This is a genomic window from Caulobacter sp. FG7 (genome assembly GCF_057808875.1).
The window spans coordinates 57672-115342 of the sequence record NZ_JBMDIW010000004.1 but is presented as its reverse complement, the minus strand read 5'-3'; the positions used below and the strand labels follow the sequence as shown (position 1 = coordinate 115342).

At 69.5% G+C, this 57671-nt stretch carries 42 protein-coding genes (2 of these 42 cut by a window edge); 26 read left to right on the top strand and 16 right to left on the bottom strand.

The genetic code is table 11. The features are described 5' to 3' along the window. Positions 1 to 1496 carry the 5' portion of a TonB-dependent receptor family protein gene (locus ACODR1_RS04725; RefSeq protein ID WP_488879415.1) on the bottom strand. The gene continues 550 nt to the left of window position 1, outside the view, so the window shows 1496 of its 2046 coding nt (coding positions 1-1496); the start codon lies at positions 1494 to 1496; its stop codon lies beyond the left edge, outside the window. A gap of 128 nt (positions 1497 to 1624) precedes the next feature. Then, positions 1625 to 2047, bottom strand: coding sequence for a DUF2946 family protein (locus ACODR1_RS04720; protein ID WP_488879414.1), 423 nt, complete (start codon positions 2045 to 2047; stop codon positions 1625 to 1627). A 100-nt stretch (positions 2048 to 2147) separates the two neighbouring features. On the opposite strand from ACODR1_RS04720, the gene ACODR1_RS04715 reads away from it, so the two are divergent. Further along, positions 2148 to 3944, top strand: coding sequence for a DUF885 domain-containing protein (locus ACODR1_RS04715; protein ID WP_488879413.1), 1797 nt, complete (start codon positions 2148 to 2150; stop codon positions 3942 to 3944). 180 nt (positions 3945 to 4124) lie between these two features. Here ACODR1_RS04715 and ACODR1_RS04710 read toward each other — a convergent pair whose 3' ends face one another. Beyond that, positions 4125 to 4655, bottom strand: a complete 531-nt coding sequence (locus ACODR1_RS04710; RefSeq protein WP_488879412.1) for a dihydrofolate reductase family protein — start codon at positions 4653 to 4655, stop codon at positions 4125 to 4127. Between the two features lie 236 nt (positions 4656 to 4891). Between ACODR1_RS04710 and ACODR1_RS04705 the strand changes: the two genes are divergently transcribed. Together ACODR1_RS04705 and ACODR1_RS04700 are read left to right on the top strand one after the other, a co-directional pair. Then, positions 4892 to 6943, top strand: a complete 2052-nt coding sequence (locus ACODR1_RS04705; protein ID WP_488879411.1) for a TonB-dependent receptor domain-containing protein — start codon at positions 4892 to 4894, stop codon at positions 6941 to 6943. A gap of 47 nt (positions 6944 to 6990) precedes the next feature. After that, a complete protein-coding gene (locus tag ACODR1_RS04700; RefSeq protein ID WP_488879410.1) occupies positions 6991 to 7704 on the top strand; it encodes an energy transducer TonB in 714 nt (237 codons plus the stop codon). Positions 7705 to 7842: 138 nt separating this feature from the next. On the opposite strand, the gene ACODR1_RS04695 is transcribed toward ACODR1_RS04700, so the two are convergent. The 7 genes from ACODR1_RS04695 to cytX all read right to left on the bottom strand — a co-directional run bounded on the left by ACODR1_RS04695 (position 7843) and on the right by cytX (position 21000). Beyond that, complete coding sequence (locus ACODR1_RS04695; RefSeq protein ID WP_488879409.1) at positions 7843 to 10707, bottom strand: glycosyl hydrolase 115 family protein; 2865 nt, start codon at positions 10705 to 10707, stop codon at positions 7843 to 7845. Beyond that, a complete protein-coding gene (locus tag ACODR1_RS04690; RefSeq protein WP_488879408.1) occupies positions 10704 to 12623 on the bottom strand; it encodes a sialate O-acetylesterase in 1920 nt (639 codons plus the stop codon). Before ACODR1_RS04690 ends, ACODR1_RS04695 begins: the two co-directional genes overlap by 4 nt. 165 nt (positions 12624 to 12788) lie before the next feature. Continuing rightward, positions 12789 to 15200, bottom strand: a complete 2412-nt coding sequence (locus ACODR1_RS04685) for a glycoside hydrolase family 3 N-terminal domain-containing protein (RefSeq protein ID WP_488879407.1) — start codon at positions 15198 to 15200, stop codon at positions 12789 to 12791. Between the two features lie 107 nt (positions 15201 to 15307). Next, entirely contained in the window at positions 15308 to 15595 is a 288-nt protein-coding gene (locus ACODR1_RS04680) for an addiction module antidote protein (RefSeq protein WP_488879406.1), read from the bottom strand. 215 nt (positions 15596 to 15810) lie between these two features. Further along, on the bottom strand, positions 15811 to 17598 hold the full coding sequence (locus tag ACODR1_RS04675) for a DUF885 domain-containing protein (RefSeq protein ID WP_488879405.1): 1788 nt from the start codon (positions 17596 to 17598) through the stop codon (positions 15811 to 15813). Positions 17599 to 17684: 86 nt separating this feature from the next. Beyond that, positions 17685 to 19607, bottom strand: a complete 1923-nt coding sequence (locus ACODR1_RS04670) for a M61 family metallopeptidase (protein WP_488879404.1) — start codon at positions 19605 to 19607, stop codon at positions 17685 to 17687. A gap of 121 nt (positions 19608 to 19728) precedes the next feature. Then, positions 19729 to 21000: a putative hydroxymethylpyrimidine transporter CytX gene (gene cytX / locus ACODR1_RS04665; RefSeq protein WP_488879403.1), complete on the bottom strand. Its 1272-nt coding sequence runs from the start codon at positions 20998 to 21000 to the stop codon at positions 19729 to 19731. A 342-nt stretch (positions 21001 to 21342) separates the two neighbouring features. Between cytX and ACODR1_RS04660 the strand changes: the two genes are divergently transcribed. The 5 genes from ACODR1_RS04660 to ACODR1_RS04640 all read left to right on the top strand — a co-directional run bounded on the left by ACODR1_RS04660 (position 21343) and on the right by ACODR1_RS04640 (position 26141). After that, on the top strand, positions 21343 to 21972 hold the full coding sequence (locus tag ACODR1_RS04660) for a PepSY-associated TM helix domain-containing protein (protein ID WP_488879402.1): 630 nt from the start codon (positions 21343 to 21345) through the stop codon (positions 21970 to 21972). A gap of 16 nt (positions 21973 to 21988) precedes the next feature. Beyond that, the gene (locus ACODR1_RS04655; protein ID WP_101719984.1) at positions 21989 to 22501 is read left to right on the top strand and encodes a DUF2271 domain-containing protein; all 513 of its coding nucleotides are present in this window, start codon (positions 21989 to 21991) and stop codon (positions 22499 to 22501) included. Between the two features lie 16 nt (positions 22502 to 22517). Then, positions 22518 to 23426 (top strand): DUF4198 domain-containing protein, encoded by a 909-nt coding sequence (locus tag ACODR1_RS04650; protein WP_488879401.1) that lies wholly within the window; start codon positions 22518 to 22520, stop codon positions 23424 to 23426. Between the two features lie 163 nt (positions 23427 to 23589). Next, a complete protein-coding gene (locus tag ACODR1_RS04645) occupies positions 23590 to 24594 on the top strand; it encodes an FAD:protein FMN transferase (RefSeq protein ID WP_488879400.1) in 1005 nt (334 codons plus the stop codon). Then, complete coding sequence (locus tag ACODR1_RS04640) at positions 24591 to 26141, top strand: flavodoxin domain-containing protein (RefSeq protein WP_488879399.1); 1551 nt, start codon at positions 24591 to 24593, stop codon at positions 26139 to 26141. Before ACODR1_RS04645 ends, ACODR1_RS04640 begins: the two co-directional genes overlap by 4 nt. A gap of 4 nt (positions 26142 to 26145) precedes the next feature. On the opposite strand, the gene ACODR1_RS04635 is transcribed toward ACODR1_RS04640, so the two are convergent. Continuing rightward, the gene (locus tag ACODR1_RS04635) at positions 26146 to 26682 is read right to left on the bottom strand and encodes an NTP transferase domain-containing protein (protein WP_488879398.1); all 537 of its coding nucleotides are present in this window, start codon (positions 26680 to 26682) and stop codon (positions 26146 to 26148) included. A gap of 102 nt (positions 26683 to 26784) precedes the next feature. Here ACODR1_RS04635 and xylR point away from each other — a divergent pair, with 102 nt between their 5' ends. From xylR to ACODR1_RS04600, 7 genes are all read left to right on the top strand, one after another. Further along, a complete protein-coding gene (gene xylR / locus ACODR1_RS04630; protein ID WP_488879397.1) occupies positions 26785 to 27840 on the top strand; it encodes a transcriptional regulatory XylR in 1056 nt (351 codons plus the stop codon). Positions 27841 to 28134: 294 nt separating this feature from the next. Continuing rightward, positions 28135 to 29289: a fumarylacetoacetate hydrolase family protein gene (locus tag ACODR1_RS04625; RefSeq protein ID WP_488879396.1), complete on the top strand. Its 1155-nt coding sequence runs from the start codon at positions 28135 to 28137 to the stop codon at positions 29287 to 29289. A 30-nt stretch (positions 29290 to 29319) separates the two neighbouring features. Continuing rightward, a complete protein-coding gene (gene xylB, locus ACODR1_RS04620) occupies positions 29320 to 30066 on the top strand; it encodes a D-xylose 1-dehydrogenase (RefSeq protein ID WP_101719991.1) in 747 nt (248 codons plus the stop codon). A 124-nt stretch (positions 30067 to 30190) separates the two neighbouring features. Then, positions 30191 to 31066, top strand: a complete 876-nt coding sequence (gene xylC, locus ACODR1_RS04615; protein WP_488879395.1) for a D-xylonolactone lactonase — start codon at positions 30191 to 30193, stop codon at positions 31064 to 31066. After that, positions 31050 to 32843 carry a xylonate dehydratase XylD gene (gene xylD / locus ACODR1_RS04610; protein ID WP_488879394.1) on the top strand — a complete coding sequence of 598 codons (1794 nt, stop codon included), beginning with the start codon at positions 31050 to 31052 and terminating at the stop codon, positions 32841 to 32843. The genes xylC and xylD overlap by 17 nt, the downstream gene beginning before the upstream one ends. Positions 32844 to 32991: 148 nt before the next feature. Next, complete coding sequence (locus tag ACODR1_RS04605) at positions 32992 to 34560, top strand: GH39 family glycosyl hydrolase (protein ID WP_488879393.1); 1569 nt, start codon at positions 32992 to 32994, stop codon at positions 34558 to 34560. Positions 34561 to 34738: 178 nt separating this feature from the next. Further along, positions 34739 to 35707: a magnesium and cobalt transport protein CorA gene (locus ACODR1_RS04600; protein WP_488879392.1), complete on the top strand. Its 969-nt coding sequence runs from the start codon at positions 34739 to 34741 to the stop codon at positions 35705 to 35707. A gap of 115 nt (positions 35708 to 35822) precedes the next feature. Here ACODR1_RS04600 and ACODR1_RS04595 read toward each other — a convergent pair whose 3' ends face one another. Beyond that, positions 35823 to 37988, bottom strand: a complete 2166-nt coding sequence (locus ACODR1_RS04595; protein WP_488879391.1) for a TonB-dependent receptor domain-containing protein — start codon at positions 37986 to 37988, stop codon at positions 35823 to 35825. Positions 37989 to 38389: 401 nt separating this feature from the next. Here ACODR1_RS04595 and ACODR1_RS04590 point away from each other — a divergent pair, with 401 nt between their 5' ends. The 3 genes from ACODR1_RS04590 to ACODR1_RS04580 all read left to right on the top strand — a co-directional run bounded on the left by ACODR1_RS04590 (position 38390) and on the right by ACODR1_RS04580 (position 42810). Then, positions 38390 to 39826 (top strand): sugar porter family MFS transporter, encoded by a 1437-nt coding sequence (locus tag ACODR1_RS04590; RefSeq protein ID WP_101719996.1) that lies wholly within the window; start codon positions 38390 to 38392, stop codon positions 39824 to 39826. Between the two features lie 325 nt (positions 39827 to 40151). Beyond that, positions 40152 to 41789, top strand: a complete 1638-nt coding sequence (locus ACODR1_RS04585) for a family 43 glycosylhydrolase (RefSeq protein WP_488879390.1) — start codon at positions 40152 to 40154, stop codon at positions 41787 to 41789. A gap of 139 nt (positions 41790 to 41928) precedes the next feature. Next, positions 41929 to 42810, top strand: coding sequence for a rhamnogalacturonan acetylesterase (locus ACODR1_RS04580; protein ID WP_488879389.1), 882 nt, complete (start codon positions 41929 to 41931; stop codon positions 42808 to 42810). Between the two features lie 213 nt (positions 42811 to 43023). On the opposite strand, the gene ACODR1_RS04575 is transcribed toward ACODR1_RS04580, so the two are convergent. Then, positions 43024 to 43620 (bottom strand): TetR/AcrR family transcriptional regulator, encoded by a 597-nt coding sequence (locus ACODR1_RS04575; RefSeq protein WP_488879388.1) that lies wholly within the window; start codon positions 43618 to 43620, stop codon positions 43024 to 43026. Positions 43621 to 43811: 191 nt separating this feature from the next. Here ACODR1_RS04575 and ACODR1_RS04570 point away from each other — a divergent pair, with 191 nt between their 5' ends. From ACODR1_RS04570 to ACODR1_RS04560, 3 genes are read left to right on the top strand one after another with little or no spacing between them, the layout of a single operon-like run. Next, on the top strand, positions 43812 to 44966 hold the full coding sequence (locus tag ACODR1_RS04570) for an efflux RND transporter periplasmic adaptor subunit (protein WP_116490384.1): 1155 nt from the start codon (positions 43812 to 43814) through the stop codon (positions 44964 to 44966). Positions 44967 to 44978: 12 nt separating this feature from the next. Then, positions 44979 to 48173, top strand: a complete 3195-nt coding sequence (locus tag ACODR1_RS04565) for an efflux RND transporter permease subunit (RefSeq protein ID WP_488879387.1) — start codon at positions 44979 to 44981, stop codon at positions 48171 to 48173. Positions 48174 to 48177: 4 nt separating this feature from the next. Next, the gene (locus ACODR1_RS04560; protein ID WP_488879540.1) at positions 48178 to 49605 is read left to right on the top strand and encodes an efflux transporter outer membrane subunit; all 1428 of its coding nucleotides are present in this window, start codon (positions 48178 to 48180) and stop codon (positions 49603 to 49605) included. Positions 49606 to 49841: 236 nt separating this feature from the next. Here ACODR1_RS04560 and ACODR1_RS04555 read toward each other — a convergent pair whose 3' ends face one another. After that, positions 49842 to 50990 carry an aspartyl beta-hydroxylase gene (locus ACODR1_RS04555; RefSeq protein WP_488879386.1) on the bottom strand — a complete coding sequence of 383 codons (1149 nt, stop codon included), beginning with the start codon at positions 50988 to 50990 and terminating at the stop codon, positions 49842 to 49844. 50 nt (positions 50991 to 51040) lie between these two features. On the opposite strand from ACODR1_RS04555, the gene ACODR1_RS04550 reads away from it, so the two are divergent. Then, complete coding sequence (locus tag ACODR1_RS04550; protein WP_488879385.1) at positions 51041 to 51628, top strand: aspartyl/asparaginyl beta-hydroxylase domain-containing protein; 588 nt, start codon at positions 51041 to 51043, stop codon at positions 51626 to 51628. A 161-nt stretch (positions 51629 to 51789) separates the two neighbouring features. Here the strand turns inward: ACODR1_RS04550 and bglX are convergent, their stop codons facing one another. Further along, complete coding sequence (gene bglX / locus ACODR1_RS04545) at positions 51790 to 54078, bottom strand: beta-glucosidase BglX (protein ID WP_488879384.1); 2289 nt, start codon at positions 54076 to 54078, stop codon at positions 51790 to 51792. A gap of 130 nt (positions 54079 to 54208) precedes the next feature. On the opposite strand from bglX, the gene ACODR1_RS04540 reads away from it, so the two are divergent. From ACODR1_RS04540 to pseH, 3 genes are read left to right on the top strand one after another with little or no spacing between them, the layout of a single operon-like run. Further along, positions 54209 to 54433: a hypothetical protein gene (locus tag ACODR1_RS04540; protein ID WP_101720005.1), complete on the top strand. Its 225-nt coding sequence runs from the start codon at positions 54209 to 54211 to the stop codon at positions 54431 to 54433. Positions 54434 to 54476: 43 nt separating this feature from the next. Next, positions 54477 to 55535, top strand: coding sequence for a UDP-2,4-diacetamido-2,4,6-trideoxy-beta-L-altropyranose hydrolase (pseG, locus tag ACODR1_RS04535; protein WP_488879383.1), 1059 nt, complete (start codon positions 54477 to 54479; stop codon positions 55533 to 55535). 44 nt (positions 55536 to 55579) lie between these two features. Beyond that, on the top strand, positions 55580 to 56158 hold the full coding sequence (pseH, locus tag ACODR1_RS04530; protein WP_488879382.1) for a UDP-4-amino-4,6-dideoxy-N-acetyl-beta-L-altrosamine N-acetyltransferase: 579 nt from the start codon (positions 55580 to 55582) through the stop codon (positions 56156 to 56158). Here the strand turns inward: pseH and ACODR1_RS04525 are convergent. Then, positions 56155 to 56892: a cytidylyltransferase domain-containing protein gene (locus tag ACODR1_RS04525; RefSeq protein ID WP_488879381.1), complete on the bottom strand. Its 738-nt coding sequence runs from the start codon at positions 56890 to 56892 to the stop codon at positions 56155 to 56157. The genes pseH and ACODR1_RS04525 overlap by 4 nt on opposite strands. A gap of 163 nt (positions 56893 to 57055) precedes the next feature. On the opposite strand from ACODR1_RS04525, the gene ACODR1_RS04520 reads away from it, so the two are divergent. Then, positions 57056 to 57671, top strand: partial view of a glycoside hydrolase family 3 N-terminal domain-containing protein gene (locus tag ACODR1_RS04520; RefSeq protein WP_488879380.1) — the beginning only. Its footprint extends 1688 nt past the window's final position; only the first 616 of its 2304 coding nucleotides appear in the window; its start codon is at positions 57056 to 57058; its stop codon lies beyond the right edge, outside the window.

Sequence of the window (57671 nt, the reverse complement as noted above, 5' to 3'; positions counted from 1 at the left end):
GTGAACGGCCCGCGATGACCGCGCGCGCCGGCCTCGGCGGTCCAGGCCTCCTGCGCCTCGATGCGCGCGAAGCCGGTTCCCGAGGGCGACAGAGAGCTGAAGTTCGGCGGCTCCACCGAGCGGGTGACATTGGCGAACAGCTGCGAGCCGTCGTCGCCCTGCCACAGCACGCCCACCCGCGGCGAGACCCACTCGTAGTCCTTGTCGGTGGTCAGGTTGAAGGTCGAGGCCACGCCGGGAACCCTGAAGCTCTGATAGTCGCGCTCGGCCCGCCCCCAGGTCAGGCCGCCGACCAGGATCACGTGGTCGGTGACGAACAGGCGCCCTTCCCCGAACACGTCGGCGGCCTTGGCGTTCTGCAGCGACAGCGACTGAAGCGCGCCGCGCCCGCCCCGGACGTTGGTGTAGAAGGCCGAGTCCAGGTCGCCCTGGCGATACCAGGCGCCGAAATAGGCGTCGGCCTTCAGCCCGCCGACCTCGCCGTCCCAGTCCAGTCGCCCGAAGGCGCCGTAGTTGCGGCTCTGCTGGTCGATGACCTGGAAGATCGGATGGTCGAGGTCCTTCCACACCGCATAGACCGCGCCCTGGAACACCGTGTGCTCGTCGAGCCGCCAGGTCGTGCGCAGCGAACCGCGCAGGCCGCGCTGGTTGCGGCCCTGGTCGGCGGCGAGGCTGGCGGCGGCGCTCTGGCGCGGGTTCTGCTCGAACTGGTCCAGGGTCAGGGCGCCGGGGATCTCCTGGGCGATGTTGGAGCCGTTGAGCACGAACCGCACCTCGCGGTCCTGCCCGAAGCTTCGGCCCAGGTTCAGCGTGGCGAACTGGATGTTCTGCTGGCTCTGCGAGCGCCAGCCCTGGCTGGTCTGGTTGGTGGCGGCCGCATAGAGGTCCCAGTCGCCGGACTGACCGGCGATCGCCGCGTGCTCGCGGATCAGGCCGAACGAGCCGCCGTCGACACGCAGGCGGGCGTTGAAGCCGGCGTCCTTGCCCGTGGGCGTCACCATGTTGATCGCCCCGCCCAGGAGGGCCCCGCCGAAGCGCAGGGCGTTGCCGCCGCGATAGACCTCGGCGTAGCGGGTGTTCAGCGGGTCGGCGATCTGGCTGTCGCCGTAGCCGTCGGCCTCGTTCAGCGGCACGCCGTCCTGGGCGAGCAGCAGGCCGCGATTGTGGTTGGCGTTGCCGATGCCTGAGCCGCGGATCGAGATGCGGATGTCGCCGCCCCACTTGCGCTGGGCGTAGACGCCGGGGGCGTCGCGCAGCATGTCGTCGAGCGCCAGGGCCTGGCGGCTGGCATAGGCCTCCTGCGAGATCACCGACACCGCGCCTGGGGTTTCGGACAGGCGCTTGCGGGCCTCGGCGACGACGGAGGGATCCTCGGCGTTGCGGCGGGCGGTGACGATCACCGACGAGACGGCGCTTTCGCTATCGTCGGGGGCCGCCAGGGCGGCGGCGGGCGCCAGCGCGGAAAGGGCGCAGGCGGCCAATAGAACGGATTTCATCTTCTTCAGGTCCCAGGGCCGCGCCTTGCGCGACCATCAGCAGGCGGATCTTGGCCGGGCGCGATCTCGCACGCGGCGCTGAAAGCCCGGCGCGCGGCCGGGCGCTCCGCCGGTCACGCGACCGGCGGTCAGATCAGCAGGCTGGGAGGCCCCCTGGCCGGCAGCGGCGGCGCGGCCAGGCCCCGGCCGGGGGCCAGGTGGACCAGGCGGGCCGGCTGCGGCTGGGCGGCATAGGCGACGAACTCGACCTGCGCGACGGCCAGGTCGGCAGGCGGCGCGCCCATCGCCACGCCCAGGGCCGCGAAGGCGCAGGGGGCGTCGGCGGGCTTCTCGTCCGAGCCGTCCTTCTGGTGATCCAGGCGCTCGCCCGGCGCGACGACCATGGCGCCCTGGCCGGTGCACAGCACCAGGGCGAAGGGCAAGGCGTTGCGGGGCTGCGGCGCGGTCATGAAGCCGGCCGGGATCAGCACCTTCAAGGCGACCGCCAGCGCCGCGAGCGTCATGAAGACGGCGCGGGCGTTGGTCCAGCGATGGAAGGTCGGCCGGGTCACGCTCCAGGCTTTAGCTCAAGCGGCGCGGATTGTCCTTGGTCATTCCGTCCCAGCCACATCATCTCTGGCGCGAAACGCGGCTCAGGGTACAACCGACCGCATGATCGACCGTCGTTCTTTCCTCGCGTCCGCCGCCGCCCTGGCCGCGCCCGTCCCCGCCCTGGCCCGCGCGACCGAGGGCGAACGCCTGACCGCCGTGCTGGAGGGCCTGATCGGCAAGGCGATGCTCGACTCGCCGCAGCTGATGACCCTGACCGGCATGGACGCCGGCCCCAACGCCGCCGCGCGCGGCAAGCTGGACGACCGCTCGCCGGCTGGGATCGCCCGCACCCGCCAGCTGTTCGTCGACCTGCAGACCCAGCTGGCGACCTTCGACGCCAAGGCCCTGACCGGCATGGACCGGGTCAACCACCGCTCGGCCGCCTACCTGGCCGACACCACCCTGCAGAGCTACGCCATGCCGTTCGGCGATCCGAACGTCGGCGTCGCCGTCCCCTACATCGTCTCGCAGCTGTCGGGCGCCTATCGCGCCGTGCCCAGCTTCCTGGCCGACACCCATCCGGTGAAAACGAAGGAAGACGCCGAGGCCTATCTGTCGCGCCTGTCGGCCTTCGCGGTGCTGCTCGACCAGGAGACCGCCCGCGCCCGCGCCGACTTCGCCAAGGGGGCCACCCCGCCCGACTTCGTGCTGCGCACCACGCTCTCGCAGTTCTCGGCCCTGCTGGCCCCGCCCCCGGCCAGGTCGGAGTTGGTCACCGGCCTGACCCGCCGCACCGCCGCCATCCCCGGCGACTGGGAGGCCCGCGCCGCCAGGATCGTCGAGGCCGAGGTCTATCCGGCCCTGCGCCGCCAGGCCGACCTCTTGACCGCCGCCCTGCCCACGGCCGTCCACGACGCCGGCGTCTGGCGCCTGCCGGACGGCGAGGCCTACTACCGCTACGCCGTGCGTTCGGCGACGACCACCGACCTGGCCGGCGAGGAGATCCACCGCCTGGGCCTGGAGCTTGTGGCCCGCTTCAGCGCCCGCGCCGACGCCATCCTCAAGGCGCGCGGCCTGACCCAGGGCCCCGTCGGCGCCCGCATCGCCGCCCTGCGCCGCGACCCGGCCAATCTCTATCCCAACGACGACGCCGGCCGCGCCGCCCTGCTGGCCGATCTCGAGGCCAAGACCCAGGCCATGCGCGAGCGCCTGCCCGGCTATTTTGGCCGCCTGCCCAAGGCCGGGGTGAAGATCCAGCGCATCCCGCCGTCGATCGAGAGGGGCGCGCCCGGCGCCTACTACACTCCGCCCAGCCTGGACGGCTCGCGCCCAGGCCTGTTCTCGATCAACCTGCGCGACACGGCCGAGCAGCCGCGCTTCGACCTGCCGACCCTGGTGTTCCACGAGGCCATCCCCGGCCACCACCTGCAGAACGCCCTGATGATGGAGGCGCCGGGCATCCCCACCCTGCGCCGCTTGCCGATCTTCTCGGGCTATTCCGAAGGCTGGGCGCTCTATGCCGAGCAGCTAGCCGACGAGATGGGGGCCTACGACAACGACCCGCTGGGCCAGCTCGGCTACATCGCCTCGATGCTGTTCCGCGCCTCGCGGCTGGTGCTCGACTCCGGCATCCACGCCAAGCGCTGGAGCCGCGAGAAGGCCATCGCCTACATGTCGGAAACCCTGGGCGACGCCGAAAGCTCGGTCACCCGCGAGGTCGAGCGCTACTGCGTCCAGCCCGGCCAGGCGTCGAGCTACATGCTGGGCTGGCGCACCTGGACCGACAGCCGGGCTCGCGCCGAAAAGCGCCTGGGCGACAGGTTCAGCCTGAAGGGCTTCCACGACACCGGCCTGACCGCCGGCACCATGCCGCTCGACGTGCTGGCCTCGGTGATCGACGAGTGGAAGGGGAGTTGAGGCTCGGCGCCCCCCTGGGCGCCTTCTCACCCAAACGGCTCGTCATCCCGGAAAGCCCGCAGGGCTTATCCGGGACCCAGGGGCCGGCGCACCGCAGGCGGCCCCTGGGTCCCGGCTCTACGGTCCGCTACGCGGTCCTTCGGCCGGGATGACGAGTGAAAAGAACCAGATCCGCCCCGGTCAGGCCGGGACGTAGGTCAGCCTGACGACCTCGTCGCCGATGCGGGTGCTGTCCACCAGGCGCAGCTTGGGCCTGGACCCCGCGAAGAACGGCGCCCCCTCGCCCAGCACCACGGGGTGCAGATAGATCTTGTATTCGTCGATCAGGCCAAGCGCGGTCAGGCTGCGGGCCAGATCGGGGCCGCCAACCTCGATCACCCCATCGTGGCTGTCCTTCAGCGCACGGACGGCCGTAGCCAGGTCGCCCTCGAGCAGCGACGCGTTCGGGCCCACCGATTTCAGCGACCGCGAAACCACCCACTTGGGGCAACCGCGCCAGGCCGTCGCGAAGTCGCGCCGGGGCTGGTCCCAATCGGGATGCTCCTCGTCCCAGTAGCTCATGATCTCGTACAGCCGCCGGCCGTATAGGCTGCCGGTGAGGCTGCGCGCCTGGTCGACGAAGTATTGGAACAGCACGGGATCCGGACCAAAGCCCATGTGATCGACATAGCCGTCGAGGGACTGGTTCATTCCGAAGACGAGCTTGGCCATGGCGATCTCCCCGGCCTTCTCGAAGGGCCTTTCGGAGGTTGCGCGGAAAAGCGGCGAGGCGCAAAGCCCCTTCCCTCGCCCACTTTTGCGGCCGCGCATCAACTCGCTATTAAGAGTCACTTGCATTAAGGCGGAAAGGCGACCAAAAGCGTCGCCGTTCGGCGAGGCGCTCTGTCGGGAGTCGCTCGCCCACATACTGCGAATGATTCTTATTCGCTTAATACGGGGATAGTCGTATGCGCATTTCCAACCGGACGCGCGGCCTGTTGCTGGCCGGCGTCGCCAACCTCGTTCTCGTCGGCCTCGCCCACGGCCAGACCGCCGACGCGGCCGAGGAGGCCGTCACCACCAGCAAGCTGTCGCTGGGCAAGGTCGTCGTCTCGGCCGGCCAGGAGAAGGTGGCGATCGACACGCCCCAGGCCGTGACCACGCTCGACCAGGACGCCATCGACCAGGCCCAGGCCTCGACCATCGGCGACCTGCTGGCCGGCATCCCCGGCGTCAACACCATGGGCGGCGTCGGCGCGCTGGGCCAGGGCTTCAACATCCGCGGCATGGGCACCGGCCTGGCCGACAGCGACAGCCGCATCCTGATGCAGATCGACGGCGTCACGAAGTTCTTCGAGCAGTACCGGATGGGCGCGTTCTTCAGCGACCCCGAGCTCTACAAGCGCGTCGAGGTGCTGCGCGGTCCGGCCTCGTCCACCCTCTACGGCGCCGGCGCCCTGGCCGGCGTGGTCAGCTTCACCAGCAAGGACGCCTCGGACTTCCTGCAGGGCGACGACCGCTTCGCCGTGCGCCTGCGCGGCGGCGTCGAGAGCAACGCCGAGGCCCGTTTCGGCTCGGGCATCCTGGCCTTCAAGCCGACCGAGAAGCTGGAAGTGCTGGGCATGTATACTAGCCGCCGCAGCGACGAATACGAGAACGGTAACGGCCAGGTCGTGCCGGCCTCCAACGCCACTTCCGACAGCTACCTTCTGAAAGGCCGCTACACCTTCGGCAAGGACCACAGCATCTGGGCCTCGTACCAGAACTGGAAGAACGACAGCGTCCAGATCTACGACCAGTCCGAGGCCATGGCCACGACGCCCGTGCGCCGCAAGACCACCGACGACACCGCCGTGATCGGCTACCAGAACGCTTTCGAGGGTAACGACCTGCTCGATTTCGAGGCCCAGGTCTCCTACGCCAACAGCAAGGTCAACCAGACCGACACCACCTTCCTGTCGGGGGTGCTGGAGTCGGAGTTCTCGTACAAGACCCTGCAGGGCCGCGCCCAGAACACCTCGGAGTTCCAGTTCGCCGGCGACGGCGTCGCCTTCCTGACGGTCGGCGCCCAGGCCTACAAGCAGGAGCGTCGCAACCCGCGCCGCACGGCCACCGGCACCAACCACGGGGCCGCCACCCACCCCGAAGGCGACATGGAGAAGTACGGCCTGTTCGCCCAGGGCGAAGTCACCTACGGCAAGCTGACCGTGATCCCCGGCGTGCGCGTCGACTGGACCAAGCTGCAGCCGGGCCTGGGCGTGACCACCAGCCGCGAGGTCAAGGACAACGGCGTCTCGCCCAAGATCGCCGCCCTCTACAGCCTGACCGAATGGGCCTCGGTGTTCGGCTCGATCGCCCACACCGTGCGCATGCCGGTGCTGGATGAGATCTACAGCCGCACCTCGGCGACGGCGAGCAACTACAGCCTCAACCTCAAACCCGAGGAGTCGGACAACTACGAGGTCGGCGGCACGCTGCAGTTCCGCAACCTCTTCGGCCAGGGCGACCAGGCGCGGATCAAGACCACCCTCTTCCGCAACGACGTCAGCAACCTGATCGCCCGCGGCACGGCCACCTCCAGCTACTTCGTCAACATCGGCGAGGCCCGCTATTCGGGCGTCGAGGTCGAGGCCGAGTACGGCGCCAAGCAGCTGTTCGTGCGCGGCGCGGTGTCGGTGATCGACGGCGAGAACCGCACGAGCGGCGCGCCGCTGAACACCATCCCGGCCGACACCCTGAACCTGACGGTCGGCTACGTCTTCCCGAGCCATAACCTGACGGCCGGCTGGCGCGGCGAGTTCGCCGACGACCAGAACCAGACCACCACCGCCTCGCTGCGCACGCCGGGCTATTCGGTGCACAACCTGTTCCTGACCTGGAAGCCGCAGGACGGCGCGCTGAAGGGCCTGGAGGTTCAGGCCGGGGTCGACAACCTGTTCGACAAGAACTTCCGCCGCCACCTGTCGTCGCTCGACGCCGAGGGCCGGACGGTCAAGCTCACGCTCGGCAAGACCTTCTAACCATGAGAACGCCCTGGCACGTTCGAGCCTGGGCGACGGGGGCGTCGTTGGTCATCAACGGCGCCCTCGGGCTCGCCGTCGTCCAGTGGGAGCAGAGGCCCGTCCTCGCGCCCATGGACGACGCGGCCATGCTGATCTCGCTGGGCGATCCGGCGCTCGACAGCGTCGACAACGCCACCTCGCCCGACGCCGCGCCGGCCCCGACGCCGGAGAGCGAGCCCGCGCCGCCGCAGCGCTCGCAGCCCGAAAAGCCGGTTCCCAAGCCGCTGCCGCCGCGTCCCGATGGCTGGCTGGCCCAGGCCGCGCCCGCGCCGGCCGCGCCTGCTCCGCCTTCGGACTCTCCGCCGCGCCCGACGCCGCCCGCAGCGGCCCAGGCCGCCGTGCCGGCCGCCGCCCGGGCCATGGACGCCTCGGCCGCCAAGCCGCCCGCCGGCCGACGCGACGCCGACAGCGTCCAGGCTCACGCCGGAACCAGCACCGCTTACGCAGCGAGGGTCCGCGCCTGGCTGGAGGCCCACAAGACCTATCCCAAGGCCGCCCGCATGCGAAAACAGCAGGGCACGGCCCAGGTGACCTTCGTCCTCGACCGCGCCGGCCACGTGCTGGACTGCCGCCTGACCGGCCCCACGGGCCATGCCCTGCTCGACGCCGAAGTCCGCGCCATGGTCGCCCGGGCGGATCCCTTCCCCGCGCCGCCGCAGACGATCAGGGGCGAACGGATCGAGATGGACGCGCCGGTGGAGTTTTCGTTGTCGCGTTAGATCCTCCCCCCGAAGGGGGAGGTGTCGGCGAAGCCGACGGAGGGGGATGTGGCCTGTGAGCCAGCAGCAGCCTCCAAATCAGCAGCGACTTCCCCCTCCGGCCCTCCGGGCCACCTCCCCCTTCAGGGGGAGGATTTTCTACTTCGCCCGCTGCCCCTCCGGCGGCCCCAGATAGCTCCCCGCCACCGCCCCGCGCGAGATCACCAGCCGCTGGAACACCACGCCCGGATCCACGCGCCACAACCGCACCCGGTGCGCCCCCGCCGACGGGACCGCCAGCGAAGTCGTCAGTGAACGGACATTGTCCGCCACCACCTTGTCCCAGGCCTTCTCGGACGGATCGGGGATGGTGTTGACCACCACCGGCGGCGCGTCGTTGATCGACACGGCAAAGCGCGGTCCCGTCCCGCCCGTGACGTCCAGTCCCGGCGAGACCAGCACGGTCAGGTCGACCGGCCCGGCCTTCTCGAAATCGACCAGATATTCCAGCATCGCCCCCTTGCCCGGCGCGCTGGGCGCGGCGGTGGTCGGATAGCCGGCCACGCCCGACAGCGTGCGGCCGAGGTTGGGGATGGTCTTCCACGAAACGCCGTCGGCGGTGGTCGCCTTGGCGTGGTGCTCGGCCTCGATCGCCAGCGGTCCGCCAGCCTCGACGAAGGCGCCCCTGGCCGGCTTGCGGGCCGTGTTGTCGACCACCGCCGTCACCACGACCTGCTGCCCGCCCGGCCCCTTCAGGGTGATCGGCACGCGGTGGACGCCCCTGGGCGCCCTGGCCCAGTCGACCGACAGCTCCAGCCGCGTATCGCCCCAGTCGCCGGCCGGGCCGCGCGACAGCTTCAGCCACGGCGCGCCGGCGCTCGCCTCGAACGCCATCTGCGACGGACCGCGATTGAACACGTCGATCCAGCGCGACGACGGCCCCCAGCGGGTCAGCGGCGGCAGGTCGGCGCCCTGCTCGGCGTCGACCCGCGCCTCGCGCCCCTCGACGGCGACGCCCATCATCACGCCGCGATAGAGGACGTTGCGGGCCAGGGCGGGTAAGGCGTTCTGCTCGGGCTGCTGCCAGCCGGTGTAGCCGATGTGGGTCTGGTCCATCATGTGGACCCACTTGCCGTCGCCGATCGCGTGGTACTGGCCGGTCAGCTCGGCGTCGCGGGCGAACAGCCTCTCGGCCAGCTCGGCCTGAGCCAGCGAGGCGGCGCGACCCTGCCGGTCATAGAGCCGGTTGCGGCCGACGGCGATGTAGAGCCGGGTGTGGTTGGCGCTGGCCATGATCGGGAACCAGACCAGCTGGAAGAAGGCGTCGTCCTGGGCCTTGGGCAGCGCCTTGCGCAAGGCCTCGGCGCGGGCCTCCAGCACGGCCCATTCGGCCTCCACCCGCTCGGCCTCGCGGTCATTGACCAGGCTGAAGGTCGCCGCGTCGATCAGCTCGGGCTTTCGCCGCGCGTTCAGCTTCGTATAACCGTCCAGCAGCGCCGCGATCTCGGCCGCGTGCGCGGCGCCGAACTGCGCCGCCGCCCAGTCGCGGGTGTAGGTCGAGAGCGTCTCGACCGGCATGGCGTCGGGGTTCCAGGCCAGGTCGAGGAAGAACTCGGTCGGCAGCTCCATGGGCTTGAGGTCGCCGACATTGACGATCCACAGCCGGTCGGCGCCGTGGTCGTCGGCGCGCTTCATCTGCTCCCAGGTGCGCTCGATCTGGTTGGTGTTGAGCCACTTGTAGTTCCGCGGCCCGCCCACATAGTCGAAGTGGTAGTAGACGCCGTAGCCGCCCGGCCGTGTCTCGCCCGGCTTCGGCAGGCGCCGGATGTTGCCCCAGTTGTCGTCGGCGAAGAGCAAGGTCACGTCGTCGGGCACGCGCATCCCGGCGTCGTAATAGTCCTGCACCTCCTTGTAGAGCGCCCAGACCTGCGGGGTCGCCGACGGGTCCTTGCCGGTGACCTCGCCGATGATCCTGCGCTGGTCGGCGACGATGGTCTCCAAAAGCTTGGTGGCCGTGCCCTGCGTCATCGGCTCGTCGCCGTCGCCCCGCATGCCCACCGTGACCAGGCTCTCGTTGGCGCCCATCCGCTCGACGCCCTCGCGCCAGAAGCGGCGCAGGGCCTCGGGATTCTTCGAGTAGTCCCACGGCCCCTGGCCGTAACGCTCCCACTCCACGTGCGCCCGCATCATCGGCTCGTGGTGCGAGGTTCCGATCACCACGCCCATCTCGTCGGCCAGCACGGCGTTCAGCGGGTCGTCGTCATAGAGCGCCTTGCCCCACATCGCCGGCCACAGATAGTCGCCCTTCAGCCGCAGCACGAGCTCGTAGACCCGCTCGTAGAAGGCGTGGTTGAAGCCGCCGAAGGTCGCGTTGGCCCAGCCGTAGAGCGCCGGGTTCTCGTCGTTGAGGAAGATGCCCCGGTACTTGACCTTGGGCGCCCGCAGCCGGGCGCCCGGCGCCACCGTCAGGTCGCGGCGCACCGGCACGGGCACGTCGGCCCACCAGCTCCACGGCGAGACGCCGGCGCGTTCGGAAAGGTCGTAGGCGCCGAAGATCGTCCCGCGCTTGTCGGCCCCGACAATGACCAGGGCGCGGGCGAGCCCCGGACGCGGGTTGTCGACCACCTGCTGGACGAAGCCCTCCCAACGCCCCTTCAGGGCCGAGACGTCCAGCTTGCCGGCCGCGACCAGGGCGTCGATCTGCGCGCTCCGGCCCAGCGTGCCGACGATGACGACGGGCGCGTCCTTGGCCTGCTGGGCCCCGCCGGAAAGCTTGGAAAGATCGCCGCGCAGGCCCTGCGCCGCGCGCAGCACGCCGGGCCAGTCGGTGACGTCGGCCTCGACCCGCGCGGGCTTGCCGCCTGCGATCAGCGCAAAGCCGCCGGCGAAGGGCTTCTCGGACACCACGCCCGCTTCGGCCGAACGCGCGGCGGTCGGCGCCGCCAGCGCTGCCGCGGCCGCCACAGCGGCGGCGAGCGCGAGGGCCGAGACGGCGGTGCGCAGACCAGCGACGCCTTTACTCACGAGCCGACCGCGATCTCGAACGGCCCCAGCGGCAGGCCGGCCATGTCGAAGACGTTGAAGGTCGGCGCATCGGCCCAGGCGAACCGCAGCTTGGTCGGGGTCAGGCCGGCAGGGATGGCGACCACCGCCCTGTCGCCCTCGACCCGGGCGTCGGCGAACCGGCAGCCGGCCGCGTCGCACAGTTCGAAACCGATGGCCTTGTCCGAGCCGCGCGTCGCCAGGCGCTCGGCCACCTGCTCGAAACGCACTTCCACCGTCTCGCCCACGCGGCGCGCCGAGACCGGCGAAGGCCCGGTGGTCACCGCTTGGCCCGCCAGGCGCTTCACGCCCCGGGCCAGGCGCTTGCCGACCTCCTGCTTGTTGCTCGGGTGAATGTCGGAGGGATCGCCGATGTCGGTGATGACGGCGAGCGCGGCGTGACCGTCCTTAGCCACGGCCAGGCGCTGGGCCTCGCGCACCTGGGCCCACCAGGACTCCTCCGGCGCCAACTGCGGCTTGCCGTAGTTGGCCAGTTGCACCACCAGGGCCGGCATGTCGGCGGCCTGGCCCACGCGGCGCTCGGCCAGCAGTTCGCGCAGCAGCGGCTGGTAGGTCTGGGGCCGGCCGGTGTTGCTCTCGCCCTGGTACCAGGCGAAGCCTTTGAAGGCGTAGGGGCCCATCGGCGCCAGCATGCCGTTGTAGAGCGTCGATACCCCCGACAGCGTGTCCCACGGCGCGCGCGGCGGCTCGCCGGTTTCCTTCGGCTCGATCTGGTAGCGCCAGGTCGTCAGCGGGATACGGGTCCCGTCGGCAAGCACCAGGGCGCGGGCGGCCTCGCCGTACATCCCGCCGTTGGCGTAGGTGTCGAGCGCCGAAACGACGATGCGGTTGGCGCCGGCCTTCAGGGTCCCGGCCGCCACCGAATAGATCCTCACCGTGCCCGCGCCAGAGGTCGAGCCGACCCCGACGCCGTTGACGAAGGTGGTGTCGACCTCGTCGACCATGCCGATCTCGAGGCTGGCGGCCCCCTTCGCCTGGGCCGCCGTCAGGGTGATCGACGTATCGAACCAGACCATGCCGTTGAAGTCGGCCAGGGCCGGCACGCCCCAGCTTTCCCAGACACCCAGGCCCTGCGGCGCGGGCGTCCAGGCGCCGTCGCCGGCCCACGGACCGCCGGCCGCGCCGTTGTGGCGCAGGCTCCACCAGGCCTTGATCGTCTCGCCCCAGCGGCGGTCGGCGGCCGGGCGGTCCTTCAGCGACAGCTGCAGGGTGGCGATGTCGTTGTCGTAGTCGCCGGCCCTGCGCAGGGCGGCCGGGCTGAGCCAGGCCTCGATGGCCGACCCGCCCCACGAAGCGTGAACCAGGCCCAGCGGCGTCTTGTCGGTCTTCCGCAGCTCGCGGGCCATGTAGTAGCAGGCGGCCGAAAACGACCCGACCGCATCGGGCTTGGCAGCCTTCCAGGCCGGCGGCTTGACGAAGGTCGTGCGCGGCGAGCGGCTGTCGGCGTGGTCGACATAGGCCATGCGCAGGCCGTCGTCATTGGCCGAGCGGATCTCGGACCACGAGTTGTTGCCGCGCTCGACCGGCAGCTCCATGTTCGACTGGCCCGAGCACAGCCAGACGTCGCCGACCAGCACGTCGCTCACCGTCTGGCTCGCGCCCGAGGCGGCCTTGGCCTCCAGGGTGTAGGGACCGCCGGCCGGCATCGCCGGCAGGTCGACGCGCCAGGCGCCGTTCGCGCCGGCCTTGGCCGTGGCCGTCCGGTCGCCGAGCGTGACGGTCACCGCCTCGCCGGGCCTGGCCTCGCCGAACACCGGCAACGGCCGGCCGCGCTGCACCACCGCATGGTCGGCGAACAGCCCGTTCAGCAACGGCCCCTGGGCGGCGGCGGGCGTGGCCATCAGGGCGGCCAGCAGGATCGGCGCGACGCGGCGCATGTGGTCAACTCCCTCGGCCGCCTGAGGCGGCTCGTTCTTTCTAGATCCTCCCCCTCTGGGGGAGGTGGCCCAGAGGGCCGGAGGGGGTCGGCGCGGCGCTCACCCCCTCAGTCGCTTCGCGACAGCTCCCCCAGAGGGGGAGCATCTTTCGCGTAGCCCGCCCCCTTACGCCACCGTCAGCTTGACCGACTTCAGGTCAACCGAGTTCGGGCCGACCAGGATCGAGAAATCGCCCGGCTCGACAACCCGCTTCATGGCCAGGTTCCACATCCACAGATCCGAGGGCTTCACCTCGAAGGTCACCGTCTTCTTCTCGCCGGGCGCCAACGTCACCCGCTTGAAGTGCTTCAGCTCCAGCACCGGACGGGTGACCGAGGCCGCCTCGTCGTGGACGTAGAGCTGCACCACCTCGTCGCCGGCGACCTTGCCGGTGTTGGTCACCTCGACCGACACGGTCGTGCTCTCGCCCTGGCTGATCCGGGCCTTCGACAGGCGCGGCGCCGAGATCTCGAAGCTGGTGTAGGACAGGCCGAAGCCGAACGGATAGAGCGGGCTGGTGGCGCGGTCGAACAGATAGCCGCGGCGGGCCGTGGGCTTGCGGTTGTAGTAGATCGGCAGCTGGCCGACGTCGCGGGCGATGCTGACCGGCAGCTTGCCGCCCGGATTGGCCCTGCCGAACAGCACGTCGGCGGCGGCGTTGCCGGTCTCCTGGCCCAGGTACCAGCCCTCGACCAGGGCGTCGGCCTTTTCCGCCAGCAGGTTCACCGACAGCGGACGGCCGTTCAGCAGCAGCACCACGGTCGGCTTGCCCAGGGCGAAGATGGCGCGGGCGAGATCGTTCTGCTGGCCCACCAGATCCAGGCTGTCGCGGTCGCCCAGGTGGTTGTCGGCCCAGGCCTCGCGGCTTGTCTGCTCGTTGTCGCCCAGCACCATGACGACGACGTCGGCCTTCTTGGCCGTCTCGACCGCCTCGGCGATCAGTCTGGCGTTCACGGCCGGGTCGACCAGCTTGACCTCGTCGGCGGCCCAGACGCGCTTTTCGGTGATCCGCACAGCCTCCGCGTAGTCGAGCGCGAAGCCTTGCGCCTTGGCCTCGGCGGAGAGCCCCTCCAGCACCGAGACCACGTGGCGCGGTTCGTCGGAATAGCCGCCGATCGGGGTGTCCTTGGCATGCGTGCCGAGCAGCGCCAGGCGCTTGATCTTCTTGCCGTCCAGCGGCAGCAGGCCCTTGTCGTTCTTCAGCAGCACCACAGCCTTGCGGGCCGCCTCGCGGGCCAGGGCGACGGCTTGCGGCGTCGCGGTCTTGGCGTCGGCGGTCTTTTCATCCGCATACGGATTTTCGAACAGGCCGCCTTCGAACTTGATCTTCAGCACCCGCGCCACGGCCGCGTCGACGGCGGCCTCGGGGATGCGGCCCGAACGCACCAGCTGGGGCAGCAGCACATAGGCCTCGCCATCCGGCAGTTCGACGTCGACCCCGGCGTTCATGGCCATCACCGCCGTGTCGGCCAGCTGGTCGGTCAGCTTGTGGCGGGTGATGATCTCCTTGATGGCGAAATAGTCGCTCATCGTCGCGCCTTCGAAGCCCCACTCGCCGCGCAGGATGTCGGTCAGCAGCCAGCGGTTGGCGTGCGAGGGCACCCCGTCGATCTCGTTGTAGCTGGGCATGACCGAGCGCACCGGCAGCTCCTTCACCGCCCGTTCGAACGGCGGGAAGAAGTTCTCGCGCAAGGTCCGCTCGGCGATCTGGGCCGGGCCGACATTGGTGCCGTTCTCGGGCTGGCCGTGGCCGGTCATGTGCTTGAGGGTGACGAACACCTTGTCGGGCGCCAGCGGCAGGGTCTTGCCCTGGAAGCCGCGGATAGCGGCCAGGCCCATCTCGGCGCAGACGTGCGGGTCCTCGCCGTAGGTCTCCTCGATACGACCCCAGCGCGGGTCGCGGGCCACGTCGACCACGGGGGCCAGGGCGATGTTCGAGCCCCGGGCGCGCATCTCCTTGGCGGCGACCGAGAACACGTGCTCGACCAGTTCCGGATCGAAGGTCGAGGCCAGGGCGATCGATTGCGGGAAGCTCGTCGCATCGCGGGCGACATAGCCGTGCAGGGCCTCGTCGTGCATCAGCATCGGGATGCCCAGGCGCGTGCTTTCCATCGCCCACTTCTGGGCGGCGTTGACGTATTTGGCCGTCTGCGGGGCGTTGCGGCCCACCGAGCCGTCCTCGGCGCCGGCGGCGGCGTTGACCTCGGTCGTCGGCTTCAGGCCACGGCGGTCGGTCGGGCGCGAGATCTGGCCCAGGCCGTCGGGGAAGTTCTTACTGGCCGTCTCGGGCGAGAAGTCGCCCGTCGGCGTCTGGATCGCGGCCTTGGTCAGCCAGATCCCGATCAGCTGGGCGGCCTTCTCCTCCAGCGTCATCCGCGAGAGCAGGTCCTTGACCCGCGCGTCGATCGGCTGGGCCGGATCCTTGTAGAGCGCCTTGCCGCCCGTCGCTTTCGGAGCCGCCCGGACCACGGGCGCCATGGCGGCGCCGAGAGCGGCCAGGCTGACGCCCAGCGTGCGGCGAGTAAGGGTGGTGGTCATCCTTGCGTTTCCCCAGCGTCTGTCACGGCGGCTTCGCGCCGTCTTGCCTGACACTATGGGAGAGCTTGTCAGACCACTCAAGCCCTAATGTTACCGGTCACTTTCGTTTACCTCGCGGCGGTCGTCGAAAGGCGCAAACCAAGCGCGCTCACCACCTTGAGCACGGTGTCGAAGCGTGGGTTACCGTCGACAGCCAGCGCCTTGTAGAGGCTTTGCCGTCCGAGCCCAGCCGCTTCCGCCACCTCGGTCATGCCCTTGGCTCGCGCCAGAACGCCCAGCGCATCGGCGATGAAGGCCGCGTCGTTGGTCGCCAGGGCCTCATCCAGATAGGCGGCGGCCGCCTCCGGGGTCTCGACATAAAGGGCCGGATCGAACGGCTGGGTGTCGATGCTCATGCATCCTCGCCTCGATAAGCGTCTCCCGCAGGAGACAGCACCAATCGACGCAAGAAAAGCTATCAAACCGTCACCCAGGCCGCAGCGAAGCGTAGAGCCGGGACCCAGGGGCCGCTGCACTGCGCTTGGCCCCTGGGTCCCGGATAAGCGCTACGCGCTTTCCGGGATGACGAGATTTAGAGGGTTCGGAGCTGCTCTCGCAATTTGCAGGAGCCTCACCCCGACCAGGCGTCGACCACGCTTTCCAGCACAGTCAGCGGGGTCGGGCCGACCAGCAGGGCGGTGTCGTGGTACTTGCGGATATCGAACTTGGCGCCGAGACGGGCCTTGGTCCGTTCGCGCAGGGCGGCCCAGACGGTGTGGCCCACCTTGTACGAGCAGGCCTGGGCGGGGTTGGCGCAATAGCGCTCGACCTCGCGGGTGATGCGGCCCTCGTCGTCGCCACCGGTCTCGACCATGTAGGCGATGGCCTTTTCGCGGCTCCAGCCCTTGGCGTGGATGCCGGTGTCGACCACGCAGCGCGAGGCGCGGAACAGGCGCGCCTGGTACATGCCCAGAAGGCCCAGGTCGTCGGTCTCGTAGAGGCCCATCTCCATGGCCACCTGCTCGGCATAGAGCGCCCAGCCCTCGGTGTTGGCCGAGAAGAACATGTTCTGGCGCAGGCGCGGCAGGCTGCCCTCGGCGGTCAGGGCCAGCTGGAAATGGTGGCCCGGCGCGGCCTCGTGATAGGTCAGGGTCGGCAGGGCGTAGCGGGGACGCTCGGCGGTGTCGCGCAGGTTGATGTAGAAGGCGCCGGGACGGGAGCCGTCCAGCGGCGGACGCTCGTAATAGCCGCCCGACGAGCCAGCCTCGGTGTAGGGCGGGATGCGGCGCACCTCGACCGGGATCTTCGGCGTGATCCCGAACCATTGCGGCAGCTTGGGCTGCATTTCGGCGATCAACCGATTGCAATAGGCCAGGATCTGGGCGCGGCCCTCGTCGGTGTTGGGATAGCTCTCGCCCGGCAGGTCCTTCAGCGCCGCCATGCGCTGGCCGACCGAGCCTTGCGTGAAACCGCGCTTCCTTAGGATCTCGTCCATCCGCGCCTGGATCTGCGCGCCCTCCTCCAGGCCAAGACGATGGACCTCGTCGGGGGTCTTCTCGGTGGTGGTGTAGATGCGCAGCAGGGCCGCGTAGAACGCATCGCCGTCCTTGAAGCGGTTCATGCCCGCCTCGTGCACGGCCTTGGCGCGGACGGCGGTCAGGGTCTCGATCTGGCGGTCCAGCGCCGGGTGGATGGCGCTGGTCAGCAGGGCGGCGGCCTTGGCGTCGTAGTCGCCATAGGCCTTGGCGCGGCGAGCCATCGAGGCGACCAGCACGTTCTTTTCCGGCGCCAGGGCGCGGAACTGCTTCAGCTGGCCGATGGCCTTGTCGAGGATGAAGTCCGACGGGATCACGCCCTTGGCCGCGTCGGCCCGCACCCGCTCGCTCTCCTGATCGAGCACGCCGGCGAACCCGGCCATGCGGGCCAGGTAGCTGTCGGCGTCGGCCGCCGACTTCACCTCGTGCTTGTTGTCCAGGAAGCTGGGGACCGACGAATAGCCGCCGTAGAACTGGGTCACCACGAACGGCCGCGACACCGCGCCGTAGTCGAAGCCCGAGGCCTTGTCGCGCGCGCCGTAATAGTAGGCGGCGGTGTCGTAGTTGACGGCGTCCTCGCCGGTCAGGGCCTTGCGATCGATGGCCTTCAGGCGCTTGAGCCGCTGCGCGGGTTCGCGGCGCTCCTTGAGCCAGGCGGCGATCGAGCGGTCGCCCAGCCTGGTGCGCGCGCCGGCGTCGAGGCCCAGATTGGTCGCCTGTTCGGGGCTCTCGGTCAGGTCTTCGTCGAAGAAGGCGTCGAACAGGGCGTAGAGCTTGGCGGCATCGCCTTTCGGGGCGGCCATGGCCGGCAGGGCCGTAGAGACGGCGGCGGCGGTCGCGCCCACCAACAACTGACGACGATCGAACTTCGTGGAATCGGACATGCGGCCCCCAAGGCAGACTTGGCCGCATGTCGGGAACAAAGCCGTCCGGCGCCTCGCGGCCCCGGGCGCCGGACGGCTCTAAAAGCTTACTTGCGGGGCGCCAGGATGTCGTCCAGGCGCGCCGGCGTGCCGACGATACGCTCCAGGCGCGGGTAACGCGGGCCGCCGCTGTAGTCGAGCTTCACCGTGCGGTAGCGCGAGCCTTCCTTGACCAGCAGCTCGACCGGAACACCCTTGGCGGTGGCCTTCACGGCGGCCTTCAGCTTGTCGGCGTCATAGGTGTCGCCGTTGACGGCCACGATGGTCAGGCCCTGGGTCAGGCCGGCCTTGAAGGCGGGACCGTCCCACTGCACGTCGGTCAGCACCGCGTCCGAACCCACCGTCAGGCCCAGCGAGTAGGACAGGTTGGTGTTCTTGGCGCGGGTCTCCGACGACTTGAAATACTCGGTCGGGGTGTCGGTATAGACCAGCTTGTAGCCGCCCCGGGTCAGGCCATCGAGGGGGGCCTTGGGGTTCACGCCCTCGATGCGGTCCTTCAGGAAGCTCGCCCAGTCGTTGGCCACCACGCCGTTCAGCGCCGCCACCACGTCGTCGAAGGTGTAGGTGTGCGACACGTACGAGCCGTCGGCGACGCCGAAGAAGGCCTTGGCGAAGTCGTCGAGCGACTTCTTGCCGCCGGTCTTCTCGCGGATCAGCGTGTCGGCGTCGAGCCAGACCAGCTGGCCTTCCGAATAGTAGTCCTCGCTGCGCTGGTAGGAGAGCCACGACAGCGGCTTGCGGCTGGCGATGATCGGGTCGTTGGTGGTGTCCTGCACCGGGCGCCAGTCGCGGCCGCGACGGTTGTCGTAAGTCGCCGCCGTCATGGCGATGGCGTCCAGCGTCTGCTCCTTGGAGAGCAGGGTCGAGCGCGACGACAGCACAAAGCCCCAATACTGGGTCTGGCCCTCATAGACCCACATCAGGCTGTCGCGCATCGGGGTGTTGAGGGTCGGGGTCCACAGGTCCGCGCCACGGCGGAACTTGCCGTTCCACGAGTGGGTGAACTCGTGGGGCAGCAGGTCGCGACCGACATAGGTCTTGTCCCACTCGGTGAAGTATTTGGGCGCGACGCGGTTCTCGCTCGAGCGGTGGTGCTCCAGGCCGATGCCGCCCAGCTGGTCCGACAGGGCCACCAGGAAGTCGTAATGGTCGTAGTGGTGCGAGCCGTACAGCTTGTAGGCCTGCTGCACGAGGTTCTTGTGGGCCTGGATCTGCTCGGGCTTGAACTCCAGGAGCTCGGGCTTGTCGGCGATCATGTTCAGGCGCACCGGGACCTTGGCGCCCGGATCAAGCTCGACCGACTTGAAGTAGCGGCCGGCGAACATCGGCGAGTCCACCAGGGTCTCGACCGTGGTCGGCTTGAAGCTGGTGACCTGGCCTTGCGTCTTGTCGATCTCCAGGGCCGAGGCGAACTGGAAGCCTTCCGGCAGCTTGACGGTCGGCTCGACCGTGATGCGGCGGGTGAAGTGGCCGGCCGGGTACATGGTCATCTGCAGCCATTGCAGGTTCAGCATGTCCGGCGTCATGACCATGCGGCCGACCTTGGTCTCGACCGGCGACAGGAACTTGTAGGCGACGGAGAGCTCGGTCACGCCGGCCGGCACGTCGATGTGGAAGGCGTTGACCTCGACCACGTCGCGCTTCCACGGGATCGTCTGGCCATTGGCCGTGATCACCAGGCCCGCCAGCTTGTCGATGTCGTTGCGCGGCGAGTGGCCGCCCGGAACCCACTGCGGATAGTAAAGGGTCATCGGGCCGGGCTTGGCGACCGGCAGGGTCAGCTTGATGTCGAAGATCTTGCGCTCGAGGTCGGTGGCGTCGACGTAGAGCTTCAGCACGCCCGGATAGGCCACGTCCTGCGGGGCGACGATCGGCGCCGTCGGGGCGGCCGGTTGCGGCAGGTAGTCCTGGGCGAGAGCGGCGCCGCCCACCAGCGACAGAAGCGAGACCGAGAAGAAAAGCGCTTTCAAGAAACGACCCCAATGCAGCCCGCGAACGTCCCCTCGCGGTAAGAAGCCTGGATGTTTCTTTTGTTAGGGGCCGCTTGTCGAGACGAACTTGACCGGACGGCGTTACGGCGACGCTGGTCGCTCAGCCCTTCGGCCGCCGCCAGATCAACCCCAGCAATAGATAGGCAATCGCCGCAACCGCCAGCGCGGGCAGGGTCGCGCCCAGCTGCGGCGCCAGGCGGCTGAAGCCCTGATAGGCCGCGATCCCGGCCGCCCAGGCCAGGAGGCCCGGCAGGTTCAGGCCCCAGGCGAAGGCGCTGGCGGCCTCGGGCCTGCGGCGGCGCACGACGAAGTGGTCGGTCAGCAGCACGCCGAACAGCGGCGCGAACACCGAGCCGATCAGCAGCAGGAAGCCTTCGTATCGGGCAAGCGGCGCCAAGAGCGCGATCAGCGTGCACAACGCGCCGAAGGCCAGGGCCAGGTGCGCGGGCCGCACCGGCGCCAGGGTGGCCGTCGAGACGGCGGCCGAGTGGATGTCGGCAAAGGCGTTGTCGGTCTCGTCGACGACGATCAGCAAGAGGGCGATGCCGCCGCCCGCCGCGGCCAGGGCCGTCAGCAGCAGCCCCTCCCCGCTTCCAGCGGCCAGAACGTAGCAGGCGCCCAGGCCCATGAACCAGATGTTGGCCAGCAGGTAGCCGGCGGCGCTGCCGCGGAACATCCGGCCGGATGAGCGGCCGAAACGCGTGTAGTCGGCGATCAGCGGCAGCCACGACAACGGCATGGCCACCACCAGGTCGACGCCCGCGCCGAAGCTCATCTCGCCGTTGCCGGCCTTGGCGAACAGCGCGGCCAGGTCGTGCTGGGCCAGCAGCCGCCAGGTCAGCCAGCCGGCCCCGCCCAGCAGCAGCCACAGGCCCCAGGCGCGCAGGAACCGTCGCACGAACGACACCGGCCCCATGAAGGCCAGCCAGGTCGCCAGGGCGCCGAACAGCACCGTCCAGGCGAGCGGGTTGGAGAGGCCGAAGGTCTGCCTGGCCAGGGCGTCGGCGGCGTCGCGCATGGCGATGATCTCGAACGCGCCCCAGCCGACCAGTTGCACCGCGTTCAGCACCGCCGGAACCGCCGCGCCCCGCGCGCCCAGCGCCAGCCGCAGCGTGCCCATGGCCGAAAGCCCGGTGTCGGCGCCGACCACCCCGGCCGCCGCCAGCAGCAGCGCGCCCAGCACCGAGCCGGTGACGATCGCCGCCAGCGCCATGCCGAGACTCAGGCCCGGAACCAGGAACGCACCGGCCTGCAGCACCAGAAGGCCGATGCCCAGGCTGAACCACAACGAGAAGGCGTCGCGCGCCCCGAACACCCGGCGCTCGGCCGGAACGGGGGTCAGCGGATCATAGGTGTCGTCGAGCTGGGCCATGACCGCGAGGCATAGCAGCTTGGCGTGCCTCCGCCTCTCCCCCTCCCCGTAAAATCCCCGCGAAAGCGGGGACCCAGGTGTTTTATCGTCGAGCGCCACGGGTTCCAGAAAAAGCCTGGGTCCCCGCTTTCGCGGGATTGGGCGGAGTGGAGTTGCACTCGCAGAGTGCGGCGAGAACGCGCTCCAAGAACACCAAGCCGACGATACGGCTTGCAGGTCGCATCCCAGACCGATCCGTGAGCAAATGTTTCCAATCGTGGCCAGACGGCGATCGGGTCTTGTAATTGCAAGTCGCTCTCAAGTATGGACGGCGGCACTGAAGCTCGTCCGTTCCGGAATCCCGTGAAAGCCGCCGCCGAACAGAACCGCCGCTCCTTCTGGCTGAAGCAGTTGCACCAGTGGCACTGGATCAGCGCGGCGATCAGCCTCGTGGGCATGCTGCTGTTCGCGATCACCGGCTTCACCCTGAACCACGCCGGCTCGATCGAAGCCGAGCCCAAGGTCGTCAGCAAGAAGGCGACCCTGCCGCCCGAACTGATCGCCGAACTGGCGTCGGGTCCGACCGAGGGCAAGCGCCCGCTGCCGATCAAGGTCGAGACCTGGCTCGACAAGGCCGTCGACGCCGACATCGCCCGCCGCGTCGGCGAATGGTCCGACGCCGAGGTCTATCTGGCCCTGGCCCGCCCCGGCGGCGACGCCTGGATCGCCATCGACCGCGAGACCGGCGAAGTCGAGCACGAAAAGACCACCCGCGGCTCGATCAGCCTGCTCAACGACCTGCACAAGGGCCGCAACACCGGCAAGGCCTGGAGCTGGTTCATCGATATCTTCGCCGGCGCCTGCGTGATCTTCACCGTCACCGGCCTGATCCTGCTTCAATTCCACGCCCGCGGGCGGCCGATGACCTGGCCGCTGACCGCCGCGGGGCTGGCCATTCCGCTCCTGATCATCATCCTGTTCGTCCACCTCTAGAGAAAGGCCGCCTTCCGTGAAGCGCACCGTCTCCCTGCTGACCTTCGCCGGCGCCGCCGTCGGCGCTCCGGCGATGGCCGCCGACCTCGCCGTCACCGTCGAGATCCCGCGCCTTTCGGTGGCCGAGTACCACAAGCCCTACGTCGCCATCTGGGTCGAGGGGCCCGACGCCACGGCCGCCGCCACCCTGGCCGTCTGGTACGATCCGGACTCCAAGGAAGACAAGGGCGAGAAGTGGCTGAAGGACATGCGCCAATGGTGGCGCAAGGCCGGCCGCACCATGAGCTTCCCGGCCGACGGCATCTCCTCGGCCACCCGCGCGCCGGGTCCGCAGAAGCTGACCTTCAGCGGCGCCAAGAGCCAGCTGTCGAAGCTGAAGCCCGGCGCCTACACCCTGGTGGTCGAAGCCGCCCGCGAAGTCGGCGGCCACGAGGCCGTCCGCGTGCCGTTCACCTGGGGCAAGCCCGGCAAGACCGCCTCCGCCAAGGGGACGGCCGAGCTCGGCGCCGTCTCGGTCACCGTCAAATAAGCAAGAGAGAAACGCCATGACCCTTCGCAAGCGCCTTCTCGCCCTCACGGCGGCGACCGTCGCCCTGACCCTGCCGCTGGCCGCCCACGCCCACCGCGCCTGGTTCGTCCCCTCGGCCACCATCCTGTCGGGCGAAGGCTCGTGGGTGACCGTCGACGCGGCCATCTCCAACGAGCTGTTCTACCCCGACCACCGCGCCATGCGCGTGGACGGCGTGGTCATCACCACCCCGGACGGTTCGACCGAGCCGTTGAAGAACGCCGCCACCGGCCAGTACCGCTCGGTGTTCGACGTCGAGCTGGCCAAGCCCGGCACCTACAAGATCGGCACCGCCTCCAACAGCGTGATGGCCAGCTGGACCGAGAACGGCGAGGTCAAGCGCTTCCGCGGCAGCGCCGACGACTTCGCCAAGCAGGTTCCGGCCGGCGCCGCCGACCTGAAGACGATCAAGAGCTTCAACCGCAACGAAACCTTCGTCACCCGCGGCGCCCCGACCGACACGGTGCTCAAGCCGACCGGCAAGGGCCTGGAGCTGGTTCCCGTCACCCACCCCAACGACGTGGTGGCCACCGAAGCGGCGACCTTCAAGTTCCTGATCGACGGCAAGCCCGCCGCCGACCTGGAAGTGACGATCGTGCCGGGTAACTCGCGCTATCGCGCCACCCCGGGCGAGATCAAGGTCAAGACCGGCCCCGACGGCGCCTTCAAGGTCACCCTGCCGGAAGCCGGCATGTATTGGCTGAACGCCAGCGTCCGCACCGGCGAGACCGGCCGCGGCGGCATGGGCGGCCCTCCGGGCGGCCCCGGCGGCCAAGGCGGTCCGGGCGGCGGCGCTCCCGGCGGTCAGCCCCAGGCCCCGACGGCCCTGGCCGGCAACGGCTTCTCGGCCAGCTACACCGCGACGTTCGAAGCCCAGCGTCCGTAACCTGACCTGCTCCTCCCCCGCTCGCGGGGGAGGGGGACCACGAAGTGGTGGAGGGGGCGGCCGCGCGCACGGCGCTTGAACTCGCCCCCTCCGTCACGCTGCGTATCCGCAGCGCGCCACCTCCCCCGCTTCGCGAGGGAGGAGCCTGGACACAGCCTCCCCCATGACCCGCGTCCTCGTTCCCATGCTCAGCGAACCGCCGGCCCGGCCGGTGGGCGGGGTCGTGCGCGCGTTCGACGGCGCGACCATGGGCACGACCTGGTCGGTCAAGGCGGTGCTGCCGGTCACCACCGACCTGGCGGCCATGACCGCCATGGTCCAGCGCGCGCTGGACAAGGTCGTCGCCGAGATGAGCGCCTGGGACCCGATGTCGGCGCTCTCCCGCTTCAACCGCTCCGCCCCCGGAACCTGGACCGTCCTGCCGGCCGGCTTCGCCGCCGTGCTGCGCCGCGCCCTGGAAGTGGCCACCGATAGCGACGGCGCCTTCGACCCGACCCTCGGCGCGGTCACCGACCTCTGGGGTTTCGGCCCCCGCCCCTTCTCCGGCGAGCCGCCCAGCGCCGAGGCGCTGGACGCCGCCCGCGCGCCCATCGGCTGGCGCCGCGTGACGCTGGACGGCGACGCGCTGTTTCAGCCGGGCGGTCTCGCCATCGACCTCAACGGCATCGCCAAGGGCTTCGGCGTCGACGAGGCCGCCCGCGCCCTCGACCGGGCCGGCGTGCGCTCCTACCTCGTCGAGGTCGGCGGCGAACTGCGCGGCACGGGCGCCAAGCCCGACGGCCAGCCCTGGTGGGTCGAGCTGGAGCGTCCGCCGGTCACCTCAGCCAATGACGAGGCCTCGCCCCGCACCCTGCTGGCCCTGCACGGCCTGTCGGTGGCGACCTCGGGCGACTACCGCCGCTTCTTCGACCATGCGGGCAAGCGCTACGCCCACACGCTGGACCCTGCCTCGGGCGCCCCTTGCGACGCCGGCGTGGTCAGCGTCACCGTCATCCATCCCGAGTGCATGACCGCCGACGCCCTGGCTACGGCCCTTACCGTCATGGGCCCCGACGCCGCCATCGCCCTGGCCACGGCACGAAACCTGCCGGCCCTGGTGGTCACCCGTGGCCCGAACGGCCTGTCCGAGCGCCTGTCGCCGGCCCTGCAGGCGATGCTCGACGAATGACCGACCTCATCTCCAGCCTGCCGCCGGACGCGCGCCGCCTGGCCCTGGCAGCCGTCGTCGTCGGCCTCTACCTGCTGCTGTGCGCCGGGATCGCCCTGAAGGTGGCCCTGCGCAAGCGCAAGGCCCGCCGCGAGGAGGCCGCCCTGGCGTCCGGCGCGGGCGAGCCGGTGCTGGTGGCCTTCGCCAGCCAGACCGGTTTCGCCGAGGAGCTGGCCATGGCCACGGCCAAGGCCCTCCAGGCGGCGAGCCTGCCGGTGCGCCTGCGCGAACTGGCCGCCGTCGAAACCTCCGACCTGACAGGCCGCGCCCTCTTCATCGTCAGCACCACCGGCGAGGGCGACGCGCCCGACAACGCCCGCCGCTTCATCCGCGACGTCATGGCGACCGAGCCGGACCTGGCCAAGCTGACCTACGCCGTGCTGGCCCTGGGCGACTCCACCTACGCCCAATACTGCGCCTTCGGCCGCAGCCTGGACGCCTGGCTGGCCCGCAACGGCGCCGCGCGCCTGTTCGACACCGTCGAGGTCGACGACGGCGAGGCCGCCGCCCTGCGGCATTGGCAGTCTCAGCTGTCCGTGCTCACGGGCTCCACCGACGCGCCCGACTGGAGCCGACCGGCCTATGGCCGCTGGAAACTGGCCGACCGCCGCCTGCTCAATCCCGGCTCGGCCGGCGAAGGCGCCTTCCACGTGCGCCTTGAGCCGCAGGACGGCGGCGCGGCCTGGCAGGCCGGCGACATCGTCGAGATCGGTCCGCGCAACGCCCCGGCCGAGGTCGCCGACCTGCTGGCCCGCCTGTCGCTGAGCGCCGAAGCGCCGGTGAAGGCCGACGAGGCCGCCGCCTTGGGCGAGGCCCTGTCCTGGCGGCGGTTGCCGCATGAGGACGCGGCCATCAAGGCCCTGGCCGGAACCACGCCCCAGGCCCTGGTCGACGCCTTGCCGGCCCTGCCGCACCGCGAATACTCCATCGCCTCCCTGCCCGCCGACGGCGGGGTCGAGCTGGTCGTGCGCCTGATGCGCCGCGCCGACGGCAAGCCGGGCCTGGGCTCAGGGTGGCTGATCGAGCATTCCGCCGTCGGCGACCAGATCGCCGGCCGGGTGCGCTCCAACCGCAGCTTCCACGCCCCGGGCGACGATCGCCCGATGATCCTGATCGGCGCGGGCACGGGCCTGGCGGGCCTGCGCAGCCACCTGAAGGCCCGCGCCGCCCTGGGCCGCAAGCGGAACTGGCTGGTGTTCGGCGAGCGCTCGTCGGCGCACGACTTCTTCCATCGGGACGAGATCGAGGCCTGGGTCGCCTCGGGCGTGCTCGAACGGCTCGACCTGGCCTTCTCCCGAGACCAGGCAGAAAAGGTCTACGTCCAGCATCGCCTCCGCGCAGCCGCCGACGAGGTCCGGGCCTGGCTGGCGCGGGGCGCGGCGATCTATGTCTGCGGCTCGCTGGAAGGCATGTCGCGCGAAGTGCACGCGGCGCTAGGCGAGATCCTGGGCGCAGGCGCGCTGGAGGACCTGGCCGACCAGGGACGCTATCGCCGGGACGTCTACTGAGGGGCTACGGCGCCAACCGATCCCGCTCCTGCGGCGTATTGGCGCCCAGCAACCGCGCCTTCGCCTCCTCGGGACAAGCCAACACCACAAGCCCCGCCCGCTCGACCAGCCGCCGTAAAGGCCAGCCCGCCTGCGCCCCTTCCGGCAGAGCGTCCAACGGCAGCACCATCGGCACCGGCGAGACGTCGAACGTCGCCCCCGCCTCCGCCGCCAGCAACGGCGCTAGGTCCTCCGCCGTCAGGGTCGGCGCATCGACCGCCAGCACCAGGGCCCAATCGCAGCCGCGCGCCCGCAGCGCCGCCGCCCCGGCCAGCACCCCGCCGACCGGGCCCGCGCCCTCCTCGGGATCCGGAACCCAATCGAGGCCGTAGTCACGCCCGGCGGTCAGCACTTCAGCCGCGCCGGCGGCCCTGGCCAAGGCCGCCACGCGGTCGACGGCCCGCACGCCGCCCCAGTCGATCAGGGCCTTGTCCCGCCCCATCCGGACCGAGCCGCCGCCGCACAGAATGATGGCTCCAAGGCGAGCGTCACGCGTGTTCATGCCCCCCTTCCCTACGCCTTGCCGGGAGGCTCGACCAAGGCTCCGCTTCCCCCTGGCGCGAGAAACGGTCTAGACTCGCCCAAAAGGGACGGACTTCTCAGTATGAACGAACGCACCGAGCGCACCCGGCGGCGCAGCAGCCAGAGCGCCACGATCCGCGACGTCGCGGCCCGCGCCGGCGTGTCCCCGATGACCGTCTCGCGGGTCATCAACCGCGAGTCCACGGTCAAGGAAGAGACACGGGCCCTGGTCGAGCAGGCCATCGCCGAGCTGAACTACGCCCCCAACCCCGCCGCTCGCAGCCTGGCGGGCAGCGCCCCGTTCCGCATCGGCCTGCTCTACGACAACCCCTCGACCGGCTACCTTTCGGAGTTCCTGGTCGGCGCCCTCGACGAAAGCAGCCGCACCGGCTCGCAGATCGTCATCGAGAAATGCGCCGAACCGGAACTGGCCGGCGCCACCCTGGCCCGCCTGCTGAAGACCGGCGTCGACGGGCTGATCCTGCCGCCGCCGCTGTGCGAGTCCCAGACCGTGCTGGCCGAGGTGAAGGCCGCCGGCGCCGCCGCCGTGGCCGTCGCGCCGGGCATGGCCAGCAGCGACATGGCCACTATCCGGATCGACAACGAGGCGGCCGCCTTCGAACTGACCCAGCACCTACTGGCGCTGGGCCACAAGCGCTTCGGCTTCATCAAGGGCCACCCCAACCAGACGGTCAGCCAGCAGCGGATGGACGGCTTCATGACCGCCCTGAAGGCGGCCGGGATCCCGCAGGAAGACGTCCGCGTCGAGCAGGGCTACTTCACCTATCGCTCGGGTCTGGAGGCGGCCGAACGGCTGCTGAACGTCAAGGAGCGCCCGACCGCGATCTTCGCCGCCAACGACGACATGGCCGCCGCCACCGCCGGTCTCGCGCACCGCCTCGGCCTCGATGTGCCCGGCGACGTCTCGATCGTCGGCTTCGACGACACCTCGATCGCCGCCAACATCTGGCCGGCCCTGACCACCGTTCACCAGCCCATCGCCGCCATGGCCCGCGCCGCCGTCGACCTGGTGCTGGAAGAGATCCGCCGCCACCGCGACGGAACCGGCGAGCCGCGGCAACTGATGCACCCCCACACGCTGATCGTGCGGGATTCGACGGGACCGGCGGCGCAGTAAACAGCTCCTCCCCCGCATGGCGGGGGAGGTGGCGCGCTGCGGATACGCAGCGTGACGGAGGGGGCGACCGCCTCCTCAGCGCCCAGTCTCGCCCCCTCCACCACTTCGTGGTCCCCCTCCCCCGCAAACGGGGGAGGAGAAAGCCCAAGCGCGCAGCGCTTCTGCCGATGACCTCAGAACAGTTGTCAGACAACTCCCTTGCGCCCCTCCACATGTTAGCGCTAACAAGTCAGGGAGTTACGAAGCGTGGCGGCAGGGCGACGATCCCTGCCCGCGCGAAAGGGAGAAAACGCGGTGGGCGTGACGCAATACCTTCCCGAGGACTGGCGGGAAGCGACCCTTCTGGGCCGCATCGACTTTGGCCAGGGCCCGACCCCCGTCCTGATCCGCGGCGGCCATGTCGAGGACGTCAGCAAGATCGCCCCCACGCTCGCCGACCTGATGAACGCCTACGCTCCGGGCGACGCGATCCCGCGCGGCCTCGACAAGGGTCCGCTCGAAAAGCTCGACCTGCGCCCGGTCTGGGACGACCCGCAGGGCAATGCGCCGGCCAAGCTGCTGGCCCCCGTCGACCTGCAATGCTTGAAGGCCGCCGGCGTCACCTTCGCCGTCTCGACCCTGGAGCGGGTGATCGAGGAACGCGCCCGCGGCGACGCCGCCAAGGCCCTGGAAATCCGCCAGCAGCTGTCCGACCGCATGGGCGGCGACCTCAAGAGCGTCGAGCCCGGTTCGGAAGGCGCCGCGCGCCTCAAGGAAGCGCTCGTGGCCGACGGCCTGTGGTCGCAGTATCTGGAAGTAGCCATCGGCCCCGACGCCGAGATCTTCACCAAGGGCCCGACGCTGTCGTCGATGGGCTGGGGCGACCAGGTCGGCGTCCGCAAGGACAGCCACTGGAACAACCCCGAGCCGGAAGTCGTGCTGCTGGTCGACGGCTCGGGCGAGATCCGCGGCGCATCGCTGGGCAACGACGTCAACCTGCGCGACTTCGAGGGTCGATCGGCCCTGCTGCTCAGCAAGGCCAAGGACAACAACGCCTCCTGCTCGATCGGCCCGTTCTTCCGCCTGTTCGACGCCTCGTTCAGCCTCGACGACGTGCGTTCGGCCGAGGTCGAGCTGAAGATCACCGGCCGCGACGACTTCGTGCTCGACGGCAAGTCGAACATGAGCCTGATCAGCCGCGATCCGGCCGTGCTGGCCGGCCAGGCCTACGGCAAGCAGCACCAGTATCCGGACGGCTTCGTGCTGTTCCTGGGCACCATGTTCGCCCCGATCCAGGACCGCGACGCGCCCGGCCAGGGCTTCACCCACAAGGTCGGCGACCGCGTCCGCGTCTCGACCCCCAAGCTGGGCGTGCTCGAGAACGAGGTGACCACCTGCGACCAGGCCAAGCCCTGGACCTTCGGCATCTCGGCCCTGATCCGCAACCTGGCCGGCCGCGGCCTGCTGTGATCCTCGTTTCCTCTTTCCAGGCGTAAGCGCATGTCCTCTGCCATCTATCCCAGCCTCCAGGGCAAGCGCGTCGTCATCACCGGCGGCGGCTCCGGCATCGGCGCGGGCATCACCACCGCTTTCGCGCGCCAAGGGGCGGAAGTGATCTTCGTCGACATCGCCGCCGAGGACTCGGAGGCCCTGGTCGCCGACCTGGCCGACGCCCCGATCAAGCCGGTGTTCAAGCCGGTCGACCTGACCGACCTCGAAGCCGTGAAGGCCTTCTTCGCCGAGACCGGCCCGATCGACGTGCTGGTCAACAACGCCGGCAACGACGACCGTCACAGCCTGGCCGACGTGACCCCGGCCTACTGGGACAACCGCATGAACGTGAACCTGCGTCACATGCTGTTCTGCGCCCAGGCCGCGGCCCCCGGCATGAAGGCGCGCGGCGGCGGCGCGATCATCAATTTCGGCTCGATCAGCTGGCACCTGGGCCTGGAGGACCTCGTCCTCTACGAAACCGCCAAGGCCGGCATCGAGGGCATGACCCGCGCCCTGGCCCGCGAGCTCGGCCCCGACGACATCCGCGTCACCTGCGTGGTGCCCGGCAACGTCAAGACCAAGCGCCAAGAGAAATGGTACACCCCCGAAGGCGAGGCCGAGATCGTCAAGGCCCAGGCCGTCAAGGGCCGCATCCTGCCGGCCAACGTGGCCTCGCTGGTGCTGTTCCTGGCCTCGGACGACGGCAGCCTGTGCACCGGCCACGAATACTGGATCGACGCCGGCTGGCGATAAGCCGGGCGGGACCGAAACCCTCGTTCTTCGACAAGCTCAGGATGAGGGTTTCTACTGCGACGACTGAAATAGCCCTCATCCTGAGCCTGTCGAAGGACGAGGGCGGGCCCACGGGAAGACCAAAATGTCCGCTGCCCCCACCTGCGTCTGGGACCTGAAGGCCACGCTCGGCGAAGGGCCGATCTGGCATGGCGACGCCGTCTGGTTCGTCGACATCAAGGGCCACAGGGTCCACCGCTACGCCCCCGCCACCGGCGAGACCGCCAGCTGGGACGCTCCCGACCAGGTGACCTTCGTCGCGCCGCGCGTCGGCGGCGGCTTCGTCGCGGGCCTGAAAAGCGGCCTGCACCACTTCACGCCGGAGCTCGGCTTCACCTTCATTTCCGAGATCGAGGACGCCGGCCTCGACAACCGCCCCAACGACTCGACGGTCGATGCGGAAGGCCGCCTGTGGTTCGGCACCATGCACGACGCCGAAGAGGCCGACAGCGGCGCGCTCTACCGGCTTGAAGCCGACGGCTCCCTCACGCAGCACGACGCCGGCATCTGCATCACCAACGGCCCGGCCGTCTCGCCCGACGGCAAGATCTTCTACCACACCGACACCCTCGGAAAGGTGATCTGGGCCTTCGACATCGGCGAAGGCGGCGCCCTGTCGAACAAGCGCGAATTCTTCCGCCTCGCGATCGACGACGCCTGGCCCGACGGCTCGGTGGTCGACGCCGAGGGCTTCGTCTGGACGGCCCTGTGGGGTGGTCGCGGCGCCATCCGCATCTCGCCGCAAGGCCAGGTCGTGCGGCGCGTCGAGCTGCCGGCCATCAACGTCACCAAGCCGTGTTTTGGCGGACCGGACCTGAAGACCCTCTACTTCACCACCGCCCGCAAAGGCCTGAGCGACGAGCAACTCGCCGCCGCCCCGCTGTGCGGGGGCCTGTTCGCCCTGCCCGTCGACGTCGCCGGGCAGCCCCAATACGAGGTGCGCCTTGACCTCCCCCAATAACGTTTCGAGCCGTACGCCGCGCCGCTTCCGCTCACGCGACTGGTTCGACAACCCCGACCACATCGATATGACCGCGCTCTATCTGGAGCGCTTCATGAACTACGGGATCACCCCGGAAGAGCTGCGCAGCGGCAAGCCGATCATCGGCATCGCCCAGACCGGCAGCGACATCTCGCCGTGCAACCGCATCCATCTGGACCTGGTGGCCCGGGTGCGCGACGGGATCCGCGACGCCGGCGGCATTCCGATGGAGTTCCCGGTCCACCCGATCTTCGAGAACTGCCGTCGCCCAACGGCGGCCCTGGACCGGAACCTGTCGTACCTCGGCCTCGTCGAGACCCTGCACGGTTATCCGATCGACGCCGTCGTCCTGACCACCGGCTGCGACAAGACCACCCCGGCCGGCATCATGGCCGCCACCACGGTCAACATCCCGGCCATCGTGCTGTCCGGCGGCCCGATGCTGGACGGCTGGCACGAGGGCGAGCTCGTGGGTTCAGGCACCGTGATCTGGCGCTCGCGCCGCAAGCTGGCGGCCGGCGAGATCGACGAGAACGAGTTCATCGAGCGCGCGGCCTCCTCGGCCCCCTCGGCCGGTCACTGCAACACCATGGGCACGGCCTCGACGATGAACGCGGTCGCCGAGGCGCTGGGCCTGTCGCTGACCGGCTGCGCGGCGATCCCCGCCCCCTATCGCGAGCGCGGCCAGATGGCCTATCGCACCGGCCAGCGGATCGTCGACCTGGCCTATGACGACGTCAAACCGCTCGACATCCTGACCAGGAAGGCCTTCGAGAACGCCATCGCCCTGGTGGCGGCGGCCGGCGGTTCGACCAACGCCCAGCCGCACATCGCCGCCATGGCGCGGCATGCGGGCCTGGAGATCACCGCCGACGACTGGCGGGCGGCCTACGACATCCCGCTGATCGTCAACATGCAGCCGGCCGGCAAGTACCTGGGCGAGCGCTTCCACCGGGCCGGCGGCGCGCCGGCGGTGCTGTGGGAACTGCTGCAGCAGGGCCGCCTGCACGGCGACGTGCTGACCGTCACCGGCAAGACCATGGCCGAGAACCTGCAAGGGCGCGAAACGTCCGACCGCGAGGTGATCTTCCCCTACGCCGAGCCCTTGGCTGAAAAGGCGGGTTTCCTCGTTTTGCGCGGCAACCTGTTCGACTTCGCGATCATGAAGGCCAGCGTCATCGGCGCCGACTTCCGCGAGCGCTACCTGTCCAAGCCGGGCCAGGAAGGCGTGTTCGAGGCCCGGGCCATCGTCTTCGACGGCTCGGACGACTATCACGCCCGGATCAACGATCCGGCCCTGAACATCGACGAGAGCTGCATCCTGGTCATCCGCGGCGCGGGTCCGATCGGTTGGCCCGGCTCGGCCGAGGTGGTCAACATGCAGCCGCCCGATCACCTACTGAAGAAGGGGATCATGAGTCTGCCCACCCTCGGCGACGGCCGCCAGTCTGGCACCGCCGACAGCCCCTCGATCCTCAACGCCTCGCCCGAAAGCGCGGTGGGCGGGGGCCTGTCGTGGCTGCGCACTGGCGATGTGATCCGCATCGACATCAACACCGGCCGCTGCGACGCGCTGGTGGACGAGGCCGTGATCGCCGAGCGCCGCAAGGAGGGCATCCCGGCCGTGCCGGCGACCATGACCCCCTGGCAGGAAATCTACCGCGCCCACGCCAGCCAGCTCGACACCGGCGGGGTGCTGGAGTTCGCCGTGAAGTACCAGGACCTGGCGGCGAAGCTGCCCAGGCACAATCACTAGAAGCCGCGCTGCGGACCTCGCCCTTCGACGGGCTCAGGGTGAGGTCCTTCTGAACCGCCGATCAGATTGAGAACCTCATCCTGAGCTTGTCGAAGGACGAGGTTCTCACACTCCCCTCCGCGAGGGGAAAGGAAGAGGAAGCTCCTGGATGTTCTCGCGCCGCCGACTGATGGCCACGATCGCCGGCCTGACAGCGCTGCCTTCCCTGCCCGCCTTCGCGGCTGGGCAAAAGCGCGTCATCGCCCTGGACGTCGCCAAAGCCACGACGCCGGTCGACCGCTTCTTCGACCTGTCGATCGGCTCGGACTATCCGGGCACCCTGCTGCGCGAGGACAGCCTGGCCCAACTCAAGACGACGTCGGACGAGCTGAAGTTCCGCTACATCCGCTTCCACGCCATCTTCCACGACGTGCTAGGCACGGTGAAGAAAGGGGCCGACGGCAAGATCACGTACGACTGGACCAAGATCGACCAGCTCTACGACCGCCTGCTGGCCATGGGCCTCAAGCCCTTCATCGAGCTGGGCTTCACGCCGGAAGCCATGAAGACCTCGGACCTGACGATCTTCTGGTGGAAGGGCAACACCTCGCACCCGCAGTTCGAGCCGTGGGCGCACCTGATCGACGCGTTCGTCAAACACCTGCGCAAGCGCTACGGCGAGGCCGAGGTCCGCACCTGGTTCTTCGAGGTGTGGAACGAGCCCAATCTCGACGGCTTCTGGGAAAAGGCCGACCAGAAAGTCTATTTCGACCTCTACGCCCTGACATCCAAGACCATCAAGGCGATCGACCCCACCTTGCGCGTCGGCGGCCCGTCGACGGCCGGCGCGGCCTGGGTTCCCGAGTTCCTGGCCTACTGCAAGGCCAATGGCGCGGCGGTCGACTTCGTCACCACCCACACCTACGGCGTAGAAGGCGGCTTCCTCGACGAGAACGGCAAGGACGACACCAAGCTGTCGGCCAATCCCGACGCCGTCATCGGCGACGTGCGCAAGGTGCGCCGCGAGATCGAGGCCTCGGCCTATCCGGGCCTGCCGCTCTACTTCACCGAATGGAGCACCAGCTACACGCCGCGCGACCCGGTGCACGACAGCTATCACAGCGCCGCCTACATCCTGGCCAAGCTGAAGGGCGTCAAAGGGATCGTCCAGGGCATGAGCTACTGGACCTACAGCGACCTCTTCGAGGAGCCGGGCCCGCCGACCGCGCCGTTCCAGGGCGGCTTTGGCCTGATGAATCCGGAGGGGATCCGCAAGCCCTCGTGGTTCGCCTACAAGTACCTGGCGGCCCTGCGCGGCAGGGAAGTTCCGTCTACGGACAATAGCGTGCTCGCCTCGGTGGACGGCGGCAAGGTCGCGGCCCTGGTCTGGGACTTCAGCCAGCCGGTGCAGCCGACCAGCAACCGCTCCTACTTCACCAAGGTGCAGCCCGCCGCCGAAACGCCCGGCGCGGCGCTGAGCGTCGCGGGACTGAAGCCCGGCCGCTACCGCCTGCGGGCCCAGCGCACCGGCTTCCGGGCCAACGACGCCTACACCGCCTATATCGAACTGGGCATGCCGCAGAAGCTCACCACCGACCAGGTGGGCAAACTCCAGGCCCTGACCGCCGACAAGCCGGAGATCGACCGCACGATCACCGTCGGCAAGGACGGCGTGGCGAGCCTCGACTTCGCTTTGCGCCAGAACGACCTGGTGCTGGTGACCCTGGAGCGGGTGTAAGATGCTCCCCCTGAAGGGGGAGCTGTCGCGAAGCGACTGAGAGGGAAGTGATTGCGGCAGGTCAGCAGCCGCTTCCCCCTCCGGCCCTCCGGGCCACCTCCCCCTTCAGGGGGAGGATCTGGCCCTTGCTCCCGCGCGCCGTTCACGCCATCTGCGGACCTGCAAAGCAGGAGCCTTCATGAGCGTCGTCGCCGCCTACGCCTATGTCGACGGAAAGCGGGTCCGGGAGATCCGGCTCGATGATCCGGACAGCCTGGCGCCCCGTGACGGCGAGTTCGTGTGGATCGGGCTGGTGGATCCGCGCGAGGACGAACTGCGCATCCTGCAGGAGCGCTTCGACCTGCACCCGCTGGCCGTCGAGGACGCCCAGCACGCGCGCCAGATGCCCAAGGTCGACATCTACGGCAATCAGCTGTTCGTGGTCGCCAAGACCGCCCAGATGGTCGAGAGCCGCATCGTCTTCGGCGAAACCGACATCTTCGTCGGGCCGCACTTCCTGATCAGCGTGCGCCACGGCTCGGCCCGCGCCCACCTGGAACTGCGCGCCCACCTGGAAGCTATGCCCGCCCTGCTGGCCCACGGCGGCGACTACGTGCTGCACGCCGTGCTCGACTTCATCGTCGACGGCTACCTGCCGGTGGTCGACGCCATCGAGGACGAACTGGCCGAGATGGAGCGGCGGGCGCTGGACGCCTTCCTCAGCCGGGCCGAGATCACCCGCCTCTTCACCCTGCGCCGCGAACTGACCAAGTTCCTGCGGCTGCTGGGGCCCATGGCCCAGGTCGCCGGCTATCTCGAGCATCACGAGACGCCGTGCATCGATCCCGAGGTGAAGCCCTACTTCCGCGACATCCGCGACCACGTCGCCCGCGTGGACCTGCTGATCGCGGGCCTGGGCGAAGTGCTCAATTCGGTGTTCGAGGTCAGTTCGCTGCTGGAGCAGCAGCGCCAGGGCGTCATCACCCGCCAGCTGGCCGCCTGGGCCGCCATGCTGGCCGTGCCCACCGCCGTCGCCGGCGTCTACGGCATGAACTTCGAGCACATGCCGGAGCTGAAATGGACCTTCGGCTATCCGCTGGTCCTGGGCGTCATCACCGTGGTCTGCGCCCTGCTTTACCGGCGCTTCAAGAAGGCAGGCTGGCTGTAGAGCGAGAACGAAAACCTCGTCCTTCGACAGGCTCAGGATGAGGTTTTCTACTGCACGGCCTGGAAAATGGTCCTCACCCTGAGCTTGTCGAAGGGCGAGGACCGCGCAATGCGGCTCAGCCTCCGACCGCGCCCGAGCCGAAGTCGAACTGCTCGGGCCGCGGCTTGCCGCCGCCGAAGTTCCAGGTGAAGCCGAAGAAGATCGCCCGCACGTTGGCCGTGCGCAGGGTGACGTCCTTCAGGGTCGGCGTGTCGGTGACGGCCTTGTCCTCGAAGCTGTCCAGGGCGTCCTGCACGGTCACGACGAACGACAGCTTGTCGTTGACCTTCCGGCGATAGCCCAGATTGACCATCTGGAACGGCTCGCGATGGCCCTGCGGGGTCAGGCGCTTGCCCGAGGTGAAGGCGTTGATCTGGAAGAAGTCCTTCGGTGTCGCCTGCCAGTTGACGTTGGCGCGGCCCGACAGGGTGGTCGCCGAGCGTGTGCCCGAGAAGCCGAGGTTGCCCGCGTCGATCTCGTTCCAGAAGGCGTTGGCGCTGACGTTGTAGGTGATCTTGGGCGTCAGGCGGCCGTTGGCCACCAGTTCCAGGCCGCCGTTGCGGCTCTTGTTGAGGTTCTCGCGCGTGGTCAGCAGCACGCCGTCGCCCAGGTCGCGGACCACGTCGGTGACCACACCCTCGCTGCTGCGGTAGTAGGCCGTGGCCAGGTAGTAGGCCGGGCCCTTGCGATACTGCCAGCCCAGCTCGAACGAGTCGGTGACCTGCGGCTTCAGATAGGGGTTGCCCGCCCGGTAGTTCTGCGGGTCCTGGTAGACGCGATAGGGGTTCAGGTCCTGCACCTGCGGGCGCTGGACGCGGCGGCTGTAGCTACCCTTGAAGGTGTTGTTCTCGTTGACGGTGTAGCCCAGGTGCAGGCTGGGATAGACCTTGAAGTAGTCGTTCTCGAAGGTCTGGCCGCCGGTGACCTGGTCGCCGTTGATCTGCACCTGCTCGGCGCGCAGGCCGCCCTGGGCGGTGAAGTCGCCGAACGCCTTCTCGTAGGTGACGTAACCGGCATAGACGTCCTGGTCGAACAGGAAGCGGTTGGTGCGGGCCGGGTCGACCGTCTGGGCGCCGAGCGACGGTCCGGTGGAGCCGTGATTGTCGTAGTCGTTCTTGACCCATTCGAAGTCGAGGCCGGTCTTCAGCGTGCCGCCGCCGACATTGGGGCGCGCATAGTCGGTCTTGAAGTTCGTCCGCTCCTGGTCGGCCCCGAAGCCGAACAGCTCGTAGGCGTCGGCGCCCGCGCTGTAGTCGGTGAAGGCCGTGGAATTGCGCGAGAAGTCGGTCTGCTCGTACTCTAGGTGCGCCGTCAGCTGGTGCTCGGAGCCCTTGAACTGGTGACGCCAGTCGGCGCTGACAGCCTTGTTGTCGCGCTTCATCGCCGCGTCGGTGGCGCGCGTGTAGTCGGGGAAGGCGCCGGTGGTCTCGTAGGTCTCGTCACCGGTGGTGTCGAACTTCATCCGGCGATAGCGGACCTCGCCGCTCAGGCGGTCCTTCGGGGTCAGGTCGTAGTCGATCCCGCCGCGCAGGTTGACCATGTCGCCGTCGTTCTCGAAGACGCCGTCCTGGCTGCTCGTGCCCGCCGCCGTGGTGCGGTCGATGGTCTGCCAGGCCTTCTGCTGTTCGTGGCGGAAGCCGGCGTCGCCCGACAGGGTCAGCTTGCCGTTGACGTAATTGCCGCTGACGCCGCCGTTGTAGCGGCCGTCGGTGCTGGCGTTGGCCCGCAGCGTGCCGGTCGCGCCCGGCTTGCGGGTCTGCTTGGTGACCAGGTTGATGATCCCGGCCGTGCCGTCCGGACGGAAGGCGGCCGACGGGTTGGTCATCACCTCGACGCGGTCGATCTGGTCGGCCGGCATGGCCTGCAAGGCGTCGCCGCGACCGTCGCCGTTGAACATGCCCGACGGCTTGCCGTCGATCAGGATAGTGACGTTGCTGTCGCCGCGCAGGCTGACATTGCCCTGCACGTCGACCTCGACCGAGGGGATGTTGCGCAGGGCGTCGGCGATAGAGCCGGTGCGCGCGGTCAGGTCGTTGGCGACGCTGTAGCTGCGGCGGTCGATCGAGCTGCGCATGGCGGCGCCGTCGCCGGTGACGGTGACGCCCTCGACGGCGGCGGGCGCGGCTTTCGGCGCCGCGGCCGGACCGCCCTGGGCGGGGGCCGGAGCCGCCGTCTGGGCCAGGGCCAGGCAAGGCGTCGCGACGATGGCGGCGGCGGAGAAAAGGATGGTCTTCAGGCGCAAGGCGCGTCCCCCGAGGCAGGCTCGTCGAGGCGCCGCGAGCGGACGGTCCGCGCTGGTCTCGACCTTCAGCGGTAAAGCGCGGCCGGCTTTCCGGGGCAAATTTCTTTTCGGCAATGTTGCATTGGCGCCGCCCGGCGTGGCGCCGGTGCAACGGCCCTCACGCCCTGCTCCGCCCCGTGGACGATCGCACCGATGACAACGTTGCCATCGCCCCTTGCGAGCGCCGTCGGACCTGACACTATCGCCCGGCGAAGCGGCGGCGGTCGCGGCGGGAATCCCGCAAAAACCGCCGCTTGCGTGCTGATACCGGTAACACTAAGGTCGCCGGCAACTAAGGTCCCTGCGGGGGCGCGTTAGGGATCAAAGCAGGCCCTTCAAGGGTCAGTTCGGGGAGGAACCCAGTGGCATCAGTTTCCAGCGCCGGGCCTAGCGCCGGCATGAGCGCCGACGGCGCGAAGGTGAACATGGCCTTCGTCGCCGCCATCGTGGCCGTGGCCACCATCGGCGGCTTCATGTTCGGCTACGACAGCGGCGTCATCAACGGCACGCAGGAAGGCCTCAACAGCGCCTTCAAGCTGACCGAGTTCGGCACCGGCCTGAACGTGGCGGCCATCCTGATCGGCTGCGCCATCGGCGCTTTCGCAGCGGGCCGCCTGGCCGACGTCTGGGGCCGCCGCACCGTGATGATCATCTCGGCCCTGCTGTTCGTGATCAGCGCCCTGGGCACGGGCGCCGCCCACACCTCCACCATCTTCGTGATCTTCCGCCTGATCGGCGGCCTGGGCGTCGGCGCCGCCAGCGTGCTGTGCCCGGTCTACATCTCCGAAGTGACGCCCGCGAACATCCGCGGCCGCCTGTCGTCGGTGCAGCAGATCATGATCATCACCGGCCTGACCGGCGCGTTCGTGGCCAACTACGTGCTGGCCCACACCGCCGGCAGCTCGACCGCCGACTTCTGGCTGGGCCTGCCCGCCTGGCGCTGGATGTTCTGGATGCAGGTGATCCCGGCCGGCGTGTTCTTCTTCGCCCTGCTGACCATCCCGGAAAGCCCGCGCTACCTGGTGGCCAAGGGCCAGGACGCCAAGGCCGAAGCCATCCTCTCGCGCCTGTTCGGCCCGGGCACGGGCGCGGCCAAGGTCGCCGAGATACGCGCCTCGCTGAGCGCCGACCACAAGCCGAAGTTCTCCGACCTGCTCGACCCGGTCACGAAGAAGATCCGTCCGATCCTGTGGGCCGGCCTGGTCCTGGCGATCTTCCAGCAGTTCGTCGGCATCAACATCGTCTTCTACTACGGCTCGGTGCTGTGGCAGTCGGTGGGCTTCACCGAAGACGACAGCCTGAAGATCAACATCCTGTCGGGCGCCCTGTCGATCCTGGCCTGCCTGGCCGCCATCGCCCTGATCGACCGCATCGGCCGCAAGCCGCTGCTGCTGATCGGCTCGGCCGGCATGGCCGTGACCCTGGGCGTCCTGACCTGGTGCTTCTCGACCGCGACCACGGTCAACGGCGCCCTGCACCTGGACGGCAGCGTCGGCCCGATCGCCCTCGTGGCCGCCAACCTCTACGTGATCTTCTTCAACCTCTCCTGGGGCCCGGTCATGTGGGTGATGCTGGGCGAGATGTTCCCCAACCAGATGCGCGGTTCGGCCCTGGCCGTCGCCGGCTTCGCCCAGTGGATGGCCAACTTCGCCATCTCGTTCAGCTTCCCGGCCATGGCCAAGATGAGCCTGGCGGCGACCTACGGCTTCTATGCCGTCAGCGCCGTGGTCTCGTTCTTCCTCGTCCAGAAGCTGATCCACGAGACCCGCGGCAAGGAACTGGAAGCGATGGAGGGGTGATAGCGATCCTCCCCCTGAAGGGGGAGGTGTCGGCGAAGCCGACGGAGGGGGAAATGGCTGCAAAGCCGGCAAATCCCCCGAAGTCCGCAAGAACTCCCCCCTCCGGCCCTTCGGGCCACCTCCCCCTTCGGGGGGAGGAGCAAGGACAGACAAACGCCCGGGAGCCCGCTCCCGGGCGTTTTCTTTTGCCCGCGCCTCTGACAGCGTTATCGTCGGAAAATGGGCGATGACACCGGTAGACAAAGCGCCGATCCGCCGCTTAAGTGACCGGTAACAAGCCGGCGCGGCGTCAGTTCGCGCGGCCAGGAGTTGGGAAGGAACAAGGATGGCGGACCTCAGCCGACGCGGAGCTCTGGGCTCCCTACTGACTGGAGCGGCCGCCGCGGCCGCCCTGCCTTCCACCTCCGCCGCCGAGGGCGTCGGCTCCCTGCCCGCCAAGCCCAAGACCGGCCCGACCTGGACCAAGGGCGTCGAAGGCCAGCGCAAGGCCGACCTGGGCGACGGGACCTTCCTCAATCCGATCCTGGCCGGCGACCGGCCCGACCCGTCGATCCTCAAGGACGGCGACGACTACTACATGACCCACTCGTCGTTCGACGCCTATCCGGGCCTGCTGATCTGGCATTCGAAGGACCTGGTGAACTGGGCGCCGGTGGGGCCGGCCCTGAAGACCAACATCGGCTCGGTCTGGGCGCCGGAGCTGTGCAAGCACAAGGGCCGCTACTACCTCTACATCCCGGCCAAGTTCCCCAAGAACAACACCAGCTACGTGATCTGGGCCGACAAGATCGAAGGCCCGTGGTCCGAGCCGATCGACCTGAAGCTGCCCGGCTACATCGACCCCGGCCACATCGTCGACGAGAACGGCGAGCGCTGGCTGTTCCTGTCGGGCGGCGACCGCATCAAGCTGGCGCCCGACGGCCTGTCGACGGTGGGCAAGCCCGAGCACGTCTACAATCCCTGGCGCTATCCGGACGACTGGGACGTAGAGGGCTTCTCGCCCGAAGGCCCCAAGGTCATGAAGAAGGGCGACTGGTTCTACATGATCACCGCCGTGGGCGGCACGGCCGGCCCGCCGACCGGCCACATGGTCATCGCCGCGCGCGCCAGGTCGCTGGGCGGCCCGTGGGAGAACCACCCGAAGAACCCGCTGGTGCGCACCGTCGACAACGCCGAAAAGTGGTGGTCGCGCGGCCACGCCACCCTGGTCGAGGGCTCGGGCGGCGAGTGGTGGAGCGTCTATCACGGCTACGAGAACGGCTTCTGGACCCTGGGCCGTCAGACCCTGCTGGCCCCGGTGACCTGGACCAAGGACGGCTGGTTCGACATCGGCGGCGGCGACCTGGCCAAGCCGATCAAGAAGCCCCAAATCGCGCAAAAAGAGCGCGGCAAGGCCGTGCCGCACGGCATGGCGCTGTCGGACGACTTCAGCACCGACAAGTACGGCGTGCAGTGGAACTTCTTCGATCCCAAGCCGGGCGAGCAGGACCGCATCAGCCGTTCGAACGGCGTGCTGAGCCTGAAGGGCGCCGGCGAAGCCCCGTCGACAGGTTCGCCGCTGATCTTCGTCAACGGCGACCAGGCCTACGAGATCGAGTGCGAGATCGAGATCGATCCAGACACCCGCGCCGGGCTGATCCTGTTCTACGATCGCCAGCTCTATTGCGGCCTGGGTTTCGACGCCAAGAACTTCGTCACCCACCAGTACGGCATCGAGCGCGGGCGGCCGGCCAATCCGCACGGCTCGAAGATGCTCATGCGCCTGCGCAACAACCGCCACATCGTCGCCTTCCACACCAGCGGCGACGGCGGCAAGACCTGGAAGCGGTTCGACCGCGGCATGGAGGTCAGCGGCTACCACCACAATGTGCGCGGCGGCTTCCTGATGCTGAAGCCGGGCCTCTACGCCGCCGGCAAGGGCTCGGCCCGGTTCCGGAACTTCAAGTACCGCGCGCTGGACTAGTTGTTCAGATCCTCCCCCTCTGGGGGAGGTGGCCCAGAGGGCCGGAGGGGGACAGCGCCGACCCTAGACCCCCTCAGTCGCTTCGCGACAGCTCCCCCAGAGGGGGAGCATCTTCCTTCCTCAGACCTCGGAGCCATCCATGCGCCTGAAGTCCCTCCTCCTCGCCGCCGCCCTGGCGACCGCTCCCTTCGCCGCTCACGCCCAGGCGCCCGCGCCCGAGGCCGAGCCGCCGATGTTCCGCGCCGTGAAGATCGTGCTGATCGGCGACTCGACCACCGCCGTGATCGGCGGCTGGGGTCCCAGCTTCTGCGGCCAGCACCTGACCTCGTTCGCCGCCTGCATCAACCTGGCGCGCGGCGGCCGCTCCAGCGGCAATTACCGCACCGAGGGCTCCTGGAAGCTGGCCATGAAGGAGATCGGTTCGGGCGGTTTCCAGGACACCTATGTGCTGCTCCAGTTCGGCCACAACGACCAGCCGGGCAAGCCGGGCCGCTCGACCGACCTGGCCACCGAATACCCCGCCAACCTGAAACGCTATGTCGAAGAGGTGCGCGCCGCCGGCGGCAAGCCGGTGCTGGTCACGCCGCTGACCCGCCGGCAGTTCAAGGACGGCAAGCTGATCGACGACCTGGGTCCCTGGGCCGAGGCCACCCGCAAGGTGGCGGCCGAGACCAGGACCCCGCTGGTGGACCTGCACGCCAAGTCCTACGCCGCCGTCCAGGCCATGGGCGCGGCGGAAGCGACCCGGTTCGCCCAGCAGGCGCCGCCGCCCGAGGTGCTGGCGGCCGCGAAGACCGGCACCACGATCAGCGCCCAGCCGGCGCCTCCCGCCACGCCCGGCGCGAGCCCCGCCCCGGCCCAGCAGTCCCAGAACAACGCCGCCGTCGAGCCGATGGGCCAGGCCAAGCTGTCGTTCGACTACACCCACCTGGGCCGCGACGGCGCAGACTACTTCTCGAAGATCGTCACCGACGAACTAGCCCTCGCGGTACCGGCCCTGCGGCGCTACCTGGTACCGTAGGGCGGGGCTGGCGCTTTCCAGCTACGCGCGTAACTCGGATCGATGATCCGGTCTCCGGCCGTCCTCACGATCGCGCTCGGCCTGCGTCGCGGCCATGCCCCTGCTCGAGGAGGCGGCGCGGGGCGAGCCGCCGGGTCGCGCGGCCTTGCGGCGGCCGCCTTCGGCGTCGCCGGCCGCCTGGGCCTCTGGATCTCCTGAGGCCGCGGAAACCGCTTACCCCAGCAGGCAGGCCAGGACCGACTTCATGACCGTGGCCATGGCCTTGCGGTCCTGTTCGGGGTGATTGACGCTGCGGATGACCAGGCCGTCGAACATCGCGCCGATCAGCTCGGTGCGGGCGGCGAACTCGGCCTCGCTCCATTCGGGCTTGCGGCTGCGCTCCAGCATCTGGCTGGCCAGGGCGCGCTCCTGGTCGTCGGCGGCGCGGACGATGGCGGCGACCTTGGGATTGCGCGAGGCCTCGGCCATCACCTCCAGCACCAGCGGCGCGCGGCGAGGGTCGTAGCACTTGCTCACCGCCTCATCGATGTGGTCGAGCATGGCGTCGAGCAGCGTGCCCGGCCGGCTTTCCAGCTCGGCGAACTTCTCGCGCATCTCGGCCAGGTCCTGGGCGACGATCGCCGCGACCATGGCTTCCTTGTTCTCGAAGTAGCGATAGATCTGGCCCACGCTGAGGCCCGCGGCCTTGGCGATCTCGGCCATGCTGGCGCCATGGAAGCCGGCCTGGCGCACCACGTCGCAGGCCGCATCCAGAATCTGTTGCCGCCGCGCCTCGGGCGTCGGCTTGGCGTTTGAACTCACGTCGACCATCGAGCGGTCCCGTTCTCCATTACATTTCCGTCAGGTCAACTGGGCCGACAGGACGGGGTGTTGACTTCGCCTTACCCCGGGCCTATGTCCAGCGCAATTGAGAATGAACGTTCATTCTCAAATTGTTCATCATAGGCGCGTCGTCAAGGGGACCTCCCCCCCTGCGGCAGCCTGTCGCTCCGGGGATATCCATGGCTATCAAACGTCCGCTCGCCGCTTCGGCGGTTCTTCTGGCGGCTGTCTCGCTCACCCTCGCCGCCTGCGGGCAAGGCAAGGGCGGAGCCGCGGGCGGCATGGGCGCGGGCGGTCCCACGCCCGTGGGCGTGGTGGTCGTCAAGACCGAGCCGGTGACCCTGACCAGCGAACTGCAGGGCCGCACCTCGGCCTATCTGGTCTCGGAAGTGCGCCCGCAGGTCGGCGGCATCGTGAAGGCCCGCCTGTTCCAGGAAGGCTCCTACGTCCGCGCCGGCCAGCCGCTCTACCAGATCGAGCCGGCGACCTTCCAGGCCCAGGTCAACAGCGCCCAGGCGGGTCTCGCCCAGGCCCAGGCGACCTACACCGCCGCCAAGCTGAAGGCCGACCGCTACAAGGAACTGGTCGCCGTCAACGCCGTCTCCAAGCAGGACAACGACGACGCCCAAGCCGCCGCCCAGCAGGCCGCCGCGAACGTCGCCGCCCAGAAGGCCGCGGTCGAGACCGCCCGCATCAACCTGGGCTGGACCCGCGTGGTCGCCCCGATCTCGGGCCGCATCGGCAAGAGCTCGGTGACCCCCGGCGCCCTGGTCACGGCCACCCAGACCACGGCCCTGGCCACCATCCAGAACCTCGACAAGGTCTATGTCGACCTGACCCAGTCGTCGGCCGAGCTGCTGCAGCTGCAGCGCGACCTGGCCGGCGGCCAGCTGGGCCGCTCGGGCTCGACCCAGGTCAGCCTGAAGCTGGAAGACGGCTCGACCTACCCGGTCCAGGGCCGCCTGGAGTTCGCCGACGTCACCGTCGACCAGACCACCGGCTCGTTCGGCCTGCGCGCCACCTTCGACAACCCCAACGGCGCCCTGCTGCCGGGCATGTACGTCCGCGCCACCCTGGGCAAGGGCGTGGCCTCCAACGGCGTGCTGATCCCGCAGGCCGGCGTCAGCCGCGACCCGAAGGGCAACGCCACGGTCACCGTGGTCGGCGCCAAGGGCGTGGCCGAGATCCGTCCGATCACCGTCGGCCAGACCGTCGGCGACAAGTGGCTGGTCACCTCCGGCCTGAAGGTCGGCGACCAGGTCATCGTCGAAGGCCTGCAGAAGGTCCGTCCTGGCGCGCCCGTGAAGGCCGCCGTCATCACCGCTCAACGCTAAGGCCGGCCCACAATGCTGTCCCGTTTCTTCATCGACAGACCCATCTTCGCGTGGGTCGTGGCGATCGTGATCATGCTGGCGGGGGCGCTCGCCATCCGCACGCTGCCGATCGCCCAGTATCCCGAGATCGCCCTGCCGCAGGTCTCGGTCTCCGCCAACTATCCGGGCGCCTCGGCCAAGACGGTCGAGGACAGCGTCACCCAGGTCATCGAACAGAAGATGAAGGGCCTCGACGGCCTGGATTACATGTCGTCGACCAGCGACAGCTCGGGCTCGGCCACGGTCACCCTGACCTTCAAGGCCGGCACCGACATCGACATCGCCCAGGTGCAGGTCCAGAACAAGCTGCAGACCGCCACCGCCCTGCTGCCGCAGGAAGTGCAGCAGCAAGGCCTGACGGTCGCCAAGTCGGCCCGTAACTTCATGATGGTCGTCGGCCTCTATTCGGAGAACGACGCCACCACCAACACCGACCTGGCCGACTACATTGCGTCCAACATCCAGGACCCGCTGAGCCGCGTCGACGGCGTGGGCGAAGTGCAGCTGTTCGGCGCCCAGTACGCCATGCGCATCTGGCTCGACCCGAACAAGCTGTCGTCCTACAGCCTGACGCCTTCGGACGTGTCGGCGGCCATCCAGGCCCAGAACGCGCAGGTCTCGGCCGGCCAGCTGGGCGGTACGCCCAACCTGCCGGGCACGGGCCTGAACGCCACGATCACGGCCCAGTCGCGCCTGCAGACGCCCGAAGAGTTCGAGAACATCATCGTCAAGAACAGCACGGGCGGGGCTCTGGTCCGCCTGCGCGACGTCGCCCGCGTCGAGCTGGGCGCCGAAAGCTATGTCTCGACCGCCAAGTTCAACGGCCGTCCGGCCGCGGGTCTGGCCATCCGCCTGGCTCCGGGCGCCAACGCTCTGGACACCGCCAAGGCGGTCAAGGAGCAGATGGCCACGCTCGAGAAGACCTTCCCGGCCGGCTACAAGTACGTCGTTCCCTACGACTCCACGCCGTTCGTGGAACTGTCGATCCACGAAGTGATCAAGACGCTGGTGGAAGCCATCATCCTGGTCTTCATCGTCATGTTCCTGTTCCTGCAGAACTGGCGCGCCACGCTGATCCCGACCATCGCCGTCCCGGTCGTCCTCCTGGGCACCTTCGGCATCCTCGCGGCCTTCGGCTACTCCATCAACACCCTGACCATGTTCGGCCTCGTGCTGGCCATCGGCCTGCTCGTCGACGACGCCATCGTCGTGGTCGAGAACGTCGAGCGGGTGATGAGCGAGGAGGGTCTGTCCCCGGTCGAGGCCACCCGCAAGTCGATGGGCGAGATCACCGGCGCCCTGATCGGCATCGCGCTGGTGCTGTCGGCGGTGTTCGTGCCGATGGCCTTCTTCAGCGGTTCGCAAGGCGTCATCTACCGCCAGTTCTCGATCACCATCGTCTCGGCGATGATGCTGTCGGTCGTGGTCGCCCTGGTGCTGACGCCGGCGCTCTGCGCCACCATGCTGAAGCCGCATGACCGCGCCCACGGCAAGGCTCTGCGCACCGATCATCCGGGCGCGCTCGGTGCGGTGATCAACTTCTTCAACCGCTTCTTCAACTGGTTCAACCGCAGCTTCAACGACGTCTCGGGACGCTATCAGGGCGGGGTCCGCAAGATCCTCGGTCGCAGTGTCCGCTGGATGGCCATCTACGGCGTCATCATCCTGGTCATGGGCCTGCTGTTCGTCCGCCTGCCCAGCGCCTTCCTGCCGGAAGAAGACCAGGGGATCATGATCACCCTCGTCCAGCTGCCGCCGGGCGCCACCGAGGAACGCACCCTGGGCGTCCTCGACCAGGTCCGCAGCCACTTCATGGACGACGAGAAGGAAGCCGTGCAGTCGGTGTTCACCGTCTCGGGCTTCAGCTTCAGCGGCGCGGGTCAGAACGCCGGTCTGGCCTTCGTCCGCCTGAAGGACTTCGACGAGCGCAAGGCCGCCAACCTCAAGGCTCCGGCCGTCGCCGGCCGCGCCATGGGCAAGTTCCTGCAGATCCGCGATGCGATGGTGTTCGCCGTCGTGCCGCCGGCCGTGCCGGAACTGGGCACCTCGTCGGGCTTCGACTTCCAGCTGCAGGACATCGGCGGCGTGGGCCATGACGCCCTCACCGCGGCCCGCAACCAGGTCCTGGGCATGGCTGGCCAGGATCCCAACCTGGTCGGCGTGCGTCCCAACGGCCAGGAAGACACCCCGCAGCTGAAGATCGACATCGACCAGGCCAAGGCCGGCTCGATGGGCCTGACCACGGCCGACATCAACGCGGCGCTCAGCGCGGCGTGGGGCGGTTCGTACGTCAACGACTTCATCGACCGCGGCCGGGTGAAGAAGGTCTACATGCAGGCCGACGCGCCCTACCGCATGAAGCCCGAAGACCTGAACAACTGGTACGTCCGCAACAGCAGCGGCCAGATGGTGCCCTTCTCGGCCTTCGCCACGACCCGCTGGGTCTACGGCTCGCCGCGTCTGGAGCGCTACAACGGCCTGTCGTCGATGAACATCCAGGGCGCTCCGGCCCCGGGCAAGAGCTCGGGCGACGCGATGGCGGCCATGGAGAAGATCGCCGCCCAGCTGCCGGCCGGCATCGGCTTCGAATGGACCGGCCTGTCGGCCCAGGAACGTGAAGCGGGCAACCAGGCTCCGGCCCTGTACGCGATCTCGATCCTGGTGGTGTTCCTGCTGCTGGCGGCCCTCTACGAGAGCTGGTCGATCCCGCTGTCGGTCATCATGGTCATCCCGCTCGGCATCGTCGGCGCCCTGCTGGCGACCACCCTGCGCGGCCTGTCCAACGACATCTATTTCCAGGTGGGCCTGCTCACGACCATGGGCCTGGCGGCCAAGAACGCCATCCTGATCGTCGAGTTCGCCAAGGAGATCTACGAGCGCACCGGCAACCTGGTGGAAGCCACGCTGGAAGCCGTCCGCATCCGTCTGCGTCCGATCATCATGACCTCGCTGGCCTTCGTCTTCGGCGTCCTGCCGCTCGCGATCTCCAACGGGGCCGGTTCGGGCAGCCAGCACGCGATCGGCACGGGCGTCATCGGCGGCATGCTGTCGGCGACCATCCTGGCGATCTTCTTCGTCCCGCTGTTCTTCGTGATCGTCGAACGGATCTTCAAGCCCAAGCCCCGTCACCACGACGAGGCCCCCGCCGCTCCGGTGGAAAGCCACTGAGATGATGCTTCGTAACCTCACCCTCACCCTGCTGGCGGCCAGTGCGCTGACCGCCTGCACCATGGCCCCCAAGTACGAGCGACCGGCCCTGCCGGTCGCCACGACCTGGCCCACGGCTTCGGCCAACGGCCAGACGGCCTCGGCCGGCGACCTTGCCTGGAAGCAGGTGTTCGAGGATCCCCGCCTGGCGGGGACCATCGACCTGGCTTTGGCCAACAACCGCGACCTGCGGGTCGCGGTGCTCAACATCGAGCAGGCCCGCGCCACCTACCGCATCCAGCGCGCGGCCCTGCTGCCGACGGTCAATGGCACGCTCTCGGGCACCAAGAGCGAGACCCCGACGGCGGCCTCGGGCTTCGGCTCGGCCATCGGCGGCACCGGCGCCCTGGAGATCGAGAACTACAACGCCAATGTCGGGATCACCTCGTACGAGCTCGACATCTTCGGGCGCGTGCGCAGCCTCAAGGACCAGGCGCTGCACAGCTACCTGGCCACCGAGGAGACCGCCCGCGCGACCCAGATCAGCCTGATCGCCGAGACGGCCAACGCCTGGCTGACCCTGGCGGCCGACCAGGACCTGCTGGCCCTGGCCAAGGACACGCTGAAGAGCCGTGAAGACAGCCTCGCCCTGGCCCAGCGCCAGTTCGACGTCGGCGCGGCCTCGCAGCTGGACCTGCGCACCTCGCAGACCCTGGCCGAGACCGCCCGCTCGGACGTCGCGACCTACACGGCCCAGGTCGAGCGCGACAAGAACGCCCTGCGCCTGCTGGCAGGTACGGAAGTTCCGGCCGACCTGCAGCCGGCCGGCGGCCTGATCACCGCCCAGATCCTTCCCGATCTGCCGGCGGGCGTGGCCTCGGACGTGCTGACCCGTCGTCCCGACGTGCTGGCCGCCGAGCACAGCCTGATGGGCGCCAACGCCAACATCGGCGCGGCCCGCGCGGCCTTCTTCCCGCGCATCAGCCTGACCGGCTCGTACGGCAGCGCCAGCGCCGACCTCGACGGCCTGTTCAAGAGCGGCACCAAGGCTTGGAGCTTCGCCCCCAGCATCAGCGTGCCGATCTTCGCCGGCGGGGCCAACAAGGCCGGGCTCGACAGCGCCAAGGCCGGCCAGAAGATCGCCGTGGCGACCTACGAGAAGACCGTGCAGACGGCCTTCCGCGAAGTCTCCGATGCCCTGGCCACCCAGGCCACGATCGGCGACCGCCTGGCCGCCCAGGAACGTGTGGCCGCCGCCGCCGCCGACACCGCGCGCCTGACCAAGCTGCGCTACGACCGCGGCGTCGACAGCTCGCTCGTCCTGCTCGACGCCCAGCGCACGCAGTATTCGGCCCAGCAGGGCCTGATCAACGCGCGCCTGGCCCGGGCCAGCAACCTGGTCACGCTCTACAAGGTCCTCGGCGGCGGCGCTCCCGCCGGCAAGGGGTCCTGAACTGATCGGGGAGGGTAAGGCCCCTCCCCCAGACGATCCCCGCGCGACGGTGCGGGGCTGATCGCGGCGGCATCCCCCCGGACACGCCGCGACCGGAAGGGGCGCATCACCCCCCAATCCCAGATGCGTCCCTTCCACCCTTATTTCCCCGGAAATCTGTCCGGCGCCCCGCGCGGTCCTCGTCCTTCGACAAGCTCAGGATGAGGACCAAGGCCAAGGCCGCTCGTTCAGCAACCTCACCCTGAGCTTGTCGTAGGGCCGCCCGCCGCCTCCAGCCGCGCGTGCAGGTCGTCCAGCCGGGCCGCGCAGGCCGCCCGGATCGCCGGATCCACCTCGGCGCGCTTGGCCGCCCCGTCCGGCCTGAACGCCCGCTCGGGCGCCTTGGCGTCGATCGCCGCCGCCGCCGCCATCGCCTCGCTCTCAAGCGCATCAGGCGCCCAGCCAAAATGCGGCAGCACGCGACCCGTCACCGCCCCCGGCAGAGTCTCGTAGTTCACCAGCATCCCCGCCCCGTCGGCCGCGAAGGCCGCCAGCATCGCCTCGCCGATCGCCGCCAGCACGGCGGCCTGGTAGTCGGCGTCCGGCGTCGCCGGCTCGTCCAGGCCGAACACGGCCGGCGCCACCACCTGCGGAACCATCTGCATCCCCGGCGAGCGGGCGTGCGAGACCATCACCTCGGCCGGCGTGCGGTAGAGGTGCAGCCACGGCGTTTGCGGAAAAGCCTCCCGAAACAGGTCGAAGGCCAGGGCGTGCCAGCAGTCGAGCTTGAGGAACAGGCGCTCGTCCCCCGCCCCGCGCGCCCGGCCCAGCGCCGCCACCACGCCCCGCAGCAGGGCAACCTTGCGGTCCCGGGGCAGGTCTCCGCGCACCACGTGGTCGATCGGCGCGGCCTCCGACAGCACGGTCGCCCCCGCCGGTGCGCCCAGCATCCGGCCAAGCAGGGTCGAGCCGCAGCGCGACATGTGGAAGACGATGCCGTCGGGCGCCGGTCCCGCCAGCCCCTCCAGCGCCGACAGCGGCGTGCGCAGCCGCAGCAGCCGGTTCAGCGGCGCCGACCAGACCTTGGGCACGCTCTCGCCGAAGAAAGATTCCTCCAGCCGCCGCGCACCGAAGAAGGCCCAGTCGACGGCGTCCTCGCCGGGCGAGACGACAACCGGCAGCCAGCCGGCCGGCGGCGGGGCCTGGCGCGAAACCACGCTCCGACGCGCCAGCCGCTCGGCCACTCCCGGCGCGGTCAGCCCCCAGCTGGCGGCGAGCGCCTGCGCCTCGCGGGCGAAGTCCTCGTCGCGGAACAGGTCGGCCAGCCTGGCGCAGGCGCCGACGTCCTCGGCCAGCCGCGCCATGAAGCCTTCCAAGTCCCGCGCCTCGTCCGCCGTAAGTTGCATGCCCGCCCCTGGCCCTTGTCGGTTGAAGGGCGGCACAATAGGCTCGGGCGATGGGATTTCCAGACCGCCTGAAGCTGCCGCTCGCCTTCGATCCGATCCGCCTGCGCGCCGACCTCGAGGCCCTGACCGCCGGCGCGGACTGGATCGCCCACTTCGTCACCCAGAACTACGACGGCGACTGGAGCGTCATCCCGCTGCGCTGCCAGGCCGGCGCCAGCCATCCGGTGATGATGATCTATTCGGATCCCGGCGCGACGGCGTTCGAGGACACCCCGTTCCTGGCACCCTGCCCCTACTTCCGCGAGGTGATCGCCGCCTTCCCGTTCCAGGCCACCAGCGTGCGGCTGATGAAGCTGGCCCCCGGCTCGGTCATCAAGACCCACCACGACGAGGACCTCGACGCCGGCTCGCTGCTGGTGCGCTTCCACGTGCCGGTGGTCACCAACCCGGACGTCGACTTCCGCCTCAACGGCGCCCGCGTGGTGATGGAGGCCGGCAGCGCCTGGTACCTCAAGCTCACCGATCCCCACAGCGTGGCCAACCACGGGACGGAAGACCGCGTGCACCTGGTGATCGACGGCTACGTCAACGACTGGGTGCGAGGGTTGTTTTCCGGGGTGATGGAAGAGGCGGTTTAGAAGCCCCTCACGAACCCACAAATCTCCGCTTCCCTCGCCCTCGTGGCGAGGGCCCATGCCGGCGCCCGCTCAGACCTTGGCCGAGTTCGAAAGGTCTGAGCGGTTGAACGATGGGCCCTGGGCACAAGGCCCAGGGAAGCAGGTTTCACCGCCCTTGAGGATCAAGCCCCCAGCAGCGTGAACTGCGCGTTCAGCCCGTCCACCGCGCTGCTGGCCACCCAGACGTCGAACACGCCCGGCTCGGCGATCCAGCGGTCGCCCTCGCCGAAGAAGGTCAGGCTGCCGCGCTCCAGTTCGAAGGTGATGTCGCGGCTCTCGCCCGGCTTCAGGGTCACCCGCAGGAAGCGCTTGAGTTCGCGCACCGGCCGGGTGCGGCTGGCCACCCGGTCGCGGGTGTAGAGCTGCACCACGTGCACCCCCTCGCGCTTGCCGGTGTTGGTCACCCGGGCGCTGACCTGCAGCTTGCCGTTCCAGGCCAGGGTCGGCGAGGACAGCTTCAGGTTCGACAGGGAAAAGGTCGTGTAGGCCAGGCCATGGCCGAACGGGTACAGAGCCTCGTTCTTCACCGTGCGCCAGCGGGCCTTATACTCCTGGATCTCGCTGTCGGCCGGAGCTGGACGGCCCGTCGTGCGGTGATTGTAGGCGTAGGGCTGCTGGCCGCTCTCGTAGGGAAAGCTGACCGGCAGGCGGCCCGAGGGGTTCACCGATCCGAACACCACGTCGGCCACCGCGTGGCCGGTCTCGGTCCCTAAGAACCAGGTGGCCAGGATCGCCGGGGCGTTCTTCACCGCCCCGTCCAGCACCAGCGCCCGGCCGTGACGCAACAGCACCACGGTGGGACGGCCGACGGCGGCCACCGCCTCGGCCAGCATCATCTGCGGCTTGGGTATGCCGATGTCGGTGCGCGACTGGGCCTCGCCCGACATGTTCTGGCCCTCGCCGATGGCCAGCACCACGATGTCGGCGGCCCGGGCGGCGGCCACGGCGGCCTCGATCCCGCCGGGGATGGAGCTCTCGACGTCGCTGCCCTTGACGGTCTGCAACAGGTTCGGGTCGGCCATGGCCTGGCGGAAGCCCGTGGCCAGGTCGACGCCCAGGCTCTTGTCGCCAAAGAAGGCCCACGGCCCCAGGATGTTGTCGCGGTCGTCGGCGAACGGCCCGATCAGGGCGATGCGCTTGCCCGAGCGGGGCAGCGGCAAGAGGTCGCCGTCGTTCTTCAGCAGCACGATCGAGCGCGACCCGGCCTCTCGGCTCAGCGCGCGCATGGCCGGCGTCGCCGTGCGGGCGGCCTGGGCCTTGGCGTCGATCGAGCGGAACGGCTGATCGAACAGGCCGATGGCCTCCTTCAGCATCAGCACCCGCCGCACGGCCTGGTCGACCACAGCCATCGGCACCGCGCCGCTCTTGACCAGTTCGGGCAGGTAGCGGCTGTAGAGCCCGCTCTGCATGCTGATGTCGACGCCCGCCAGGATCGCCAGGCGCGCCGCGTCGCGGTCGTCGGCGGCATAGCCGTGGGCCACCAGTTCCTGGTCGGCGGTGTAGTCGGAGATGACCACGCCCTTGAAGCCCCACTCGGTGCGCAGCAGGTCGGTCAGCAGGCGCTTGTTGGCCGTGGCCGGAACACCGTTGATGTCGTTGAAGGCCGACATGGCGGTCAGGCACCCGGCCTCGAAGGCGGCCTGGAACGGCGGCAGGTGCACTTCGCGCAGCGTGGCTTCCGACAGCTCGACGGTGTTGTAGTCCATGCCCGCGGCCACCGCGCCATAGGCGGCGAAGTGCTTGGCGCAGGCCAGCATCGAGTCCGGCGACTTCAGGTCCGGGCCCTGGAAGCCGCGCACCCGGGCCTGGGCCAGGGCTTCCCCTAAGAACACGTCCTCGCCCGAGCCCTCGGCCACCCGGCCCCAGCGCTCGTCGCGGGCCACGTCGACCATCGGCGCGAAGGTCCAGTGCAGGCCGTGGGCCGTGGCCTCCTGGGCGGCCGCGCGGGCGGTGCGATAGGCCAGCGGCGGGTCGAAGCTGGCGGCCTCGGCCAGCGGGATCGGATAGACGGTCTTGAAGCCGTGGATGACGTCGGCGGCCAGCAGCAGCGGAACGCCCAGGCGCGAATGCTCCACCGCGGCGGTCTGGGCCAGCAGGGCGCCCTCGACGCCGACGCCGTTCATCAGCGTGCCGATCTTGCCCGCCCGGGTCTCGGCCAGCAGTTGCTGGGTGTTGCGCAGGTTGATGGCCGGGTTCATGTCGCCCACCGGCGGGCGGATCATGTCGGCGTAGCACGACAGCTGGCCGGCCTTCTCGTCGATGGTCATCTGCGCGATCAGGGCTTCGACCCGATCAGAGCCCCGACCTTGCGCCGCCGACCGGCCGGCCACCGCCAACCCCGCGAGGCCCGCCGCCCCGGCCACCAGTCCGCGACGGCTGATCCCTTCAAGCCGAGCTTCGCGACGCTGCATAGAATCCCTTCCGACTGTCTCGCGGCCGGCAACCTCGCCGAGGACGGCCGATCGCGCAACGCCCCGCACCGGCGAAGCGAACCGTGAAGGGCCGCTTGCGTTATCAGTCTGGCTGAAGGGAGACCCGACCATGTCCGCTCAATGGCGCATCGAGATCCGGCTGGGCGACGGCCACGCCCCGCTGCGCAGCGTGCTCGTCGAGGCCGACACCGAGGTCGACGCCCTGCGGCAGGTGCTGGCCGAGGCCGAACGCGACCACGTCGCGGCCGAGGAACTGCTGCTGGACGGCCAGGAAGAGGTGTTCTCGCGCACCGAGGTGCAGGACGGCCACGTGGAGCATCAGGCCCAGGCCTGACCGCCCGCTCGCCCGCCACCCGGGCCTGTGCTAGGCCCGTGGCATGGCCCGACCGCACGTCCTTTTCGTCGTCAACGCCGGTCCCAGTGTGGGCGGCGGCCATTTCATGCGCGGCCTGAACCTGGCGCGGGCGCTCGAGACGGCCGGCGCGGCCTGCGCCTTCACCGGGCCTCCCGCCGTGGCCGGCCTGGCCTCAACCTTCGCCTCGTCCGCCCTCTGCGCCGCGACCTTCGCCGACCAAGACCTGGCAGCCGGCGCCGCCGAGCTGGCGGCCGGTTACGACGCCCTCGTCTTCGACCACTACGACCTCGACGCAGGCGACCACCAACGCATCGCCGCCGGCCGCCCGACGCTGGTGGTCGACGACCTGGCCGACCGCCCCCTGGCCGCCGACCTGCTGCTCGACGCCGGAGTGACACGGCGGGCCGAGGACTATGCCGGCCTCGTCCCCGCCCACGCCCAACTGCTGCTCGGCCCCAACCACGCCGCCCTGTCGCCGGCCTTCGCGGCCCTGCGCGACGAGGCCCTGACCCGCCGTGCAAACGCGCAGCGTGTGGAGCAGGTGCTGGTATCGCTGGGCCTGACCGACGTCGGCGGGATCACCGCCCGCACCGTCGAGACCCTGCTGCCGGTGCTCGGCGAGCGCGCCCTCGACGTCGTGGTCGGCGGCCAGGCGACCAGCCTGCCGGCCCTGCGTGAAATCGCCGCAGCCGATCCGCGCCTGACCCTGCACGTCGACAGCCGCGACATGCCCCGCCTGACCGTCGGGGCCGATTTGGCCATCGGCGCCTCCGGCTCCAGCAGCTGGGAGCGCTGCGTGCTCGCCCTGCCGACCATCTCGCTGGTGCTGGCCGACAACCAGCGCGAGGCGGCCCAGGCCCTGTCGGATCTCGGCGCGCACCGGTCGCTCGACGCCGAGCCGCTCGTCGGCCAGGATCTGCAGCGCGCCTTCGTCGGCCTCGCCGAGGACATGCACGCCTGGCGCGACATGTCGGCCGCCGCCTCGGGCGTCTGCGACGGCCTGGGGGCCCGCCGTACGGCCGACCGGTTCATTGCCCTGATTTCGCCCCGTTTCGGAAACAATCACGCGACGCCCCTCTGACACTTACCCGCGCGTAAGCCCGTCAAGCGTCGAGACCCCCCGTCATGCCCACAGTCACTCTGCGCGCCGTCGCGGCGCACGATCAGGAGCGACTGCTGGAATGGCGCAACTCCGACGCCGTCGCCCCCTACATGTATAGCGACCACCTGATCTCGGAGGGCGAACACGCCGCCTGGTTCGCTCGCCTGGGGACCAATCCAGCCGTTCGCTACTGGATCATCGAAATGGACGGCCATCCGGTGGGCCTGGCCAACCTCGCCGACATCGACCTCAAGAACCGCCGCTGCGCCTGGGCCTATTACCTGGCCGATCCATCGGTGCGCGGCCTGGGCGTCGGCAGCTTCGTCGAATATTGGGTGATCGAATACGTGTTCGGCGTGCTGGGCCTGACCAAGCTGTGGTGCGAGGTCATCGAGAGCAACAAGGCCGTCTGGCGCCTGCACGAGGGCTTCGGCTTCACGCGCGAGGCCGTGCTGCGCGACCACGTGGTCAAGGGCGGCCAGCCTGTGGACGTCATCGGCCTGGGCCTGCTGGAAAGCGAATGGCGCGGCGCCGCCCGCGACGCCGCCCGCGAGCGGCTGATCGCCAAGGGCTTCGACCTGTCGGGCGTTCCCTCCGCCTAGATCCGCGGCAGGTCGCCCAGGCTGGCGAGGTCCGGCCGGCCGCGCACCAGCGTCCGGATGTCATCGGACGTGAAGGCCGGCGTCTCCGGATAGATCGCCTCGTAGACCGCCCGCACGAAGTCGAGGTCCGACGGCAGGTCGACCGTCCAGCGTACCTGGCTCTCGTCCACCGCCTGGGTCAGGCCGCCCAGCGCGAAGCGTTCGGGCCGTCGATAGACGAAAGGCGTGACGTGCTCGCGCTCGTAGGGATCGCTCGCCTCCGCCGCCGTCATCCGCAGCAGGCCGGCGCTGAGGATCTCGGCGTCCAGCCCGATCGGATAGGTCCGGTGCGGCAGGGTCGTAGCCGAATAGTCGGCGCGGCTAGCCAGGTGCTCGCCGATCAGCGCCTCGATCAGCACGGGGTCGGCCAGCGGGCAGTCGGCCGTCAGGCGCAGCATCAGGTCGTCGTCATTCAAGCCCGCCACCGCGCCGGCGAACCGGCCCAGCACGTCGTCCAGCGAGCCGCGGAACACCTCGACGCCCGCCGCCTTCAGCACCTGCGCCAAGGGATCGTCGCTGGCCTGGTCGGATGTCGCCGCGATCAGCCGGTCGATCGACGCCACGCGGCGCAGGCGCTCGACCTGGCGCAGCACCATCGGCGCCCCGGCCACGTCGGCCAGCACCTTGCCCGGCAGGCGGGTCGAGCTCATCCGGGCCTGCAGCACCGCGACGATCACCGCGCGCCCTCCCGCCACACTGCTTGTCTCAAGGTCATGGTCCGCAGCCTCGGCCCCGTCGGTTAAGGAGGACTTTCGCCCGCCTTGCGGGTTTGGACAACCAAGCGTTGACAGCGTTGTCAAACCATAGTGCTCTGCCCGCCTAACGACCGAGCACGACGATCGAAGGGAGAAGGACGCCATGGGACCAGTGATCGACCGCCGCGCGCTGCTGGCCGCCGGGACGGCCCTGGGCCTGGCGCCCGCCCTGCCCGCGCTCGCCTCTCCTGCTTTGGCCGCCGACCAGGACGCCCGCATCCGCGTCCTCCTGAAACAGATGACCCTGGACGAGAAGATCGGCCAGACCCACCAGCCGGCCGGCGGCCGCCAGAAGGCGCTGAACTCCAAGATCGACGCGACCGCTCTGGACCTCGTCCGCAAGGGCGGCGTCGGCTCGTATCTGCACGTGGCCGGCGCGGCCTTCCTGCGCGAACTGCAGCGCACGGCCGTCGAGGAGTCGCGGCTGAAGATCCCGCTGCTGTTCGCCATCGACGTCGTGCACGGCTTCCGCACGCTCTACCCCGTGCCGCTGGCCATGGCGGCGACCTTCGATCCGGAAATCGTGCGCGCCACCGCCCGCATGGCCGCCGTCGAAACGGCGGTGAGCGGCCTGCACTGGACCTTCGCGCCGATGGTCGACATCGCCCGCGACCCGCGCTGGGGCCGCATCGTCGAGGGGGCCGGCGAGGATCCCTATCTCGGCTCGATCATGGCCGCCGCCCAGGTGCGCGGCTTCCAGGGCGAAGGCCTTGCCGCCA

Bases quoted from the DNA above. Each gene is read 5' to 3' on its own strand.
- ACODR1_RS04715 (WP_488879413.1), top strand. From the start codon at position 2,148: ATGATCGACCGTCGTTCTTTCCTCGCGTCCGCCGCCGCCCTGGCCGCG.
- ACODR1_RS04710 (WP_488879412.1), bottom strand. From the start codon at position 4,655: ATGGCCAAGCTCGTCTTCGGAATGAACCAGTCCCTCGACGGCTATGTC.
- ACODR1_RS04705 (WP_488879411.1), top strand. From the start codon at position 4,892: ATGCGCATTTCCAACCGGACGCGCGGCCTGTTGCTGGCCGGCGTCGCC.
- ACODR1_RS04690 (WP_488879408.1), bottom strand. From the start codon at position 12,623: ATGCGCCGCGTCGCGCCGATCCTGCTGGCCGCCCTGATGGCCACGCCC.
- ACODR1_RS04685 (WP_488879407.1), bottom strand. From the start codon at position 15,200: ATGACCACCACCCTTACTCGCCGCACGCTGGGCGTCAGCCTGGCCGCT.
- ACODR1_RS04680 (WP_488879406.1), bottom strand. From the start codon at position 15,595: ATGAGCATCGACACCCAGCCGTTCGATCCGGCCCTTTATGTCGAGACC.
- ACODR1_RS04675 (WP_488879405.1), bottom strand. From the start codon at position 17,598: ATGTCCGATTCCACGAAGTTCGATCGTCGTCAGTTGTTGGTGGGCGCG.
- cytX (WP_488879403.1), bottom strand. From the start codon at position 21,000: ATGGCCCAGCTCGACGACACCTATGATCCGCTGACCCCCGTTCCGGCC.
- ACODR1_RS04650 (WP_488879401.1), top strand. From the start codon at position 22,518: ATGACCCTTCGCAAGCGCCTTCTCGCCCTCACGGCGGCGACCGTCGCC.
- ACODR1_RS04645 (WP_488879400.1), top strand. From the start codon at position 23,590: ATGACCCGCGTCCTCGTTCCCATGCTCAGCGAACCGCCGGCCCGGCCG.
- ACODR1_RS04640 (WP_488879399.1), top strand. From the start codon at position 24,591: ATGACCGACCTCATCTCCAGCCTGCCGCCGGACGCGCGCCGCCTGGCC.
- ACODR1_RS04635 (WP_488879398.1), bottom strand. From the start codon at position 26,682: ATGAACACGCGTGACGCTCGCCTTGGAGCCATCATTCTGTGCGGCGGC.
- xylR (WP_488879397.1), top strand. From the start codon at position 26,785: ATGAACGAACGCACCGAGCGCACCCGGCGGCGCAGCAGCCAGAGCGCC.
- xylB (WP_101719991.1), top strand. From the start codon at position 29,320: ATGTCCTCTGCCATCTATCCCAGCCTCCAGGGCAAGCGCGTCGTCATC.
- xylC (WP_488879395.1), top strand. From the start codon at position 30,191: ATGTCCGCTGCCCCCACCTGCGTCTGGGACCTGAAGGCCACGCTCGGC.
- ACODR1_RS04605 (WP_488879393.1), top strand. From the start codon at position 32,992: ATGTTCTCGCGCCGCCGACTGATGGCCACGATCGCCGGCCTGACAGCG.
- ACODR1_RS04600 (WP_488879392.1), top strand. From the start codon at position 34,739: ATGAGCGTCGTCGCCGCCTACGCCTATGTCGACGGAAAGCGGGTCCGG.
- ACODR1_RS04585 (WP_488879390.1), top strand. From the start codon at position 40,152: ATGGCGGACCTCAGCCGACGCGGAGCTCTGGGCTCCCTACTGACTGGA.
- ACODR1_RS04580 (WP_488879389.1), top strand. From the start codon at position 41,929: ATGCGCCTGAAGTCCCTCCTCCTCGCCGCCGCCCTGGCGACCGCTCCC.
- ACODR1_RS04575 (WP_488879388.1), bottom strand. From the start codon at position 43,620: ATGGTCGACGTGAGTTCAAACGCCAAGCCGACGCCCGAGGCGCGGCGG.
- ACODR1_RS04570 (WP_116490384.1), top strand. From the start codon at position 43,812: ATGGCTATCAAACGTCCGCTCGCCGCTTCGGCGGTTCTTCTGGCGGCT.
- ACODR1_RS04565 (WP_488879387.1), top strand. From the start codon at position 44,979: ATGCTGTCCCGTTTCTTCATCGACAGACCCATCTTCGCGTGGGTCGTG.
- ACODR1_RS04560 (WP_488879540.1), top strand. From the start codon at position 48,178: ATGCTTCGTAACCTCACCCTCACCCTGCTGGCGGCCAGTGCGCTGACC.
- ACODR1_RS04555 (WP_488879386.1), bottom strand. From the start codon at position 50,990: ATGCAACTTACGGCGGACGAGGCGCGGGACTTGGAAGGCTTCATGGCG.
- ACODR1_RS04550 (WP_488879385.1), top strand. From the start codon at position 51,041: ATGGGATTTCCAGACCGCCTGAAGCTGCCGCTCGCCTTCGATCCGATC.
- bglX (WP_488879384.1), bottom strand. From the start codon at position 54,078: ATGCAGCGTCGCGAAGCTCGGCTTGAAGGGATCAGCCGTCGCGGACTG.
- ACODR1_RS04540 (WP_101720005.1), top strand. From the start codon at position 54,209: ATGTCCGCTCAATGGCGCATCGAGATCCGGCTGGGCGACGGCCACGCC.
- pseG (WP_488879383.1), top strand. From the start codon at position 54,477: ATGGCCCGACCGCACGTCCTTTTCGTCGTCAACGCCGGTCCCAGTGTG.
- pseH (WP_488879382.1), top strand. From the start codon at position 55,580: ATGCCCACAGTCACTCTGCGCGCCGTCGCGGCGCACGATCAGGAGCGA.